This is a genomic window from Nocardioides sp. GCM10030259 (assembly GCF_042666375.1).
Lineage (GTDB): Bacteria > Actinomycetota > Actinomycetes > Propionibacteriales > Nocardioidaceae > Nocardioides.
Map to the genome: position 1 here is coordinate 1 of NZ_JBHTDF010000026.1, position 56016 is coordinate 56016.

Genomic DNA, 56016 nt, shown 5'->3' on the forward strand with positions numbered 1-56016 from the left:
CACTGACAAAAAGTTGTCAGAATCATTGTCAAAGAAATCCGCGACCAAACCCCCCCAAAAAAGAAGGAATCCAGTCAACGGGGCATAAACAAACTAATTCGTCGACTATGACACACTGTTGAGTTCTCAAACATCAGACGCACACCGCAGCCGACCCACTCGGGGCCGGTCGCCGGGGCAACCTGCAAAAACTTACCGGTTCAGTTCCACCCCGTCAACTCGGGGCCGTTCCTCACTGGTGCCGGGCGCGCAACAACGCCCTCGACTTGGCCTCTCGGCCCGAAGGGCGCCGCTCACCGCGACGAGAAGAACGTTAGCAGGGCTTCCGCGCCTACCCCAAATCGGGTCTGCGCGACCCCCGCAACGGGGCTGCCGGCCGGTACGTCGAGACGCTCCGCTCCCCCGTGATCCAGAAGCGCCATAGCCTGTCCGGGGCGCCCCGGAGCCCCACCCTGGGGCCGGTCGACGGGTCGGTCGGCGGCGCCCCGAGCGTGAGCGTCACCGGCCCACGGGCGAGGTCGGTGCCGTCGTGGTCGAGCGAGATGCCGAGGGCCTTGCACAGTCGCGCCGGCCCCCGGGCGAGGTCGCGATCCGTGGACCCGGGTCGGCGTGCACGCGCGACCTCGATGCCCTCGACCACCTCGCCTGCCCGGAGCAGGACGGCGCTGGCCTGCCCGACCGGTCCGCAGACGACGTTGCAGCAGACGTGCATGCCGTAGGTGAAGTAGCAGTAGAGGTGGCCGGACTCGCCGAACATGACGGCGTTGCGGCGGGTCCTGCCGCGGTAGGCGTGCGAGCCGGGGTCGTTCGCCCCGTCGTACGCCTCCACCTCGGTGAGCCGCACGGCGACCTCGCCGTGCCGGAGCACGGCGTTCAGCAGGCGCGGGGCCTCCTCCAGGACCGGCCCGGAGAGCTCAAGCGAGCCGGGCACGGTGTCGGTCGACGAGGGCGGAGAGCTCGGACAGCTGCTCGCGCACACGGGCCGGTGCGGTCCCGCCGCGGCCGTCGCGGGAGGCGACCGAGCCTTCGACGGTCAGCACGTCGCGGACCGCGGGCGTGAGCGCGGGCGAGATCTCCGCGAACTGGTGGTCGCTGAGCTGGTCGAGCTCGATGCCGAGCTCCTCGCAGCGGCGTACGCACTCGCCCGCGACCTCGTGCGCTACCCGGAACGGGACGCCCTCGCGCACCAGCCACTCGGCGACGTCGGTGGCGAGCGAGAAGCCCTGCGGGGCGAGCTCGGCCATCCGGGCGCCGTCGAAGGTGAGCGTCGCGACCATCCCGGTGAAGCCCGGCAGCAGGACCTCGAGAGTGTCGACGGAGTCGAAGACCGGCTCCTTGTCCTCCTGGAGGTCCCGGTTGTACGCGAGCGGGAGCGCCTTGAGGGTGGCGAGGAGACCGGAGAGGTTGCCGATCAGGCGGCCCGCCTTGCCGCGGGCGAGCTCCGCGATGTCGGGGTTCTTCTTCTGCGGCATGATGCTCGACCCGGTCGACCAGGAGTCGTGCAGCGTCACGAAGCCGAACTCCCGCGTCGACCAGAGGATGACCTCCTCGGCGATCCGGCTGACGTCGACGCCGACCTGGGCGGCCACGAAGGCGAACTCCGCGACGAAGTCGCGAGCGGCGGTGCCGTCGATGGAGTTCGCGCTGGAGCCGGTGAAGCCCAGCTCCGCGGCGACGCCCTCCGGGTCGAGACCGAGGCTGGAGCCGGCGAGTGCACCGGAGCCGTACGGCGAATCGGCGGCCACCCGCGCGTCCCAGTCGCGCAGCCGGTCGACGTCGCGGAGCAACGCCCACGCGTGTGCCATCAGGTGGTGCGCGAGCAGCACCGGCTGGGCGTGCTGGAGGTGGGTCCGGCCGGGCATCACGACGTCGAGGTGGTCGCGCGCCTGGGTGGTCAGGGCATCGACGAGGTCGAGCACCTGGCCGGCGACGACGGCGGCGTGGTCGCGCAGGAAGACCTTGAAGAGCGTGGCGATCTGGTCGTTGCGACTGCGGCCCGCGCGGAGCCGGCCTCCCACGTCGGCGCCGACCTCCTCGACGAGCAGCCGCTCGAGGGCGCCGTGGACGTCCTCGTCGGACGGGTCGGGCAGCAGGGTGCCGTCGGCGTACCGCTCCCCCATGACGTCGAGCCCGCGGAGCAGCTCGGCGTGGTCGGCGTCCGTGAGCAGCCCGGCGCGGTGCAGGGCGTTGGCGTGGGCGCGTGAGCCGGCGAGGTCGTACGGCGTGAGCCGCCAGTCGAAGTGCGTCGACCGCGAGAGCGCGTCGAGCTCGGGCGAGGGGCCGCCCGCGAAGCGCGCGCCCCAGAGCTTGCCGGTGTTGGTACCGGAGTCCTTGCCGCTCATCAGTCGCTACCGAACTCCATCGCGGCGGCATCGAGGGCCACCTCGTCGGGCTCGACGTCGACGCCGGGGTTCGCCTCGATGCGCTCCGCACCGCCGGCCGGCAGCTCGCCGAAGAGCGTGCCGTGCTCGACGAGGACCTGGCCCTGGTCGAGCGGCTGCGCGGCGTACAGCTCCAGCTTCGCGCGGGAGTCGGCGATGTCCAGGTTGCGCATCGTGAGCTGGCCGATGCGGTCGGTCGGGCCGAAGGCGGCGTTCTCGGTGCGCTCCATCGAGAGCTTGTCGGGGTGGTAGGAGAACGTCGGCCCGTCGCTGCGCAGGATCGTGTAGTCCTCGCCGCGGCGCAGCCGCAGCGTGACCTCGCCGGTGACGAGGGAGGCGATCCAGCGCTGGATCGACTCGCGCAGCATCAGCGCCTGCGGGTCGAGCCAGCGGCCCTCGTAGAGGAGCCGACCGAGCCGGCGGCCCTCGAGGTGGTAGTTGGCGATGGTGTCCTCGTTGTGGATCGCGTTGAGCAGCCGCTCGTAGGCGATCCAGAGCAGCGCCATGCCGGGCGCCTCGTAGATGCCGCGGGACTTGGCCTCGATGATGCGGTTCTCGATCTGGTCGGACATGCCGAGCCCGTGCCGGCCGCCGATGACGTTGGCCTCGTGGACCAGCGCGACCGGGTCGTCGTACGGCTTGCCGTTGATGGAGACCGGGCGGCCCTCGACGAAGCCCACGGTGACGTCCTCGGGGGCGATCTCTACCGAGGGGTCCCAGAACTTCACGCCCATGATCGGCTCGACCGTCTCGAGCGAGACGTCGAGGTGCTCGAGGGTCTTGGCCTCGTGGGTGGCGCCCCAGATGTTGGCGTCGGTGGAGTACGCCTTCTCCTGCGAGTCGCGGTAGGGCAGGTCGCGCTCGGTGAGCCACTGGCTCATCTCGGCGCGGCCGCCGAGCTCGGTGACGAAGTCGTGGTCGAGCCACGGCTTGTAGATGCGCAGGTCGGGGTTGGCGAGCAGGCCGTAGCGGTAGAACCGCTCGATGTCGTTGCCCTTGAACGTCGAGCCGTCGCCCCAGATGTCGACGCCGTCCTCGTGCATCGCACGCACCAGCATCGTGCCGGTGACAGCGCGACCCAGGGGCGTGGTGTTGAAGTAGGCGCGGCCGCCGGAGCGGATGTGGAAGGCGCCGCACGCGATCGCGGCCAGGCCCTCCTCGACCAGCTGCGGGCGGCAGTCGACGGCACGGGCGATCTCGGCGCCGTACTGGAGCGCGCGGCCGGGTACGCCGCTGATGTCGGGCTCGTCGTACTGGCCGATGTCGGCGGTGTAGGTGCACGGCACGGCGCCCTTGGCGCGCATCCAGGCGACGGCCACCGAGGTGTCCAGCCCTCCGGAGAACGCGATGCCGACGCGCTCGCCGACCGGGAGGGACGTCAGGACCTTGCTCACGTTGGTTCCTTCTGCGTTGGGTTAGTGGGAGCTCTGGGAGTGGGAGTCGGCGAGGGCGAGGAAGCGGTGGGCGAGGGCGTCGCCGCCGCGCGCGTCGCGCCCGATCACGAGGACAGTGTCGTCCCCCGCGATGGTGCCGAGGATCTCGGGGAACTCCGCCTTGTCGAAGGCGGAGGCGAGGAACTGGGCGGCGCCGGGGGGCGTCCGCAGCACGACCAGGTTGGCGCTGGACTCGGCGCTGACGAGCAGCTCGCCGCACAGCCGGGCCAGCCGGGCGGCCGCGGCCTGGGTCTCCCCCGGCGCCGCGGGTCGTCGGTCGCCGCCCTCGGCGGGTACGGCGTACACGAGCGCGCCGTCCGCGGTGCGGACCTTGACGGCGTCGAGCTCGACCAGGTCGCGCGAGAGCGTCGCCTGCGTGACCCGGAGGCCGCTCTCGGCCAGCAGGTCGGCCAGGTCGCTCTGCGAGCGCACCTCGTGCTGCGTCACGATCTCGACGATGCGCTGGTGGCGCGCGCTCTTGGTGGTCGGCCTCATCGTGGTGCTCATCCAGCCTCCAGCAGGAACGTGAGGATGGCCTTCTGTGCGTGGCGGCGGTTCTCCGCCTCGTCCCAGACGACGCTCTGCGGCCCGTCGAGGACCTCGGCGTCGATCTCCTTGCCGCGGTAGGCGGGCAGGCAGTGCAGGACGATCGCCTCCGGGCGCGCCTGCGCGAGCAGCTCGCTGGTGAGCGAGTACGGCGCGAACACCTCGACACGGGACGCGGCCTCGTCCTCCTTGCCCATCGAGATCCAGGTGTCGGTGACGACCACGTCGGCGCCGGTGACGGCCGCGACCGGGTCGGCCTCGAGCGTCGCCGAGCCGCCGGTTGCGGCGGCGATCTTCGCCGCCCGCTCGACCATCACGGGCGCCGGCATGAAGCCCTCGGGCGAGCTGATGCGGACGTGCATGCCGGCCGTCGCACCGGCGAGCAGCCACGAGTTGCCCATGTTGCTGGCGCCGTCGCCGACGAAGGCGACGGTCAGCCCGGCGAGCTCCTGCTTGTGCTCCTGGATCGTGAGCAGGTCGGCGAGGAGCTGGCAGGGGTGGAAGTCGTCGGTCAGCGCGTTCACGACCGGAACGCCGGCGTGCTCGGCCATCTCCTCGAGCCGGGCCTGCTCGTAGGTGCGCCAGACGATGATCGCGGCCTGCCGGCCCAGGACCCGGGCGACGTCCTCGACCGACTCGCGCACGCCGATGCCGGCGAGCGCGCCGTCGACGAGCATCGGGAACCCGCCGAGCTCGGCGATGCCCGCCGCGAACGACGACTGGGTGCGCAGGGTCTGCTTGTCGAAGATCGTCGCGACCGTGCGCGGGCCGGCGAGCGGCTTCGCGTCGTACGGCGCCCGCTTGAGCTGGGCGGCGAGCGCGAGCACCTGCGCCTGCTCGGCGGGGGTGAGGTCGTCGTCGGCCAGGAGATGCCGGATCTTGGGGGCACTCATTGCTCGCCTCCCTGCGTGGCGAAGGCCGTGTCGAGGATCCCGGGCCAGGCGGCCAGGAGCGCGTTCACGTCGTCGGCGGTGATCACCAGCGGCGGGACCAGGCGGATCCGCTTCGGCGTGGGGTTGTTGAGGATGAAGCCGGCCGCCTGGCCGGCCGCCACGACGTCGGCGGACACGTCGGCGGCGAGGTCGAGGCCGATGATGAGGCCGGCACCGCGGACCTCGGTGACCCGGGGGTCGGCGGCGAGGCCGTCGCGGAGCTTCTGGCCGAGCACAGTGACGTGCTCGAGCAGGTCTTCGCCCTCGATAGTCGCGATCACCGCGAGCGCGGCGGCGCACGCGACGGGGTTGCCGCCGAACGTGGTGCCGTGGTTGCCGGGCTGGAGCAGGTCGCCGGCGGCGCCGACGCCGATGCAGGCGCCGATCGGGAAGCCGCCGCCGAGCCCCTTGGCGACCGTGACGATGTCGGGGCGCACCTCCGTGTCGTGGGCGAACCACTCGCCGGTGCGTCCCATGCCGGACTGCACCTCGTCGAGCCACAGCAGGGCACCGTGCTCGTCGGCGGTGCGTCGTGCGGCGGCGAGGTAGCCGTCGGGCGCGACGTTGACGCCGGCCTCGCCCTGGATCGGCTCGAGCAGGATCGCCGCGGTCTCGTCGGTGACGGCGGCCGCGAGGGCGTCGGCGTCGCCGAAGGGCACGAACGTCACGTCGCCGGGCAGCGGCTCGAACGGCGTCCTGTACGCCTCCTTCGACGTCAGCGCCAGCGCACCCATGGTGCGGCCGTGGAACGAGCCCTCCGCGACGACCACGTGGGTGCGGCCGGTGCGGCGGGTCAGCTTGAACGCCGCCTCGTTGGCCTCGGTGCCGGAGTTGGTGAAGAACACCTTGCCGCCGCCGGCACCGACGCCGAGCAGGGCGAGCAGCTTCTCGGCGAGGTCGACCTGGGGGGCCGTCGTGAAGAAGTTCGAGACGTGGCCGAGGGTCTGCAGCTGGGTCGTCACGGCCTCGACCAGCGCCGGGTGGGCGTGGCCGAGCGCGTTGACGGCGATGCCGCCGAGGAAGTCGACGTACTCGTTGCCGTCGGCGTCCCAGACGTGGGCGCCCTCACCCCTGGCCAGCACCAGCTTGGGCGGGCCGAAGGTGTTCATGAGCGAGGCGGCGTACCGCTCCTGATAGGTATCGCTCACTGGGCGTCCCTCGCCTTCCGGGTCTTGGTGTCGACGCCCGGCAGGACCTGCGTGCCGACGCCCTCGTTGGTGAACAGCTCGAGCAGGACCGAGTGCGGCTCGCGGCCGTCGACGACCGTGGCACGAGGGACGCCGTTGCGCACGGCCTGGAGGCAGGCGTCCATCTTCGGGATCATCCCGGAGGCGAGCGTCGGGATGATCTCGGCGAGCGCCTCGGGGCTGATCTCGCCGATCACGTCCTCGGAGTCCGGCCAGTCGAGGTAGAGGCCCTCGACATCGGTCAGCACGAGCAGCTTCTCCGCCTTCAGCGCGACCGCGAGCGCGGCCGCGGCGGAGTCGGCGTTGACGTTGTAGATGTCGCCGTCGGCGTCCGGGGCCACGCTGGAGACGACCGGGATCCGGCCGGCCTCGATGAGGTCGAGGACCGACTCGGGCCGGACCTTGGCGACCTCGCCGACCTGCCCGAGGTCGACCTCCTCGCCGTCGACGACCGTGCTGGCCGGCTCGGCGGTGAAGAGGCCGGCGTCCTCGCCCGAGCAGCCGACCGCGAGCGGGCCGTGCTCGTTGATCAACCCGACCAGCTCGCGCTGGACCTGGCCGACCAGCACCATCCGGACGACGTCCATGGCCTCCGGCGTGGTGACCCGCAGACCGCCCCGGAACTCCGACTCGATGCCGAGCCTGCCGAGCATCTGGGAGATCTGGGGACCGCCTCCGTGCACGACGACGGGCTTGAACCCGGCGAACCGGAGGAACGCGATGTCCTCGGCGAAGGCGCGCTTGAGGGTGTCGTCGGTCATGGCGTTGCCGCCGTACTTCACCACCACGATCTTGCCGTGGTAGCGCTTCAGCCAGGGCAGCGCCGCGGCCAGCGTGCGGGCCTTGGCCGGGTCGGGCTTGCTGGGGTCGTGGTGGATGTGCTCGATGACGGAATCGCTCATGAGGAGTAGGCGCTGTTCTCGTGGACGTAGGCGTGGGTGAGGTCGTTGGTCCAGACGGTCGCCCGCTCGGACCCGGCCTTGAGGTCGATCGTCACGCTCACCTCGCGGGGCTTGAGGTCCACGGTCGAGGGGTCCGCGTGGGGCGTGGACCTCTTGCAGACCCAGACGCCGTTCATCGCGACGTCGAGGTCGGCGGGGTCGAACCGGGCGCTGGTCGTGCCGATGCTGGCGAGGACCCGGCCCCAGTTGGGGTCGTTGCCGAAGACGGCGGCCTTGAAGAGGTTGGACCGCGCGACGCTGCGACCGACCTCGACCGCCTCGTCCTCGGTCGCCGCGTTGAGGACGGTGATCGCGATCTCGTGGTCGGAGCCCTCGGCGTCGCCGAGCAGCTGCATCGCGAGGTCGGTGCAGGCCTGGGTGAGCGCGGCGGTGAAGTCGTCGACGCTCGGCGTGATGCCGCTGGCGCCGCTGGCCATCACGGTGACCGTGTCGTTGGTCGACATGCAGCCGTCGGAGTCGAGCCGGTCGAAGCTGACCCGCGTCGCGGCGCGCAGCGCCGTGTCGAGGTCGGCTGCCGGGACGACGGCATCGGTGGTGAGGACGACCAGCATCGTCGCCAGCTGCGGCGCGAGCATGCCGGCGCCCTTGGCCATGCCGCCGATCGACCAGCCCGCGCCCTCGACGACGACCTGCTTGCTGACCGAGTCGGTGGTCATGATCGCGTGGGCGGCGTCGTCTCCACCGTCGGCGTCGAGCGCGTCGTACGCCGAGGCCGCCCCGGCCAGGACCTGGTCGCGGTCGTTGGTGAGCCCGATCAGGCCGGTCGAGCAGACGACGACGTCGATCGCGCCGATGCCGAGCTTGCCCGCGACCGTCTCGGCGACCGCGTGGGTGGTCTGGAAGCCCTCGGGGCCGGTGTAGCAGTTAGCCCCGCCGGAGTTGAGGAAGACCGCCTTGACGGTGCCGTCCTTGACGGCCTCCTGGCTCCAGAGGACGGGGTTGGCCTTGCAGCGGTTGGCGGTGAAGACGCTGGCCGAGGCGAAGTGGGGGCCGTCGTTGACGACGAGCGCGACGTCCTTCGCGCCGGTGGACTTCAGGCCGGCGACGACGCCGGCGGCCCGGAAGCCCTGGGGGGTCGTGATGGTCACGGAGCAACTCCTACGGTCGAGAGGCCCAGGCCTTCGTCGAGGCCGAGCGCGAGGTTCATGCACTGGACGGCAGCGCCGGCGGTGCCCTTGGACAGGTTGTCCACGGCACCGACGGCGACCATTCGTCGTGCGTCCTCGTCGACCGTCACCTGGAGGTGCACGGAGTTGGAGCCGGTCACGGACTTGGTCTGCGGCCACTGCCCCTGCGGGAGCAGGTGCACGAACGGCTCGTCGGCGTACGCCTTGGCGTAGACCTCGTAGACGTCGTCGGCGCCCAGGTCCTGCGCGAGCGTCGCGCTGCAGGTGGCGAGGATGCCGCGCGGCATCGGGACGAGCAGCGGGGTGAAGCTGACCCGGACGGTGCCGTCGACGAGCGCGGAGAGGTTCTGGGTGATCTCGGGCGTGTGCCGGTGGACCCCGCCCACGCCGTACGCGCTGGCGTTGCCCATGACCTCGCTGCCGAGGAGGTGCGGCTTGGCCGACTTGCCGGCACCCGAGGTGCCGGAGGCCGCGACGACGGACACGTCGGGCTCGACGACGCCGGCGGCCACCGCCGGAGCGAGGGTCAGCGTGGAGACGGTCGGGTAGCAGCCGGGGACCGCGACGCGGGTCGCACCGCGGAGCAGGTCGCGCTGGCCGGGCAGCTCCGGGAGGCCGTAGGGCCAGGTGCCGGCGTGGCTGCCGCCGTAGAACCTCTCCCAGGCGGCCGGGTCGGCGAGCCGGAAGTCGGCGCCGCAGTCGATCACCACGACGTCGTCCCCGAGCTGCGCGGCGATCTCGCCGGACTGTCCGTGCGGGAGCGCGAGGAAGACCACATCGTGTCCGCGCAGGGTTTCGATGCTGGTCTCGTCGAGCACCCTGTCATCGAGGGGCACGAGGTGCGGCTGCAGTGCGCCGAGCGGCTGCCCCGCGTTGGAGGCCCCGGTGAGGGCGCCGATCTCGACCTCGGGATGGCCGAGGAGCAGGCGCAGCAGCTCACCTCCGGCGTACCCGCTGGCTCCGGCGACGGCGATCCTGGTCGACATGTGCATGACTATACACGCTCCTGCATGACCATTAAACGAAGGTGCGGGGTGCCAGCGCTCACCCGTAGGTTCTCCGCATCATGACGCGACTGACCTTCGACGACTACCTCCGCCACATCGAGACCGAGTCCAACCGGCTGCGCACCGCCCTCGCCACCACCGACCCCGCCGCGCGGGTGCCGTCCTGTCCGGACTGGAGCGCCGCGGACCTGCTCGGCCACCACATCGGCGTGCTGCACTTCTGGGCCACGATCGTCGAGCAGCGGCCGGCCGGCGCCGACGACGTGCAGGAGCGCGAGCTGCCCACGGCGTACGACGAGCTCGTCGCGCTCCACGAGGCGCAGACGGCGCGGTTCGTCGCCGCGCTGACCGCCGCGGACCCGACCGAGACGGCCTGGACCTGGTCTCCGGAGCAGACCGTCGGCTTCACGTTCCGCCGGCAGGCGCACGAGGCGCTGATCCACCGGCTCGACGCCGAGCAGACCGCCGGCGACGTCACGCCCCTCGACCCCGCCCTGGCCGCGGACGGGGTCGACGAGGCCCTGGACGTCATGTTCGGCGGTACGCCGGGATGGGGCGCGTTCGCCGGCGGCGGCCACTTCGTCCGCGTCGACATCACCGATCGCGGCGAGTCCGTGTGGGTCGAGACCGGACGGTTCACGGGCACCGACCCCGAGAGCGGCAAGAGCTACGACGAGGACGACATCTCGAAGGTCGAGCCCCGGGACTCCGAGCCCGACGCCGTGGTGAGCGGCCCGGCCGCCGCGCTCGACTCCTGGCTCTGGCGGAGGGCCGACGCCACGGGCATCTCGATCACGGGTGACGAGTCGGTGACGGCGCTGTTCCGGTCGTGCGTGGACCAGCCCATCGACTGAGCCGCCCGCGCTGAAACCGGTGAAACCCGATTGAAGGCGGGCTGAAACCGGGCGCGCTCACGCTGGGCGGCATGACACGAGTTCCTGACACCGACCTGGCCGTCGCGGCCACCGGGCTGGTCAAGACCTTCGGCGAGTTCCGCGCGGTCGACGGCATCGACCTCGAGGTACGGCGCGGTGAGGTCTTCGGCGTGCTCGGACCCAACGGGGCGGGCAAGACGACCATGCTCAAGATGCTCGCCACGCTGCTGCCGATGGACGGCGGCGAGGCGCGGATCTTCGGCGTCGACGTGCAACGGCAGCCCCACATGATCCGGCAGCTCGTCGGCGTGACGGGGCAGTACGCCTCGGTCGACGAGAACCTCACCGGCGCCGAGAACCTCTGGCTCTTCGGCCGCCTCCAGGGCCTCTCGTCCGCGCAGGCGCGGGCGACGGCCGCCGACCTGCTGGAGCGGTTCGGCCTCACCGAGGCCCGCGACAAGCGGATCAGCGAGTTCTCCGGCGGTATGCGCCGTCGGCTCGACCTCGCGGCGAGCCTCATCTCGCTGCCGCCGCTGATCTTCCTCGACGAGCCGACCACCGGCCTCGACCCCCGCACCCGCGGGCAGATGTGGGAGACGATCCGGGAGCTGGTCCGCGGGGGCAGCACCGTGCTGCTGACGACGCAGTACCTCGACGAGGCGGACCAGCTCGCCGACCGGATCGCGGTCATCGACCACGGCGTCAAGGTCGCCGAGGGCACCCCGGACGAGCTCAAGACCTCGGTCGGGGGCTCGACGCTCCAGCTGCGGATGTCCGAGCCGACGGACACGCCGGACGCGGCGGCCGTCGTACGACGCGTCGTCGGCGACGAGCCCGTGCTCACGCCCGAGGCGGGCGGCATGAACGTCGCCCTGCCCGACGCGAACCGGGCGGCCGACGTGCTGATCGCCCTGCGCCAGTCCGGGCTCTCGATCGCGTCCGCGACCGTGCAGAAGCCCACCCTCGACGAGGTGTTCCTCGCCATCACCGGCCACGCGGCCGAGGACGAGGCGCCCACCGACGACCGTGCCCTGGAGATGACCCGATGAGCACCCTGACGCCCGCCGCGAGCCTCGACCGCGAGCTGACGACCCACCCGACCCTGCGCGACACGATCGACCAGACCCTGTCCATGGCGTGGCGGGCGATCAAGAAGATGCAGCGGAACTTCGAGCAGATGTTCGACGTCACGATCCAGCCGCTGCTCTTCACGGCGATGTTCGCCTACATCTTCGGCGGCGCCATCTCCGGCGACGTCGACAGCTACCTGCCGCTGATCATCCCCGGCCTCATCGGCCAGACGATCCTCACCGCCTGCGTCGCCACCGGCGTGCAGCTGCGCGAGGACATGGACAAGGGCGTGTTCGACCGGTTCAAGTCGCTCCCGATCGCGCGGATCGCGCCGCTCGCCGGGCCCGCCCTGGCCGACATGCTGCGCTACTTCATCGCGTCCGTGCTGACGTTCACCGTCGGCATCGTGATGGGCTACCGTCCGGACCCGCTCGGGCTGGTCGCGGCCATCCTGGTCGCGGTCTTCGCCGGCTGGTCGATCGCGTGGATCTTCACCTGGTTCGGCACCGTCGGCCGCAGCGCGCAGGGCGTGCAGGGCATCTCGCTGATGGTGATGTTCCCGCTGACCTTCCTGTCGAACGCGTTCGTGCCGACCGAGACGATGCCCTCCTGGCTGCAGACCTTCGCGGACATCAATCCCGTCTCGCACGTGATCACCGCGATCCGCGACCTGGCCAACACGGGCTCGGTCACCGCGAACGTCGCCTGGGCGGTGATCGGCTGCCTCGCGGTGGTCGTGGTCTTCCTGCCGCTGTCGGTGCGGAGCTACAGCCGGAACCTGTGACGGTCAGCCGAGCTCCGCGACGAGGTCCCGCACCTCGTCGCGGAGCTCGGTCGCCTTCCGGGACTCGACCTCGGCGCGGACCCGCGCCTCCTCCCCCGGCAGCGCCGCCTCGGCGAGGGCGAGCGCGGGTGCCCAGGCGAGGCTGGGCAGCTGCCGGTTGTAGCCGAACCGGTCGGCGTAGACGAGCAGGCGTACGGCGAGGGCCGCCCGGGTCGAGTCCGGGTCGTCGGCGAGCTCCCACTCGGCGAGGCCGACCAGCACCGACCCGAACACCGGGTAGTCGAGGACCCCGACGGCGCCGTCGAGGATCCCCGGCACCTTGTCGGCCAGGTCTCGGCGCAGGTCGGCGACCTCGCCCGAGCGGCCCGACCGGACGTGGGCCGCCACGGCCGCGGCCTCGGCGTACAGGGTCCACGGCTCGAAGCCCGCGCTCGCGTCGAGTCCCGGGAAGGTGCGCGCCGACAGCGTCGTCACAGCGTCGCGGTACCCCCGGAGCGCGGCGTCGGTGCGGCCGGCGGCGAGGTCGAGCTCGGGTCGTCCGCACAGCAGGATGATCGCGGCACCGAAGACGCCGGTGCCCGAGTCGTCGGCCTCGATCTCGTCGAAGATGCGCTCGGCGTCCTCGATCCGGCCGTCCTCCATCGCGCCCAGCGCGAGGACCGCCTTGAGCTGGGCGACGTCCTCGTCCGCGCCGAGGGCCTGCAGCACCGGGATGGCGCCCCGGGCGTACTCCGTCGCGGCCCTCGTGTCGCCGATCTGCAGGGTGAGCCCGGCGAGCTGAGCGCGGATGAGCGCGCCACCCCAGGGGCCGTGGCGGTCGTCGGCCAGGGCCAGGGCGTCGAGGCCGCGCCGCTCCGCCAGCCGGACCTCGCCCGCGTTCTCGTGGAACTGGCTCGCCCACATCATCGCCATCTGCGCCACCTGCTGGTCGTCATCGGCGCAGAGCGCCTCCAGCGGGTCCGGCATCCCGTCGCCGAGGCTCCGCCGGACGGCCAGCAGGACCGTGGCCGAGACGCCGGCCCGGGTGGTCCGGTCGCCGGGGCCGATCTCCTCGAGCCGGTCGAAGGCGCGCGCCGTGACGGAGTCGGAGAAGATCAGGGAGTTGAAGGCGATCGCCGCCAGCGTCGTCCGGAACGGCTCCTCGAGCTCCGGCGCGACCGCGGCCCCTGCCACCAGCTCCTCGATCTCCGGAGCGAGGCCGACGACCTTGAGGTGGCTGCCCTCGATGGTCCAGAAGTCCGACAGGCAGGCGACGAGGACGACGACCGCGTCCACGTCGTGCTCGCGCAGGCAGCGACGGAGCAGGTCGACGAGGTTGCCCTCCTCGGCCCGGATCGCGGTCATCGTCTCGACCTGGTCGGGGCTGAAGAGGCGTCGCGTGCAGCCGAGCGCGAAGGCCACCCCCCACTCGCGCAGGCGGGCGATCGCCTCGATGTCGTCGCCGGAACCGACGAGCTGCATCTGGCCGAACTCACGGACGGTCTCGAGCAGCCGGTAGCGAACCGTGCCGGGCCCCTCGACGACCGTCACGAGCGACTGGTCGACGAGGTTCGCGAGCGGTCCGAGCGCGTCGCCGCCGATGACCGCCGCCGCCCCGTCCAGCGAGAACCCGTCGCGGAAGATCGACAGCCGCCGCAGCGCGACGCGCTCGGCGTCGTGGAGCAGGTTCCAGCTCCAGTCGATGACCGCCAGCAGGGTCTGGTGGCGCTCCGGGGCGTCCCGTGAGCCGCCGCGCAGCAGCGTGAAGCGGTCCTCGATGCGCCGCCCGATCTCGCCGACCGACATGACCCGCACCTTCGCCGCCGCGAGCTCGACCGCGAGCGGCAGGCCGTCGAGGCGGGCGACCAGCGAGCGGACCTCCGCGCCGTCGAGGCGTACGCCGGGTCGGGCGGCCGTGGCCCGCTCGCCGAAGAGCTCCACGGCGTCGTCGAGGCCGAGCTGCGGCAGCTGGTAGACCCGCTCGGCGGCGAGCCCGAGGGGCGCGCGGCTGGTCGTCAGGACCCTGAGCGACGGTGTGCGCTGGACCAGGACGGACACCAGGTCGGCGACCGCGTCGACCAGGTGCTCGCAGTTGTCGAGGATCAGCAGGGCCGGGGCGGTCCCGACCTGGTCGACGATGCGGCTGACGAGGTCGGTACGCCGTGCCGCGGCGGACGTCAGCCGACCGGCGACCGACTCGCGGACCCCGAGCACGTCGCCGACCTCGACGGCGACGCCCTCCGGCGAGGTGACGCCGGCGAGCTCGACGAAGTGGACTACGGGCTGCTCGGCCAGCCGCCCCATCAGGTGCGCGAGCCGGGTCTTGCCGAGGCCGCCCGGGCCGACGATCGAGGTCACCCGCGAGGACCGGATCATCTCCTCGAGCGCGGCGACGTCGTCCGCCCGGCCGATCAGCCGGGACGCCTCGTAGAGCAGCCCCGCGCGAACGGGGTGGTCGCGGGCGAGCAGCTCGGCGTGCAGCGCCTGCAGCGCCGGGCTCGGATCGATGCCGAGTCGGTCGGCGAGGTCCACGCGGTAGGCCTCGTAGCGCTCGAGCGCGGCCGGCGCGCCGTGCACGCCCGCCACGGAGCGGAGCAGCGCCTCGACCACCTCGTCGTCGCGCGGGGCGCGCTCCAGGAGCGGCAGCGCGGCGGCGTACTCGCCGGACAGCGCGAGCCGGAGGCCCTCGGGACGCAACGCCCAGGCGTCGACGTCGCCGGACGTCAGGGCGATCCGGTAGCCGCGCGCCGTGCGCTCGATCGTCTCCGCGTCCGTGGCCGACCGGGCGCGGGAGACGACCACCTGCAGCGCCTTGGTGGGGTTCGCCGGCACGTCGTCGCCCCAGATCTCCTCGACCAGGGCGGACTCGGACAGTCCCCGCGGGCCGGCGTCGACCAGCGAGCGCAGGAGTGCGTGCGTCCGCTCCCCCGGGACCGGCGCACCGTCCCAGGTGACCTCGTCGAGCACGCGGAGCCGGATCACGTCCGCGATCATGCCAGCGCGACGGTCACCGGGTGCGCAGCTACCGCACGACGTCGAAGACGTTCTTCTGGATCCCGTTGGCGTAGACCTCGTGCTCGACCAGCCGGAGCCGCTGCTTGTCCCGGTCGCTGTCGCTGAAGAGGCTCTTGCCGGCGCCGAGCAGCACCGGGAAGACGAGCAGGTGGTAGCGGTCGATGAGGTCGGCGTCCGAAAGCGAGCGGTTCAGGTGGGCGCTGCCCGCCATCAGGATCGGGCCGCCGCCGGACTCCTTGAGGGCACGGACGTCGTCCATCGAGCGGAGGATCGTCGTCGGCCCCCAGTTGTCCACCAGGTCGGCGTCGGCGAGGGTCGTCGAGACGACGTACTTCGGGACGTCCTTGACCACGGCGAACTCGGCGATGTCCGGCCAGATGGGCGCGAACGCCTCGTAGCTGACCCGGCCGAACATCATCGCCGACGCCTCCTCCATCTCGCGGCCCTTGATCTCGTAGGCCTCGGGGAGGAAGTCGATGTCCTTGAACGTCCACCCGCCGCTGCGGTGGGTCTCCGACGGGACGCCCCCGCCGGGTGAGTCGATGACGCCGTCGAGCGAAACGAAAGCGGTGGAGATGAGGGTGCGCATCTGGGCTCCTTCGTCGGGAAGTGGAGACTACTCACCCATCCCACGAACGGGCCGACCGGAATTCGACAGCCCGGCTAGTGTCCTGAGTCGGAAGTCCATGCGCACTGCGCGTGCTCAGGGCGCGTGCATCGCAAGGCGCCGGAGCGACGCCATACCTGTTCGTCTCGCGAGCGACGGCAACGCGGCGAGGTGTGTGCCATGTGTGCGCGAAGCGCACACGGACTTTTGATTCAGGACACTAGACCCGCTGCACCGCCCCGGTCCGCTCGGCGGCCAGCGCGACGGCGGCGTCGCGTGCGGCCGCGGTGTCCTCCTCCGTCAGCGTGCGATCGGCGGCACGGAACCGCAGCGCGAAGGCCAGCGACTTCTTCCCCTCGCCCACCTGCTCGCCGGTGTAGACGTCGAAGAGCCGCACCGACTCCAGCAGGTCGCCGGCGCCCTCGCGCAGCGCGGCCTCGACCGCGGCCGTCGTGACCGCGGTGCCGACGACCAGCGCGACGTCCTCCTTCGCGACGGGGTACGTCGAGAAGTCAGGGCCAGGCGCGACGTCGCGCGCGTGGCGCATCAGGGCGTCGAGGTCGATCTCGACCGCGGCGCTGCGCTGTGGGAGGCCGAACGCCTGGCAGACCTTCGGGTGCAGCTCGCCGGCGTGGCCGATCTCGAGGTCGCCGATGCGGATCAGGGCGCAGCGGCCCGGGTGCCACGGCATCCGCTGGGCGGCGGCCACCTCGAGGTCGACGCCGAGCTCAGTGCCCAGCCGACGCACCAGCGCGACCGCGTCGGCCCAGCCCGCGTCGCGGCCCTCGCCCCACCAGCCGGAGCGCTCACGCTCGCCGGCCAGCACGACGGCGAGGTGCAGCGGCTGCCGCGGGATCGCCTCGAACAGCTTCGCGAGCTCGTCGTCGGTCGGCCGCCAGTCGACGCCGTAGATCGGCGCCGGGCCGCGGTCGGCGGGGAAGGCCACCGTGCCGGTCTCGAAGAGCGCCACTCCCGGGGCGCCGCGGCCGACGTTGCGGGCGACAGCCTTCAGCAGCCCGGGCAGCAGCGTCGTCGTGTACGCCGGCTCCTCGCTCGAGAGCGGGTTGGCCAGGCGCACGGTCTGCCGCAGCACGTCGTCGGCGGGCAGCCCCAGCGCGTCGAACGTCGCGTCGCCGACGAACGGGAAGCTGATCACCTCGACGCAGCCGGCACCCGCGAGGGTGCGGCCGACCCGCCGACGCAGGCGCTGCTCGCGGGTGAGCCCGCGTCCGGCCGCCTCGCGCGGGACCACCGACGGCACGCGGTCGTAGCCGACCACGCGCGCGACCTCCTCGACGAGGTCGAAGGGGTCGGTGAGGTCGGGCCGCCACGGCGGCGTGGTCGCCGTGAGCGTGCTGTCGTGCTTGTGGAGCGAGCAGCCGACCGCCTCGAGATGGGCCACGGTCGTGGCCGCGTCGATCTCCATGCCCGTGACCCGCGCGGGCAGGTCGTAGGAGATGGTGATCCGCGGCTGCTCGGGCGGCGAGCCGACCACGGTGACACCCTGGTCGACCGTGCCGCCGCCGTACGTCGTGAGCAGCTCGACCACGCGGTCGGCCGCGGCCTGGGTGACGACGGGGTCGACCCCGCGCTCGTTGCGCTTGCCGGCCTCGGAGGTGATCTTGTGACGCTTGCCGGTGCGGAACATCGACGTGGCGTCCCAGTGGGCCGCCTCGACGAGGATGTTGGTGGTGGTCTCGGACATCTCGGTGGTCTCGCCGCCCATGACGCCGCCGAGGCCGATGATCCCGGAGTCGTCGGTCACGACGAGGTCCTCGGCCGACAGGGTGCGCTGGGCACCGTCGAGCGTGGTCATCCGCTCGCCCTCGCGCGCCCGGCGGACGCCGATCGCGCCCTGGAGCTTGTCGGCGTCGTAGCCGTGGATCGGCCGGCCGATCTCGAGCATCACGTAGTTGGTGACGTCGACGGCGAGCGAGATCGGGCGCATCCCCGCCTGCGTCAGCCGTCGGACCATCCAGTCGGGCGAGGCCGCGGCCGGGTCGAAGCCCGTGACCGTGCGGGCCACGAAGACCGGGCAGCCCACCGGGTCGTCGATCCGCACCGGGTGGCCGGTGCCGTTGGGCTCCGGGAAGGAGCGGTCGGCCGGGTCGCGGTACGGCGCGTCGTACGCCAGCGCCGCCTCGCGGGCGATGCCACGAAGCGAGAGCGCGTAGGCGCGGTCGGGGTTGATCTCGAACTCGATGACCTCGTCGTCGAGCCCGAGCACCGGGAACGCGCTGTCGCCGGGCTCGCCGGCGCTCTCTGGCAGCACGATGATGCCGTCGTGGTCCTCCCCCAGCCCGAGCTCGCGGGCGGAGCAGATCATGCCGGCCGAGACGTGGCCGTAGGTCTTGCGCGCGGAGATCTCGAAGCTCCCCGGCAGCACGCCGCCCGGGAGGATCACCACGACCAGGTCGCCGGGCGCGAAGTTGTGCGCGCCGCAGACGATGCCCTGGGGCTCGCCGGTGCCGTTGGCGGCGCCGACGTCGACCGTGCACCAGTTGATGGTCTTGCCGTTCTTCTGCGGCTCGGGCTCCATCGTGAGCACCTTGCCGACGACGAGCGGGCCGGTGATCTGGTCGCCGGGCCGCTCGATCGCCTCGAGCTTCAGCCCGAGCGCGGTCAGCCGCGCGGCGAGGTCCTCGGTCGTGACGCCGGCCGGCAGGTCGACGTACTCGCGGATCCAGCTGACAGGGGCCTTCACAGCTCACTCCCGAATGCCGTGGTGAAGCGGACGTCGCCCTCGAAGAGCTCCCGCAGGTCCTCGATGCCGTGCCGGAACATCAGCGTCCGGTCGATGCCCATGCCGAACGCGAAGCCGGTGTAGCGCTCCGCGTCGACGCCGCAGGCGGCGAGCACGCGCGGGTTCACCACGCCGCAGCCGCCCCACTCGATCCAGCCCTCGCCGCGGCAGGTGCGGCACGACGCGCCGTCGAGCTCCCCCGCACCGCGGCACACGAAGCAGACCAGGTCGACCTCGGCGCTCGGCTCGGTGAAGGGGAAGTACGACGGGCGGAACCGCGTGCTGATGCCCTCGCCGAACATCTGCGCGGCGAAGTGGTCGAGCGTGCCCTTGAGGTGGGCCATCGTGATGCCCTCGTCGACCGCCAGGCCCTCGACCTGGTGGAAGACGGGGCTGTGCGTCGCGTCGTACTCGTCGGTGCGGAAGACGCGGCCGGGGCAGATGACGTAGATCGGGGGGTTGCGCGACAGCATCGTGCGCGCCTGCACCGGCGAGGTGTGGGTGCGCAGCACGAGGTGGTCGTCGCCGGGGTCGGTCCAGAACGTGTCCTGCATGGTGCGGGCAGGGTGGTCGGGCCCGAGGTTGAGGGCGTCGAAGTTGAGCCACTCGGCCTCGATGACCGGTCCCTCGGCGACCTCCCAGCCCATCGCGACGAAGATGTCGGCGATCAGCTCGGCGCCGGTCGTGAGCGGGTGGCGGGCGCCCGTCGGGACGCGGTCGGTCGGGAGCGTGACGTCGACGGTCTCCTCGACGAGCATCCGCTCCTCGTGCTCGACCTCGAGCACGGCCTGCCGCTCGCCGAGCGCCTTGTTGACGGCGCCGCGGGCCTGGCCGATGCGCTGGCCGGCCTCCTTGCGCCCCTGCGGCGGCAGGGCGCCGATCTCGCGGTTGGCGAGCGCCAGCGGGGAGCGGTCACCCGTGTGGTCGATCCGGACCTGCTTCAGCTCGGCGAGGTCGGCGGCGGCTGCGATCGCGGCGAGTGCTGCGTCGCGCGCGGCCTCGACCTCCTCGGCCTTCAACGGGGTGACCTCCACGGGGTCGTAGTCGGTGTTGGGTCCGGACACGGCTGCTCTCTCGTCGTCAGTGTCAAGTGCCGAGTCTAGGGAGGCGCGGCGGCCCGTCGCGAACCGGTAACCGTCCGGCGGACGTCAGTCCACGCGCAGCGCGCCCGAAGCGGGCAGGAGGATGTCGATGCGCGCGCCGCCCGCGTCGGCGTCGTCGATCGTCACCGTGCCCCCGTGGGCCCGGACGAGGCCGTTGACGAGGTAGAGCCCGAGGCCGGAGCCACCACGCTGGCCGCTGGTCCAGAACTTCGTGAACACGCGCCGGCGCAGCTCGCGCGAGATGCCGTCGCCCTCGTCGGTGACGGTGAGCCGGATGCCGGGCGCGTCGGGCGCGTGCTCGGCGGCCGCCAGCACCACGCGGACGGTCCCCTCACCGTGGCGGACGCCGTTCTCCACCAGGTTGGTCACGACCTGGGTGAACTTGTCGGGATCCACGTCGATCTCGGCGAGGTCCTCGGCGACGTCGATCTCGATCGGGCGGCTGGTGCTGGCGGCGACCGACTCGACGACCCGGCGGCTGAGCACGCCGGCGTCGGACGGCCGCGGGTACAGCTGGAGCCGGCCGGTGTCGATGCGCGCGACGTCGAGCAGCTCCGCGATCAGCCGGCTCAGGCGGTCGGAGTCGGCCGCGACGGTGGTCAGCATCAGCTTCTTCTGCTCGTCGGTGAGCTTGTCCCAGCGGTTCAGCAGCGCCTGGACGAACCCCTTGACGCCGGTCAGCGGCGACCGCAGCTCGTGGGCGACGGTGGCGACGAGGTCCGACCGCTCGCGGTCGAGCCGGGCCCGGCCGCGACCGGAGCGGAGGCTCACGGCCACGCCGCTGATCGCCTCCGCCAGCGCCGGCCGGTGGATCCGGGCCGCGACGAGCACCTCGGTGCCGTCGGGGAGCAGCCACGACTGCTCCGGCACGGCCGTGCGGGTCGACAGGCCGACGTAGGGGCAGTTGTACGACACCCAGCTCCGGCCCTCCTGGTCCTGGAGCGCGAGGACCTCGCTCAGCGGCTCGCCGACGGAGACCGCCGGGTCGACTCCGAGCCAGGTCGCGGCCACTCGATTCAGCGCGGTGACGGCGCCGGCGCCGTCAGCGAGCACCACACCGTCCGGGAGCAGGTCGAGGGCGTCGTCCACGAGGTCACCCTAGAGGGGGGCGTCTTGAACCGCAGCGCGCAGGCGCTTCCCCCACGGGTCGCCGACCCGCGCGGACGCGACCGTCAGCTCCGCCGGTGCACCCGCGCCGAGGCGTAGAGGCACAGGGCGGCGGCGGTCGAGAGGTTGAGGCTCTCGGCGCGTCCGTGGATCGGGATGCGGACCCGGTGGTCCGCGAGGCTCGCGACCTCGGCGGGCAGGCCCCACGCCTCGTTGCCGAACAGCCACGCGGTCGGCGCGGCGAGGATCTCGTCGGCGTCGTCGAGGTCGACCTCACCGGCGCCGTCGGCGGCCAGCACCTGGAGGCCGGCCGCCCGGGCGGCGCGTACGGCGGCAGCCGGGTCGAGCTCGAGCGCTATCGGCAGGTGGAACAGGCTGCCGACGCTGGCCCGGACGGTCTTCGGGTTGTACGGGTCGACGGAGTGGGCGGCCAGCACCACCGCGTCCGCGCCCGCGGCGTCCGCGCAGCGGATCACGGTCCCGGCGTTGCCGGGGTCACGGACGTCGGCGCAGATCGCGGCCAGACGGGACCCGTCGAGGACGTGGTCGACCGGGCGGTCGAGGAAGCGGCAGACGCCGACGACGCCGGCGGGCGTCACGCTGTCGCTGAGGCTCGCGAGGGCCCGGTCGTCGACCAGGGTCCACCGCGGCGCGGCGGCCGCCAGCTCGGCGTACTGCTCGGTGGCCTGGGCGGTGGCGAAGACCTCGACCAGACAGCTCGCCCCAGAATCCAGCATCGTGCCGAGCGCACCTTCGACGGCCTTCGGGCCGTCGGCAAGGAAGAGCCGCCGCTCGGAGCGTTCCGAGCGGCGGCTGAGCTTCCGGCTCTCCTTGACGCGGGCGTTGCCCGCAGTCAGGGGTGCGTCGTGCGTCAGGCCGAGACCTTGGGCGCGTTGACGTCCTCGGGCAGGGCGGCCTTGGCGGTCTCGACGAGCGCGTTGAACGCCGCGATGTCGTTGACGGCCAGGTCGGCGAGGATCTTGCGGTCGACCTCGACGCCGGCCAGGTTCAGGCCCTGGATGAAGCGGTTGTAGGTCATCCCCTGCGCACGCGCGGCGGCGTTGATGCGCTGGATCCACAGGCGGCGGAAGTTGCCCTTGTTCTTGCGGCGGTCGTTGTAGCTGTAGACCAGCGAGTGGGTGACCTGCTCCTTCGCCTTGCGGTAGAGGCGCGAGCGCTGGCCGCGGTAACCGCTGGCGCGCTCGAGGGTCGTCCGGCGCTTCTTCTGGGCGTTCACTGCCCGCTTGACGCGTGCCACTGTCTTACTCCTTGTTGCTTGTTAAGTCTGGGTGCGGGAGTCGGTCAGAGACCGAGCATCTTCTTCGCGCGGGGGACGTCGGCCTTGGCGACCTCGACGGTCCCGGTCATGCGGCGGGTCACCTTGGAGGGCTTCTTCTCCAGGTTGTGGCGCTTGCCGGCCTTCTCGCGAAGGATCTTCCCGGACCCGGTCACGCGGAAGCGCTTGCCGGCACCGGAGTGGCTCTTGTTCTTCGGCATTGCTGTGTCTCTCTCTCGTTGCTGCAGATCGCGCCGGCCGAGCGGTCTCGGACTGGCTCGACCGGCGGTCTCGCGGTCTGCGGGAGGTTCAGGCGTCGATCTCGGGATCGAGGTTCTCGGAGCGGCCACGCTCCTTCTTCTGCGCCACCGGTCCGGCGGCGTGGGCGGCGTCGCGCTCGGCGCGCTCCTCCGCCTGGAGGGCCGCGCGCTCGGCGGCACGGGACTCCTTCTCGGCCTTCATCTCGACCTTGGCGTCGGCCTTCTTCTTGTGCGGGCCGAGCACCATGATCATGTTGCGGCCGTCCTGCTTCGGCGCGGACTCGACGAAGCCCAGGTCGGTGACGTCCTCCGCCAGCTTCTGCAGCAGGCGGAAGCCCAGCTCCGGACGGTGCTGCTCACGACCACGGAACATGATCGTGATCTTGACCTTGTCGCCAGCCCGCAGGAACCGCACGACGTGACCCTTCTTGGTCTCGTAGTCGTGCTGGTCGATCTTCGGGCGGAGCTTCATCTCCTTGATGACGACGTTCGTCTGGTTCCGACGTGCCTCACGGGCCTTCTGGGCGTTCTCGTACTTGAACTTCCCGTAGTCCATGAGCTTGCAGACGGGCGGCTTGCCCTGCGGCGCGATCTCGACGAGGTCGAGGTCTGCCTCCTGGGCAAGCTTCAGGGCCTGATCGGTCGGCACGATGCCGACCGTCTCCCCGTTGGGTCCAACGAGCCGGACCTCGGGTACCCGGATCCGCTCGTTGATACGCAGCTCGGTGCTGATGTGTCCTCCTGGTGGCCAGATGACCGGAAGCCCGCCGCCGCGGGCCCCTGGAGGAGGTCCGAAATCAACGATGGCTTCCGCTTGGTGCAAGCGGAAGCCAGTCGGAAGGCCTCCCACGCCCGTGGGAGAGCCACCGCGACACGGGACCTCGGCGGCGTACGCCGGCGCCCAGCGCCTCGGGACCGGACCCGACGACCTGTGGAGCAGGGCGGTCGATGCGGGTGGGAGGCGATCGTGCTGACCTCCGCTTGTGGGATCTGCTCCGGCTCGGCCGCGGCCTGGTGGACGCTGTCGGGTCAGAACTGATCGGTCAACGAAGAATGTTAGCCGAAGATTCCCCGTCGGGCCGAATCCAGGCGACGCCGCCGGCGACCCTGGCGAGCGTCCAGCCCTCGGCGAGCCCGCGCAGGTCGTCGCCCTCGACGACGAATCGCACCGGCCCGGCGAGGTCGACCACCAGGGCCGCGGCGCCGTCCTGGAGCGCGGACCGGGCGGCGAGGTCCGCCGCCACCGGCACGGGACGTGCCTCGGGGTTCCACGCGGCGAGCGGGTCGGTCCCTGTGAACGCGAGCAGCGCGAGCCGCCCGTCCGCGCCCTGCACGAGCACCGTCGCCATGTCGCTGGTCTTGTCGTGGGCGAGCCCGGCCTCGTCGTGCTCGACCTCGCCGAGCAGCGCGACGACCGGCACCAGCAGCCGCGACCGCTGCAGCGCGGCGAGCGCGTCGGGGTACGCCGCGGGGTCGCGCGACCAGGCGGCGAGCGCCTGCGCGAGCCCGGCCGAGGCCGACCCGTCGTCGCCCGCGAAGCCCGGGTCCGGGATCACGCGTGAGTGGGTGGGGTCGGGCTCGAGCACGGCGCCATTCTCCTCGCGCCCGGCCCCGGAGCCGAATCCGACGGGGACGTGACTCGTCGCACGATTCAAAGTCGAGTGTTTCAGTTGATTTAGGTGGTCAACTGGTCTAGACATGGTCGGCATGTCCACGACAGCCCTGGCGGACAGTCCCGCCACCGCTCCCCCACGACCACGGATCCGCCGGCCCGGGAGGAGCCGGCTCGCCTTCCTGCGCCGCTGGGTCTCGCCGGTCGTCCTCGTGCTCCTCTGGCAGCTGCTGAGCACCGCCGGCGTGATCGACGAGCGCACGCTCGCCGCGCCCACCGAGGTCGTCTCGACGGCGATGGAGCTCGTGCGCGACGGCACGCTCGGCTCCGAGACGCTCGTGTCGCTCCAGCGCGTCGGCCTGGGCGCCCTCATCGGCGGCGTCATCGGCCTGTCGTTCGCCATCCTGGCCGGGCTCAGCCGCTTCGGCGAGGACGCGATCGACCCGCCGATGCAGATGCTGCGCACGCTCCCGCACTTCGGCCTGATCTCGCTCTTCATCACCTGGTTCGGCCTCGGCGAGACGCCCAAGATCGCCCTGATCGCGATGGGCGTGGCCTTCCCGCTCTACCTGAACACGCTCGGCGGCATCCAGGGGATCGACCGGAAGATGCTCGAGGCCGCCCGGTCGATGCACCTGACCCGGCGGGAGCAGATCCGGCACGTCGTCTTCCCGGGTGCCCTGCCCCAGACACTCGTCGGCCTGCGCCAGAGCCTGGGCATCGCGTGGCTGTCGCTGATCGTCGCCGAGACCATCGCGGCCGACGCCGGCCTCGGCTACATGATCAACGACGCCCGCGAGTTCCTCCGCACCGACGTCATCGTCGTCGGCCTCGCCATCTACAGCTTCCTCGGCCTCGCGACCGACGCCATCGTCCGCTACCTCGAGAGGAGGGCTCTCGCATGGCGAGCCTGACCACCGAACGCACCGCTTCGACCGCCGGCCCGGTCGCCCGGGTCCGGGGGCACGACCGCTCCTTCGGCGATACCCACGTGCTCCGCTCCATCGACCTCGACGTCGCACCGGGCGAGTTCGTCGCACTCCTCGGCCGCAGCGGCTGCGGCAAGTCCACGCTGCTGCGCAGCCTGGCCCACCTCGACCCGGCCCCGGCCGGGGAGGTCGAGGTCTCCGGGCGCACGTCCGTGTCGTTCCAGGAGCCGCGGCTGCTGCCGTGGCGCCGAGTGCGCGAGAACGTCGAGCTGGCGCTGCTCAACGGCCCGGAGCGCCGCCGGCGGGCGGACCTCGCGGAGCAGACGCTGCGCGAGGTCGGCCTCGCCGAGAAGCTCGATGCCTGGCCGCTGCGGCTCTCGGGTGGCCAGGCCCAGCGGGTCTCGCTCGCCCGGGCGCTGGTCAGCAACCCGGCCCTGCTGCTGCTCGACGAGCCGTTCAGCGCCCTCGACGCGCTGACCCGGATCGACATGCACCAGCTCGTGATCGAGCTGTGGCGCCGGCACTCGATGGCCGTGCTCATCGTGACCCACGACGTCGACGAGGCCATCGCGCTCGCCGACCGGGTGCTGGTGATGGACGACGGTCGGATCGCGCGCGAGTGGTCGATCGGCCCGCGCCGCGACGACCGCGCGCCGTCCCAGCCCGAGATCGCCCGGATCCGCACCGAGCTGCTCGACGCGCTCGGCGTACGCCCGACCCCACCGAACCCGAACCGCACCGACGTACGGAAGCAGGGAGCAGCATGACGCGCCACCACACCCACCGGACGAAGCTGACCGCCCTCGGCGCGGCCCTGGCCGCCGTCCTCGCCCTCGCCGGCTGCGGCGGGTCCGCCACCGGCAACGAGGGCGCCGTCGACGACGACGGCAACGTCGACCTCTCGAAGGTCACGCTGACCGTCGGCGACCAGAAGGGCGGGTCCAAGGCCCTGCTCACGGCCGCCGGCCTGCTCGACGACGTCGAGTACGACGTCGAGTGGAAGGAGTTCACCTCCGGTCCCCCGCTGCTCGAGGCACTCAGCTCCAACGCCATCCACATCGGCGGTGTCGGCAACACGCCCCCGCTCTTCGCGGCGGCGGGCAAGGGCGAGTTCCAGGCGATCCAGGCAGCGACGTACGGCGGCACCGGCGACGCCATCGTCGTGCCGCCCAGCTCGCCCATCAAGAGCGTCGCCGACCTCGAGGGCAAGACGATCGGCGTCGCCGAGGGCAGCTCGGCCAACTACAACCTGCTCGCCCAGCTCGAGAAGGCAGGGCTGAAGTTCTCCGACGTCACCGTCAAGGACCTCCAGCCGGGCGACGCGCTGGCGGCGTTCGACGCGGGCCACCTCGACGCATGGGCGATCTGGGAGCCGTACACCTCGCAGGCCGAGATCGAGGCCGGCGCGAAGGTGATCGCGGACGGCACGGACGTCGTCAACGGGCTGGTGTTCCAGGCCGCGTCGAACGCCGCCCTCGAGGACGAGGCCACGGCCACCGCCCTGCAGGACTACGTCGGCCGGATCGCGCAGGCACAGGTCTGGTCGCAGACCCACCAGGAGGAGTGGGCGAAGGTCTGGGCCGAGGAGACCGGCCTGCCGGAGGAGGTCACCCTCGCCGCGGTGAAGAAGCGGAAGATCGAGCTGGTGCCGATCGACCAGTCGGTCATCGACTCCGAGCAGGAGATGGCGGACACCTTCGTCGCCAACGACCTGCTGCCGGAGGAGTACGACGTCTCGCCGTACTTCAGCGACGAGTACAACCACCACACGACCGGGGAGAAGTGATGGGACTCAAGCTGCACTGGTTCCTGCCCACCTCGGGTGACAGCCGGTCACTGGTCGGCGCCGGCCAGGGGGTGCCCGGCGGGATCACCGGACTCGGCGCGAGCGCGAGCGGCGACTCGGAGTTCCGCGCCCCGTCGATCGACTACCTGGCGCAGGTCGCCCGGACGGCAGAGCAGGCCGGGTTCGAGGGGGTGCTGACGCCGACCGGGACGTTCTGCGAGGACGCGTGGATCACCACTGCCGCGCTGCTGCGGGAGACGACGCGCCTGAAGTTCCTCGTGGCCTTCCGCCCGGGGGTGATCAACCCCGTGCTCGCGGCCCAGATGGCCGCGGCGTACCAGCGCCTCTCCGGGGGTCGGCTGATGCTGAACGTCGTGACCGGGGGCGAGCCGCGCGAGCAGGCACGGTTCGGAGACACGGCGCCGAAGGACGAGCGCTACGCGCGCACCGACGAGTTCCTGGCGGTCGTGCGCGGCACGTGGGGAGACGCGCCGTTCGACTTCCACGGCCGGTTCTACGACGCCGAGGGCGCGCTGGTCAGCGGGGGGATCGACCCGGTGCCGCCGATCTACTTCGGCGGGTCGTCGGGGCCGGCTGGCCCGGTCGCGGCGCGGCACGCGGACGTCTACCTGACGTGGGGCGAGCCGCTCGACCAGGTCGAGGAGAAGCTCGACTGGATCCGCGGGCTCGCGGCCGAGCAGGGACGCACACTGCGCTTCGGGCTGCGCCTCCACACGCTGTCGCGCGACACCGCCGAGGAGGCCTGGCAGCACGCGCAGTGGCTGCTCGACGGGCTCGACCCGGCGACGGTCGCGAAGGCCCAGGAGGCGCTGCGGCAGAGCGAGTCCACCGGTCAGCGCCGGATGCTCGGGCTGCGGTCGGGCACGGCGTACACGTCGGCCCGCGAGCTGGAGGTCGCGCCGAACCTGTGGGCCGGCGTCGGCCTCGTCCGCGGCGGCGCCGGGACCGCGCTCGTCGGCAGTCACGAGGAGGTGGCCGACCGGATCGAGGACTACCACCGCCTCGGGATCGACGAGGTGATCCTCTCCGGGTACCCGCACGTCGAGGAGGCCTACCGGTTCGCGGAGGGTGTGATGCCGGTGCTGCGGCAGCGCGGGCTGATCGGCGGCGCACCCGCGCACGCGAAGGTGGCGGCACTCGCCTGACCCGTCACCCCCGGTGTGGGACATTGGAGGTGTGGACGACGCTGCATGGGCCGCACTCACCCTGAGCCTGACGGTGCTGGGCGGCATCTGGACCTGGGCCGCCTTCCGGCGCCGCGGGCTGACCTCCGGCCTGCGGGCGCTCGGGTTCACGCTCCTGCCGCTGGCGGCGTACCTCACCGAGACGCTGCAGATGTTCACCCGCATCGGCGACGCGATCACCGACTGGGCCGCCCGGCTGGTGTTCAGCCCGACGGTGTGGCTCGGCGTGATCATCGGCGGCGTCGGCATCGTGCTGATCGTCGTCTCCGGCATGCTGCGCTCCCGCCAGCTCGGGACGAAGGAGAAGGCGCCGAAGCAGGTCGGCTCGGCCGGTGAGAAGCCCGCCGCCCGGTCGTCCCGGGGCGCTCCGGCGATCGACGGCGACCCCGAGATGGCCGAGATCGAGGCGCTGCTGCGCAAGCGGGGCATCAGCTGATGGCGCCGACCGACGTGGACCGCAACAGGTTGTGGTCCAGGCTCAACGACGCGGTCGCGAAGCAGGGTGTCCCGCTGCCGACGCCGGTGTTCGTGGTCGACCTCGACGCGTTCGACGCGAACGCGGACGACCTCGTACGCCGCGCGGGCGGGCTGCCGATCCGGGTCGCATCGAAGTCGCTGCGCATCCCGGCGCTCATCGAGCGCGCGCTCGCCCACGACGGCTTCCGGGGCGTGCTGGCGTACACGCTGCGCGAGGCGCTCTGGCTGCACCGCCACGGCATCAGCGACGACATCGTGGTCGCCTACCCGACCGTCGACCGCGGCGCGCTCGCCGACCTGGTCACCTCGCCGGAGGCGGCGGCCTGCATCACGATCATGGTCGACAGCACCGCGCACCTCGACGTGGTCGACAGCGTGCGGCTCCCCACGGGGGTCGACGTCCGGGTCGCCCTCGACGTCGACGCCGGGCTGCGGTTCGCCGGCCAGCACATCGGCCCCAAGCGCTCGCCGCTGCAGGACACCGGCGCGATCGTCGGGCTCGCCCGCGAGGTCGCCCGCCGCGACGGCTTCCGCCTCGTGGGCGTGATGACCTACGAGGGCCAGGTCGCCGGGATGCAGGACACCGTGCCGACCGCCCGCACGAGGTCGGCCGTGCTGCGCCGGCTCAAGACGCTCTCGATGTCCCAGCTCGCGGTGCGCCGGGCCGAGCTCGATGAGGCGCTGCGGCAGGTGGCCGACCTGGAGTTCTGGAACGCGGGCGGCTCGGGATCGGTCGAGGCCACCGCCGCCGACCCGGTCGTCACCGAGATCGCCGCCGGCTCGGGGCTGCTGGTGCCGACGCTGTTCGACCACTACGCGTCGTTCGACCCCCGCCCCGCGTCGTACCTCGGCCTGCCGGTGGTCCGGCGACCCGCGCCCGGGATGGTGACGGTGCACGGCGGCGGGATCGTCGCGTCCGGCGCGGCGGGCGCCGACCGGCTGCCGACGCCGTGGGCGCCGGCCGGGCTGGCGTTGACCGGTCTCGAGGGGGCCGGCGAGGTGCAGACGCCGCTCAGCGGGAAGCCCGCGGACCTGCTCGAGGTCGGCGACCTGGTGTGGTTCCGCCCGGCGAAGTCGGGCGAGCCGTTCGAGCATGCCGTCCACGTGCACCTGCTCTCCGGCAGCGAGTTCGTCGACACGGTGCCGACCTACCGCGGCTGTGGCCAGGCCTTCTGACGCGGTCCTCGGGCTCCTCGAGGCCCGCCCGGCAACGTTGGGGGCCGGCCGGCTGCTGTGCGTCGACGGCCCCGCAGGGTCAGGGAAGACCACGCTCGCGACCGAGGTCGCCCGCGTCTCCCCCGGGGCCCGGGTCGTGCACATGGACGACCTCTTCGAGGGGTGGACGGGGCTGCCGACCGTCGACGCCCAGCTCGACGGGCTGCTCCACCCGCTCGCCGCTGGCCGGCCGGGGAGCTATCGCCGCTACGACTGGATCGCGGGAGCCTTCGCCGAGACCGTGACGGTCTCCCCCGTCCCGCTGCTGGTGCTCGAGGGTGTCGGGTCCGGCTCGCTCGGCACCGCCTCGCTGGCGACCGTGCTCGTGTGGGTCGAGGCGGCGTACGACGTGCGCATGCGGCGCGGGATCGAGCGCGACGGCGAGGCGTTCGCGCCGTACTGGGAGCAGTGGGCGGGCGCCGAGGCGGAGCACTTCGCCCGGCACCGCACCCGGGAGCGGGCCGACCTCTTCGTGACGACCTAGGGAACCGGTGTCGCTGTGGCATCGTCGGACCGGTCATGAGGCTCTCGGATCTGCGTCTCCCGATCGCGGTCGCTGCGTGCGCGTTGGCCCTGGCGGGCTGTGGTGACTCATCGTCACCGCGAGCCACGGAGCCGACTCTCGAACCGGACACCTCCGCGCCGGCCCCACCGGTGGACGTGCTGTGTCCGTCGAGGCTGGCGCACCCGGACGACCCGGCGGCGTCGGAGCCCGAGAAGCCGGCGACGGAGGCGCCGTCGCTGCCGGCCCCGGAGCGGGTCTGGGCGTGCCGCTACGACCAGGTCGACGTCGGCCAGGCGCCGGACGGCGGCCCCGGCCACGCCTGGGTGCGTCACGGGGCGCCGCGCGAGGTCGCCGAGTCGGACGTCGGCGGTCTCGCCGACGCCGTCGCCGGCTTGACGCCGTCCGACCCTTCGCAGATGTGCACCACCGACTTCGGCCCGCGGTGGCTGGTCGTCTACCCGCACGACGCCGGAGTGGTCGGCGTCGTGGTCGACGACTTCGGCTGCCGGCAGGTGCGGCTGACCGACGATCCGGCCGGGACGGCGCCCGGCGAGGCGTCGGGCAGCGGGATCGTGTCCGGCGTCCTCGACGGGGGCGTCGACGTGCTCGCCGCGGCGGGGGTCGGTCGGGCTCGCTGAGGTCGGGTGCGGGGGCGTCTCAGGCGCCGGAGCTCTGCTGCTCCACGGCGAGCCGCAGCTCGCGGACGGCTCTCCGGGCGCGGTTGCCGTCGGAGCCCTGGATGCCCATCGCGACCGCCGTGCTGCCGTCGGCCAGGTCGAGCGTGACCCAGGGGGCGCCCGGCGGGAGGTGTACGCCGACGACCTGCGCCCAGGCGTACTCGCGCCGGCGATAGCCGTTGACCACGACCAGGCGCTCGCGCTCGGCGACGACGCGCGAGCGCACCAGCGCGAACCACAGCGCGAACGCCAGGACCCCGAACCCGACCAGGGTGAGGCGCTGGAAGACCGTGAACCGCGCGCGGGTCTCGTCGTCGAAGCCGAACCACGCGAGCGCGCAGACCAGCAGCAGGCTGGCGCCGAGGGCGACTCCCGCCACGCGCACGCCGAACGGGCGCCAGGTGTGCGGGAGCGCCACGGGCTCAGAGACGGCAGGCATGGATGTCGGTGAGCAGGATGCCGCGGGCGCCGATCTCGTAGAGCTCGTCCATCAGCTTCTGGGCGCCGTCGCGCGGGACCATCGCCCGCACGGCCGACCACCCGTCCCGATGGAGCGGCGCGACGGTCGGGCTCTCGATGCCGGGCGTCAGCCGGACGGCATCCTCGACCCGGTCGGTCGGGATGTCGTAGTCCATCATCACGTAGCTCCGCGCGACCAGGACGCCGTCGATGCGGCGCTTGAAGATCTCGAAGCCGTCGGGCACCGCACCCGAGCGGGTGACCACGACCGCCTCGGAGTCGAGGATGACGTCGCCGAAGACCTCGAGCCCGGCCTGCCGGAGCGTGCCCCCGGTCTCGACCACGTCGGCGATCACGTCGGCGACCCCGAGCTGGATGCTCGTCTCGACGGCGCCGTCGAGGCGGACCACGGTCGCGTCGATCGACCGCTCCTCGAGGAACGACCGCACCACACCGACGTACGACGTCGCGATGCGCGTGCCGGCGAGCTGGGTGAGGTCGGTGTAGACGCCCTTCGGCCCGGCGAAGCGGAACCGGCTGCGGCCGAACCCGAGGCCGAGGGCCTCCTCGGCCTTCGCGCCGGAGTCGGCGAGCAGGTCACGGCCGGTGATGCCGACGTCGAGGGTGCCCTCCCCGACATACAGCGCGATGTCGCGGGGGCGCAGGTAGAAGAACTCGACGCCGTTCTCGGCGTCGGTGAGCGTCAGCTGCTTGGCGTCGTCGCGCTGGCGGTATCCGGACTCGCGCAGGATCTCGCCGGCCGACTGGGCCAGCGACCCCTTGTTGGGGACCGCGACCCTCAGCAGCTTCTGGGGGACAGACATGGTGTGGACCTCACAGGTGTGCGTAGACGTCGTCGAGCTCGATGCCGGTCGCCAGCATCAGGACCTGGGCGTGGTAGAGGAGCTGGCTGATCTCCTCCGCGGTGCGGTCGCGGCCCTCGTGCTCGGCCGCCATCCAGGACTCCGCGGCCTCCTCGACCAGCTTCTTCCCGATGGCATGGACGCCGGCGTCGAGCTGCTGCACGGTGCCGGATCCCTCGGGTCGGGACCGCGCCTTCTCGCTCAGCTCGGCCCAGAGCTCGTCGAACGTCTTCACGCGCTCAACCCTACGGCGTGCCCTTCGCGACCTGGCGCACGGTCCGGGCGGTGAGCAGCGCGGCAGAGGCCGCCTCGTAGCCCTTGTCCTCCCGCGAGTGCGGCAGCCCCGCGCGGTCCAGCGCCTGGGCGTCGTTGTCGCAGGTGAGTACGCCGAAGCCGATCGCGACCGTGTGGTCGAGCGCGACCCGGACGAGGCCGTCCGTCGCGGCGTTGCAGACGTAGTCGAAGTGCGGCGTGCCACCGCGGATCACCACGCCGAGCGCGACGATGGCGTCGTACCCCTGCTGCGCCAGCGCCGACGCGACCACGGGCAGCTCGAACGTGCCCGGGACGCGGACCGTGGTGGCCGTCGCGCCGTACTCGGCCGCGGCCCGCTCGGCCCCGGCGATCAGTCCGTCCATCACCTGGGTGTGCCAGCTCGCGGCGACGATCACGACCCTGAGCCCGCTCGCGTCGAAGACCTCGGTCTCGGGTGCTCCGTCTCCGGCCATGTCAGGCTCCGTCCTTGATGTCGGTGTCGAGGTTGGGCAGGTCGTGGCCCATCCGGTCGCGCTTGGTCAGCAGGTAGGCGATGTTGTGGTCGTTGGGGTGCGGCGTCAGCGGCACCCGGGCGGCGACATGGACGCCGAAGTCCTCGAGGTTCTCGACCTTGTCGGGGTTGTTGGTGAGCAGCCGGACGCTGGTGACGCCGAGGTCGCGGAGCACCTGGGTGGCCGTGCCGTAGTGGCGCGCGTCCGCCGGCAGGCCAAGGTCGAGGTTGGCGTCGACGGTGTCGCGGCCGCCGTCCTGGAGCTGGTAGGCCTGCAGCTTCGCGACCAGGCCGATCCCCCGGCCCTCGTGGCCGCGCAGGTAGACGACGACGCCGCGCCCCTCCGTGACGATCCGCTCGAGGGCCTCGTCCAGCTGCGGACCGCAGTCGCAGCGGGCGCTGCCGAACACGTCTCCGGTCAGGCACTCGGAGTGGACGCGCGTGAGCACGGGCTGGTCTCCCGAGATGTCGCCGTACACCAGCGCGATGTGCTCGGAGTCGTCGACGGTGATCCGGTAGCCGTACGCCGTGAACTCGCCGTGCCGGGTCGGCAGCCGGGTCTCTGCGACCCGCTCGACGAGGTTCTCGTGGCGGCGGCGGTAGCGGACCAGGTCGTCGATCGAGATCATCGCGAGCCCGTGCTCGTCGGCGAACTCGCGCAGCTCGGGGGCGCGCTTCATGGTGCCGTCGTCGTTGACGACCTCCACGAGGACGCCGGCCGGCGTCAGGCCGGCGAGCGTGGCGAGGTCGACCGCGGCCTCGGTGTGGCCGCGGCGCACGAGCACGCCGCCCTCGCGGTAGCGCAGCGGGAAGACGTGCCCGGGCCGGGTGATCTCCCACGGCTCCGTGGCCGAGTCGGCGAGCACCCGCACGGTGTGGGCCCGGTCGGCGGCCGAGATGCCGGTGGTGACGCCGTCGCGGGCGTCGACGGAGATCGTGTACGCCGTCCGCATCTTGTCGCGGTTGTGCGGGGTCATCAGCGGGATCTCGAGCCGGTCGAGCATGTCGGCCGGCATCGGCACGCAGATCACGCCGCTGCTGTGCCGGATCGTGAACGCCATCAGGTCCGGCGTGGCCTTGCTGGCCGCGAAGATGATGTCGCCCTCGTTCTCGCGGGTCTCGTCGTCGACGACGATGACCGCCTTGCCGGCGGCGATGTCGGCGACCGCCCGCTCGACGCTGTCGAGCCGGACGCCCTCGTGCTCGTGGGTCGTCATGCCAGGACCTTCTCTCGTTCGATGGGGTCGTCCGCGTCCCTGGTGGCGCGCCACCAGGTGACGAAGCCGGCGACGCACAGGGCGCCGTAGAAGACGTAGAGGATCGCGGAGGGGTAGTACTGGGAGTGCCAGAGCAGGGGTACGCCGACGAGGTCGACCGCGATCCAGGCCAGCCAGAAGTCGTTCCAGCCGCGGGCCATGGCGTACGTCGCGACGATGGAGCCGACGAAGATCCAGGCGTCACACCAGTAATACCAGCGCGGGGCCGGCCACCCGGCGCCGATCACGGAGAACAGCCATTGGCAGACCAGGACGCCGGCGGCCGCGGCGACCAGGTAGCCGACGCGCTCGCGGGCGGTCGCCCAGCGCGGGTCGATCGCCGGGGCGTCTCCCCCGCTCCCCGCACTCCGGCGGAGCCGCTGCTGCTCGCGCCACCGCATCCAGCCGTACACGCTGGTGGCGATGAAGAAGACCTGACGTCCGGCCTGCCCGAAGAGCGGCTGCTGGGCGTAGGCGTCGAAGGTCGCGGCGATGAAGACCGTGAACAGCAGCACGTTGCCGACGATGCCGACCGGCCAGGCCCACACCCGACGGCGCAGGCCGCCGATCGCCGAGCCGAACCCGAAGGCGTTGCCGAGGATCTCGCGCCAGGTGATCGGGTGGCCCGAGATCGTCAGGTGGGCGTCGTACAGCGACGAGAGGAAGCTCATGCGCGTACTCGCTTCGCTCCGTGCGCGCATGAGGCACAGCACGCACTGCCTTGGATGATTCGCTCGCTTCGCTCGCTCATGCGTCGTCCTTCGTGAAGGGCAGCAGGCGCTCGACGTACTTGGCGATCACGTCGACCTCGAGGTTGACGCGGTCTCCGCGCTGGCGGGTGCCGAGCGTGGTGCGGGCGAGGGTCTCGGGGATCAGGCTGACCGTGAACCGGTCGTGACCGGCCTCGACGACCGTGAGGCTGACGCCGTCGACGGTGATCGAGCCCTTGTCGACGAGGTAGCGGCTCAGCGCGGTCGGCATCGCGATCTCGACGACCTCCCAGTGCTCGCTGGGGGTCCGGCCCACGACCTCGCCCACGCCGTCGACGTGGCCCTGGACGATGTGGCCGCCGAGGCGCTTGTCGGCGGTGACGGCGCGCTCGAGGTTGACCCGGTCGCCGGGGCGTACGCCGTACAGGCTGGTCTTGTCGAGCGTCTCCTGCATGACGTCGGCGGTCCAGGTGTCGCCCTCGACGTTCGTGACCGTCAGGCAACAGCCGTTGACGGAGATCGAGTCGCCGAGCCCGACGTCCTCGAGCACCGTGGTCGCGCGGATGCCGAGACGGATCGCGTCGCCCTGGTCCTCGACGGCGGCGACGGTGCCGAGCTCCTCGACGATTCCGGTGAACATGTCAGTCCTCTCCTGGAGCGAGCGTGAACCGGACGTTGCCCTCCGGGTCGTCCGCGAGCACCGTGATGTCGGTGACGCGGGGACGGAACGCGTCCGAGATGGTGGTGATTCCGAGGTCGGCGACGGCACTGCGGCCGGCGCCGAGGAGCATGGGCGCGACGTACACGACGATCTCGTCGACCAGGCCGGCCTCGAGGAACGCGGCGGCCAGCGTCGGACCGCCCTCGAGGAAGACGTGCTGGCGGTCGCGCGCGTGCAGCTCAGCCAGGGCGGTCCTCGGGTCGCGGGTGCGCAGGTGGACTGTCTCCGCGTCGCCGTTGAAGATCCGGCGGTCCGGGTCGAGGTCGCGCTCCCCCATCACGACGCGGAGCGGCTGGCGCGCGAGCGGGTGGTCGTGCTCGTCGCGGACGGTGAGCAGGGGGTCGTCGACGGCGACGGTGTTGGTGCCGACCAGCATCACGTCGCAGAGTGCGCGCAGCCGGTGGGTGTCGCGACGCGCGGCCGCCGAGCTCACCCAGCGGCTGGTGCCGTCGACCGCGGCGCTGCGGCCATCGAGGGTGGTGGCGAACTTCCAGGTGACGAACGGGCGTCCCTGCGCGTGCGCGAAGGTCCAGAAGCGGTTCAGAGCTCCCGACTCAACCGTCAGAAGTCCCGACTCGACGTCGACGCCGGCCGCGCGCAGGGTCTCGGCGCCACCGGCCGCGGCCGGGTTGGGGTCGGGCTGGGCGAACACGACACGTCGTACGCCGGCAGCCACGAGCGCCTGCGCGCACGGACCCGTGCGTCCGTGGTGGTTGCAGGGCTCGAGGGTGACGACGGCGGTCGCGCCGCGGGCCCGCTCGCCGGCCCGGGCGAGTGCGTCGGCCTCCGCGTGCGGCGTGCCGGCGCCGCGGTGGTGGCCCTCGGCCACGGTCGCGCCCTGGTCGTCGAGGATGACGCAGCCGACGCGGGGGTTGGGGCCGAGCGGCACCCCCGGGGTCGCCGCGAGCTCGAGCGCGCGCCGCATGGCGGCCTGCTCGGCTGCGGTGATCATCTGGTCCGCCCCTCGTGTCCGGTCGCGGACTCCGGGGCTGACGGGTCGTCACGTACGACGTACGTGACGACACCTGCGTGCGCTTCCCATCCGGACTTTGACCGTCGGTCCAGGAGTTCCACCTGGTCAACCGATCGCTGGCTGCGACCGGGTCGCGGACTGTTACCGCCGGCTCGGAATTTCACCGACCCCAGAGCACGCGAGCTGTTGGCTCGTCGGGACGAGTGTGCCACAGGCACCGTCGTACGACGCCGTGCGTCGTGTCACACAGCGGGACCGGCCCGGCCTCAGCCGGCGGCGGCCTCGGCCTTCCCGCGCAGCTCGGCGACCATCCGGTCGGGGTCGTCGGCGGAGTAGACGGCCGAGCCGGCGACGAACACGTCGGCACCTGCCTCGGCGCAGCGCTCGATGGTCTCGAGGCTGACGCCGCCGTCGACCTGGAGCCAGGTCTCGACACCGTGCTTGTCCATCAGCTCGCGGGCGCGGCGGATCTTCGGCAGGCACAGGTCGAGGAACTTCTGGCCGCCGAAGCCGGGCTCCACGGTCATGATCAGCACCATGTCGAGCTCGGGGAGCAGGTCCTCGTACGGCTCGATCGGCGTGGCCGGCTTGAGCGCCATCGACGCGCGGGCGCCGGAGGCGCGGATCTCGCGGGCCAGCCGCACCGGCGCCTTGGCGGCTTCCACGTGGAAGGTGACGGAGCCGCAGCCGGCCTCGACGTACGCCATCGCCTCGCGGTCGGGGTCCTCGATCATCAGGTGCGCGTCGAGCGGGACGCCGGCGGAGCGAGCCAGCGCCTCGACCATGGTTGGTCCGAAGGTCAGGTTGGGCACGAAGTGGTTGTCCATGACGTCGACGTGCACCCAGTCGGCGCTGCCGATCCGGGCCACCTCCTCGCCCAGCCGCGCGAAGTCGGCGTTGAGGATGCTCGGCGTGATCTGGATGTGGCCCACGCGGCCGATCCTAGGGGACCTGCTTCGTGAGGGCCGCGGTGATGGTGGCCCGGGCCGCGGCCGCCGCTTCCCAGGAAGCGTAGGTCCCCTCGCCGAACAGCTCGCGGCCCGCGTCGGCCAGGGCGGCGTACGCCGCGAAGGCCAGCGCCCCGCCGGTGGAGATCCGGGCCGCACCGAGCTCCGCGAGCCGTGCGACGGGCGGTGATCCGGGGCCGGCGAGCACGTTGACCGGCCGGTCGACGGAGCCGATGACGGCGCCGATCTGCTCCTCGGACCGAACGCCGGGGGCGAAGAGCACCGGCGCGCCGGCCTCCTGGAACCTCTGCAGCCGGGTGATCGCGTCGTCGAGGTCGCGGCCGTGCAGGAGGTTCTCGGCGCGCGCGGTGATCACGAAGTCCTCGCCCGCTGCCTCGACTGCGGCGGCCACCCGCTCGACGGCGAGGCCGAGATCGTAGATGTCGGTGCCGCTCCAGTCCTCCACCGAGCACCCGGCCAGTCCGGCGGCCTTCGCGAGCGTGACCGTCTCGGCGACGCCGGTGGGGTCGTCGGCGAAGCAGTTCTCGAGGTCCGCCGAGACCGGTACGTCGACGGCGGCGGCGATCGCGGTCGCGTGGTCGATGGCCTCGTCCCGGGTCACCGATCCGTCGGCGCGCCCGAGGGTGGCCGCGAATCCGCTGCTGGTCGTGGCCAGGGCGCGGGCGCCGAGCGAGACGAGGATCCGGGCGGAGCCGAGGTCCCACGGATTCGGCAGCACCAGGGGGTCCGCGGGGCGGTGCAGGTCGAGGAATGCGCTCATGCGCCCATCCTGCTCACCCCGACGGCGTGCGTGCGCGCGGGTTTCGGACGGGACCCTCAGACTTCGTCCGGCTCCGCCGGGGTCTCGGCGCCCTCGCGCTCGTCGCGTTCCGCCCACTCGAGCAGCGGCGCGATGTCGTAGACGTGGTCGTCGATGTCGGCGTGCAGGTCGCCGAGCTCCGCGAAGCGGTCCGGCACGGTGAAGATCGTGAAGTCGCGGGGCTCGGCGTCGTCGATCTCGTCCCAGCGGATCGGGGTCGAGACGCGGGCGTCGGGCAGTCCGCGCACGGAGTACGCCGCGGCGATCGTGTGGTCGCGGGTGTTCTGGTTGTAGTCGACGAAGACCGACGCCGGGTCGCGGTCCTTGCGCCACCAGGTCAGGTCGACGTCGCCGCCGGCGCGCCGCTCGACCTCGCGGGCGAACGCGTGCGCGGCACGGCGTACGTCCTTGAAGCCGTGGTCCGGGCGGATGCGCACGTAGATGTGGATGCCCTTGCTGCCGCTGGTCTTCGGGAAGCCGACGACGCCGAGCTCGTCGAGCACCTCGTGGACGACGTGGGCGACGCGTCGCACGGCCGCGTAGTCGCACAGCGGTCCGGGGTCGAGGTCGATGCGCCACTCGTCGGGCTTCTCGGTGTCCTCGCGACGGCTGTTCCACGGGTGGAACTCGACGGTCGACATCTGCACCGCCCAGATCACCGACCCGAGCTCGGTCACGCACAGCTCGTCGGCGGTCCGGCCCCACCGCGGGAAGTACAGCCGCACCGTCTCGACCCACGGCGGCGCCCCGGCGGGAAGCCGCTTCTGGTGCACCTTGTCGCCCGCGAGGCCCTTCGGGAAGCGGTGCAGCATGCACGGCCGCTCGAAGAGCGCGTTGACGATGCCGGGGCCGACGGCGAGGTAGTACTCGACGAGGTCGAGCTTGGTGGCCCCGCTCTCCGGGAAGTAGACCCGGTCGGGGTTGCTGACCCGCACCACCCGGTCGTCGACCTCGATCTCGACGGACGGTGACTTCGAGGGCATGCGGCCAATCTAGGGGGTGGCGGGCCCTACGGTTCGGACATGCGCTTCGACGGAAGAAACCTTCGTGCCGGGTGCAACACGGTGCCGGGGTCGAGGAGTCTGATCGGGTGTGACGAGGAACGACGCCGAGGAGTTCGCCGAGTTCGTGCGGACCACCGGGCCCCGGCTGCACCGAGCGGCGCTGCTGCTCACCGGTGACCACCACCTGACGGAGGACCTGACCCAGGCGACGTACGCCCGGGTCTACGCCTCCTGGCGGCGGGTGTCGCGGGCGGACGACCCGCTGGCCTATGCCCGGAAGACGCTGCTCAACGCGTACCTCTCGCACCGCCGGCTGCGTCGCAACAGCGAGCTGCCGGCCGATCCCACCCTCCTGCCGGAGCGCTCCGGGCCGGAGGGCGACCCCACGACGCGGCTGGACCTGCTGGACGCGCTCGCCACCCTGCCGCCGCACGACCGGGCGGTGCTGGTGCTGCGCTACTGGGAGGACCGCAGCGTCGCCGACACGGCCCACGACCTCGGCCTGACCGAGACGGCCGTCCGCACCCGATGCCATCGCGCGCTCCAGCGGCTGCGGCCGCTGCTCGCCGACCTCACCGAGAGGACCACCTCATGACCGACGACACCTCCTTCGACTCCCCCGACGGCTTCGACACCGCGCTGCGCGATCGGATGGCCGACGAGCACCCCGACCTCGACCGCCTGATCAGCGCCTCCACCCGCGCCGGCACCCGGATGCGGCGGCGGCGTACGGCGCTCGCCTCCCTCGGCGGCGTCGCCGCCGGCATCACCGTCGTCGGCATCGTCGGCGCCTCGCTCGGCGGCGCCGGACGTACGCCCGGCGCCGAGCCCGGCCTCGCGTCGGACCCGACCCCGACCCCGAGCCCGACCCCGAGCGCGGTCGTGCCGCCGCCGGGCACCCCGGTGTTCGTCGACGACGCCACGTGGGAGTGCTCGGAGCCCGGCGACGAGAAGTTCACGTGCGCCAAGGACGGCGGGACGGTCGTGGTGACCGTGCGAGCTGCGTCGTCGCGCGTCGACTACCTCGACCCCGCCAAGGCCGACGTGCTGGCCGGCGTGCACACCTGGGTCAGCAAGGCCCACGGCCGGCTCTTCGCGACCGTCGCTCCGTCGCCCGGGACCACCCAGGCGCAGGTCGACGAGGTCGGCCGGGCCCTGACCTGGGTCAGCTGACCTTCCGCAGCAGCGCCACGAACATCGCGTCGGTGCCGTGCCGGTGCGGCCAGAGCTGGACGGTCCCGGGCAGCGGCCCGGCCCCATCGGCCACCTGCGGCAGGAGCGCGCCGGCGTCCTCCAGCGAGACGTCCTGCCGATCGGCCAGCACCGCCTCGACGATGCCGCGCGTCTCGGCGAGCACCGGCGAGCAGGTCGCGTAGAGCACGATCCCGCCCGGCCGGGTCAGGTCCAGTGCGCTGTGGACCAGCCGCTGTTGGAGGGTGGCCAGCTCGTCAAGGTCGGCGGGGCGGCGCCGCCACCGCGCCTCCGGCCGGCGCCGCAGCGCACCGAGCCCGGTGCAGGGCGCGTCGACGAGCACCCGGTCGAAGGCAGCGGGACGGTACGGCGCTGCCGTGCCGTCCGCTGCGACCACGCCGGCGACCGCGTCGGCACCCCGCAGCGCCGTACGCACCAGGCCGGCCCGGTGCGGCTGGCGCTCGGAGGCGACCAGGCTCGCCCCGCGCTCGGCCGCCAGTGCGGCGAGCAGCGCGGCCTTGCCGCCCGGGCCGGCGCACAGGTCGAGCCAGCGGGCGTCTGCCCCCTCGAGCGGTGCGGCAGCGGCGGCGACGGCCACGAGCTGTGATCCCTCGTCCTGCACTCCGGCACGGCCCTCGGCGACCGCCGACACCTCGCCGGGATCACCGCCTGTCATCGTGACGGCGTACGGCGAGAGTGCGGTCGGCTCCCCCGGCAGCTCGTCGCGAGTCGCCCGTCCGGGGCGCGCCACGAGCGTCACCCGCGGCGGCTCGTTGTCGGCCGCCAGCAGCGCGGGCAGCTCGTCGTCGCGGCCGAGGGCGGCCCGCAGCTCGTCGACGACCCAGGCCGGGTGGCTCCAGGCGGTCGCGAGGTCGGGCGCCACCGCGGCGACCCAGGCCCCGCGGTCCTGCTGGGAGACCTTGCGCAGCACGGCGTTCGCGAAGCCGGCGGCCCCCGCGCTCACGCGGTCGCGGACCAGGTCGACGGTGGTGCTGATCGCGGCGTGGCTCGGCACCCGCATCGCCAGCAGCTGGTGGCAGCCGAGCCGCAGCGCGTCGAGCACCTTCGCCTCGACCTTGCGCAGCGGCCGGTCGATGCACGCGGCCAGCACGGCGTCGTACAGGCCACGCCAGCGGATCGTGCCCGACGCGAGCTCGGTGGCGAAGGCCGCGTCGCGCCCGGAGAGGCCGTGGCGCCGGAGCAGCGACGGCAGCACGAGGTTGGTGTAGGCGTCGTCGACCCGCACGGCCTTGAGCACCTCGAAGGCGACCAGCCGCGCGGGATCCACCCGGCTGCGGCGCGTCATGGCCCGAAGCTCGCGCCGCTCTCGAGGCGCAGTCCGCGAGCCCAGTCGGCGGCGGGCATCTGCTTCTTGCCGAACGCCTTCACCTCGCCCAGCTGCACGGCGTGGGTGCCGGTACCGACGAGCACGACGTTCTTCCCCACCTCGAGGCGGCCGGGCTCCACCGGCAGGTCGGTGAGCTTGACCGGTCCGAGCTTGACCCGCTCGCCGGCGTACGTCGTCCACGCCCCGGGTGCGGGCGTGCACGCGCGGATCTGCCGGTCGATCGCGACCGCCGGCCGGGTCCAGTCGACGCGCGCGTCGTCGACCAGCACCTTCGGCGCGAGGGAGATGCCTTCGGCCTGCTGCGGGCGGGCCTCGAGCGAGCCGTCCTCGATGCCGTCGAGCGTGAGGACCAGCAACCCGGCGCCGCCCTCGGCGAGCCGGCCGAGCAGGTCGCCCGCGGTGTCGGTCGGGCGGATCCGCTCGGTCATCACCCCGAACGTCGGACCCGCGTCGAGCGCCTTGACGATCCGGAACGTCGTCGCTCCGGTCACCTCGTCGCCGGCCCAGATCGCGTGCTGGACGGGCGCGGCGCCGCGCCACGACGGCAGCACCGAGAAGTGCAGGTTGACCCACCCGTGCGGCGGGATGTCGAGGGCGGACTGCGGCAGCAGCGCGCCGTACGCGACCACCGCGCAGCAGTCGGCCTTCAGGTCGCGCAGGGCGTCCTGGAAGTCCGGGTCGCGCGGGTGCTCCGGCTTCAGGACGGGTACGCCGAGCTCCTCGGCGCGCTGCGCGACCGGACTGGGGGTCAGCCTGCGCCCGCGTCCGGCGGGGGCATCGGGCCGGGTGACGACGCCGACCAGGTCGTGCTTAGACCCGGCGATGGCGTCCAGGGCGGGGACGGCGACCTCGGGGGTGCCGGCGAAGACGACCCGCATCAGATGCCGAGTCCGCGGGTGGCGTGGGGCGACACCTTGACGGTGGGCTGCTCGAGGCCGAACCACTCCGACTCGCGGATCGCCTTCATCGCGGCCTTGCGGGCCTCGGCGTCGAGCCGGTCGACGAAGAGGACGCCGTCGAGGTGGTCGGTCTCGTGCTGGATCGCGCGGGCGAGCAGCTCCGAGCCCTCGATCACGACCGGCTCGCCGTGCATGTCGAAGCCGTGGGCGACCACCGACAGCGCGCGGGTGCAGTCGAAGCTCAGGTCGGGGATCGAGAGGCAGCCCTCGGGGCCGTGCTGGGTGTCCGACGACAGCGTCAGCGTGGGGTTGACCAGGTGGCCGAGCTCGCCGTCGACGTACCAGGTGAACACGCGCAGCCCGACGCCGATCTGCGGCGCCGCGAGCCCGGCCCCGGGTGCGTCCATCATCGTGTCGGTGAGGTCCGCGACGAGGCGACGCAGCTCCTTGTCGAAGTCCACGACCTCGATCGCGGGCTTGCGCAGGACCGGGTCGCCGAAGAGGCGGATGGGCTGGATGGGCACCGGACCATCCTAGGGAGCCGTCACAGCGTGGGCGGATCCACCTGCACGCGTACGGCGTCGAGCTTGCGCGCCGAGCGCACCCGCTGAAGCTCACCGAGCGCCCGCGACAGCGCCACACCCTCCGCTCGTGGCACGCGGACGACGACGCGGGACTCCCCCTCGGCACCCCGCGCGTCCAGGGCGACCGGCCCGAGCACCTCGGCGGACGCCGGGGCCGCCAGCAGCGTCAGCGCGTCGTCGACCGCTCCCGGCTCGCCGGTGATCGTGGCCAGCCGGCTCGCGGGCGGCAGGTGGGCGGCGACCCGCTCGTCGGTCTCGCGGGCGGCGTGCCCGGCGGGGTCCCAGCGCACCAGGGCCTGCAGCGTCGGGTGGGCCGGCTCCCCCACCGCGACCACCCGGCCGCCGGGCCGGACGAGCGCGGCCGCGTTGGCCCAGCGGCGCAGGGCCTCCTCGCCGGCGCGCAGGTCGATGCGCGAGAGCAGCAGCCACGTGTCGAGGAGCACGACGGCGGCGTACCCGCCCTCGGCGACCGGTTCGGCGCCCGGCGTGGCCACGACGACCTGCTTGACGGCGGAGACGTCGGCCAGCACCGAGTCGCCGGAGCTGGTGCGCACCCGAACCCCCGGCAGCGCACGGCCGAGCTCCTCGGCGGTGCGGGCGTCGCCGAGCACCGGCGCCCGGAGCCCGCGGTGACCACACTCCGCGCACGCCCACGCCTCGTCGGCCACGCCGCACCACCGGCAGGCCGGCGGCACGGCCGGTCCGCGGAGCGCGAGCGGTCCGCGGCAGGTCGTGCAGCGCGCGGGGGTGCGGCACCGCTCGCAGGCCAGCGCGTTGACGTAGCCGAGCCGCGGCGTCTGCACCAGCACCGGCCCCGTCTCGATCGCCTCGCGGATGGCCAGGTGCACCTCGCGGGGGATGCGCGCGCCGCGGGCGTGCACGTCACGGTGGGTCTCCTCGCCGGCGATCGAGACGGTGAGCCGGCGGCGTACCTCCGCCCGGTCGGGACCGATCTCCTGCGCCCACCCCGTGCGGAGCAGGTAGGCGCTCTCCACGGTCCGGACGAAGCCGCCGATCAGCGCACCCGCGCCCTCGCGCTCGGCGCGCAGCAGGAGGGTCTCGCGGGTGTGGGGGTACGGCGCGCGGGGCTCGGCGTGCAGGTCGTCGCCGTCGTCCCAGATCACGACGAGCCCGAGGTCGCGCACGGGTGCGAACGCGGCGGCCCGGGTGCCGACGACGACCTGGCGAGCGCCGCGGCTGACCGAAAGGAAGTCGCGGTAGCGCTGGGCCGGGCCCGACTCGGCCGTGAGCGTCACGTGGTGGCCCTCCCCCAGCACGCTCGTCAGCGCACGGTCGACGCGGGCGACGTCCTTGCCGTCGGGGACGCAGATCACGACGCCGCGGTCGGAGGCGCGCGCCGCGGCAGCGGCGTGCGCGACCAGCAGCGGCCAGTCGGTGGCGGGCGCCGCCGCCCACACCGCCCGGGGGCTGCCGCCGCCAGCGAGGTGGCGCAGGAAGGCCGGTCCCGGCTCGTGTCCCGCCCACGCCACCTCTCCGCCGTCGGGATCGTGCCGCCACGGGCCGGCCGGGGCGGACGGCTCCTTCTCGGTCGTCGCGTGCCGGTTGGGGATCGCGAGGCGGAGCACGTCGGAGCGGGTGCCGGCGTACCTCTCCGCGAGCTCGCCGGCGAGTGCCGCGATGTGCGGGTGCAGCACGGGTTCGGCGCTGACCACGCGACGCAACGGGGAGAGGCGGCCGGTGTGGTCGCTCTCGCTGCCGCGGGCGATCACGAAGCCGTCGACGTCCTGCCCGGCGAAGCGCACCTTCACCCGCGCGCCGGGCACGGCGGCGTCGGCCATCGCCGCGGGGACGGCGTAGTCGAACGGTCGGTCCAGGTGGGCCAGCGGCACGTCGACGAGGACGCGGGCGACCGGGTCGACCGCCGCCGGCTCCGCCTCCGCGGTCTTGCGCGCCCGGGTGGCCCGGGCCTTCGCCTGCGACGCCTTGACCTCCGCGCGCGCCAGCCCGGGCAACAGCTCGGGGTGGTCGTCGTCGGCCATGGGCGAAGTTCTACCAGCGGCCGGCGACGGCCACGCGGTCAGCGCCTGGGCTTGACCTTGGCGGTGGCCTTCGACGTGGCCGATGCCGTGACGTATCCAGCCTTCCGGCCCGTCACCCGCACCGAGATCCGCTTGCCCCGGTCCTTGGCGACCAGCACGTACCGCGACTTCTTCGCCTTCGTGATCGCCTTGCCGTTGCGCAGCCACTGGTACCCGAGCGTGACCCCGGCCGGCTGCCACGCGCCCGGCCGGGCCGTGAGCCGCTTGCCCACCCGGGCGGTGCCCTTGATCACGGGCTTCGCGGCGGTGATCGCGCTCGGCTGCGGCGCCGGAGGCGGCGGCAGCGGGGCGGGTGCCGGTGGCGGCGCCGTGCCGCCCGGCAGAGCGGGGGCCGGGTCGCAGGTGTAGATGACGATGTCGTCGAGGAACCAGCCGACGCCGGCCACCCCGTTGTCGGCAGCCAGCCGGAAGCTCGGGGTGACGGTCGTCCCGGCGAAGGCGCTCAGGTCCAGCCGGCTGGCGATCACGGATTGTGTGTGCCCGGAGAAGGCGAGCTGGCCGCCCGCCGGATTCCCGAACCGATCGTCGAGCACGTCGGTCGGTCCGTTGACCCACGGCATCGACGCGGCGTTGGCTCCGTTGACGCGTACGGTGCCGCCGTCGTAGAAGGTGTAGTCGCCGTTGAACTCGGAGTCGAACAGCCGCCACTGGTAGAAGTGCAGGTAGCTCGCCTGGCCGGCGGGCAGGGCGACGCCCGTCCGGAGCGTGAGCCTGCTGTCCGTGATGTCGTCGGGGTCGGTGGAGTACCAAGTGCTGTCACCGGTGTGTGCCTTGCTCCCCCAGCCCGCGAGCTGGCCGTACGCCCAGGTCGGACCGGGCTGGAACAACGAGGAGGCGTCACCGCGCCCGTCGACGAGCACTCGCTGCGTCGTCCCGGCCGGGCAGGTGGCGGGAGCGTCGACCGGCGTCCCGAAGGGAGCCGACCTCATCTCGGTGGCCGCGACGCCGGCCGCAACACTTGCGCAGTCGCTGGCGACGAACTCACCCGCGGCGACCAGGTCGGCGCAGGACTGCTCGAGGACGTCGGCCAGGTCGGCGTAGTCCGCGCCGGTGCTCAGGGAGACGAGCACGTCGAAGTACAGGGCGGCCGACTTGGCCAGGGTCGGGTCCGCGCCGTCGATGCCGTCGACCGTGACGCCGTTGAAGGTGCCGCCCTGCGAGATCAGGTACGCCGTGTGGTTGCCGACGCCGCTGTTGATGTGGACGCCGCCGTTGTCGAGGACGCCGTCGACGCTGTACAGCTCGCTGGTCATCCGGTCGGGCTGGTCGAAGTCCGGCGGGTCGGCGAGGTTGCGGATGGCCCCGCCCGGGATCTCCTCGCCCAGGTCCCAGACGTCGGGGGGCTCGCCGGGGGTGTCGCTCCGCTGGTCCACGATCTCGCCCATGATGTCGGCGATCGACTCGTTGATGGCGCCGGACTGGCCCCAGTAGAAGAGCTCGGAGAACTGGTCGATGACGCCGTGGGTCATCTCGTGGCCGACCACGTCGTCCGCGCCCGCGTAGCCGGCCCCGTAGTACATCTGGCTGCCGTTCCAGAACGCGTTCGGGTAGGGGCACGGGTTGGCCGTGCCGGTGTAGCACCAGCGCACCGTCGACGCGAGCCGCGGGATGCCGCCGACATCGATCCCGAGCAGGTCGGTCATGTCGATGCCACCGACCTGGCTGTAGAAGCCCGAGACGATCCCACTCAGGTCGAAGGCCGAGTTGACGTCCGCCACCGCGCTCGTCCCGCTGGTCTCCGTGCGGGCGAATCCCGAGGTGCACGCGACGTCGGTGGAGCGCCGGACGTTGTTGTTGTTGCACACCACGCGATCGATCTGCTGGTTCTCGTCGATGTCGAGGGCGATCGTGCCGTCCTGGTCGTCGACGAGGACGAGGTGCCGCACGGCGCCGCGGTCGGACACCTCGATGCGCCACACGCCGCCCGCGGGGCGGTAGTCCGGCTGGCCGAGCGCAGCGGGATCGAACAGCCAGCGACCCCGGCTCGTCGCCCGGAGGCCGGTCGCCCCGGTGTCACGCCGCACGACCTGGACGGCGGCGTCGACCGCAGCCTGCTCGGTCACCTCCGCGTCGTCGACCTCCGTCTGGGTGGTCGTCGTCGACTGCAGCGACGACAGGCTGTTGTCGGTGCGCAGCCCGACGACGACCTGGCCGCCGATGACCGGCACGCCGTCGACCTGCTGCTGGTACCGGGCGACCTCGCCCGCCAGGGTCGACTGCACCGAGGTGCGCTCGACCGTGGTGCCCGGTTGCGCCGTGCCGACGGCCGCGCCGTACCGCCTCACGGCGGCGTCGGCCGCCGCACCGGCGCCCATCGACGGGTCGACGCCCGGGTGGTCGACCTCGCCGCGTGCGGGCACGCCGACGAACTCCGCCGTGCCGTCCGGTGCCTCACGGACCGTGAGCGGCCGGTCGGCGTCCTGGTCGAGCCGCGCGAGCGCCTGGCTCTCGGGATCGGGCGCAGCGTTCGCAGGGCCGCCGACGGCGACCAGGGATCCGATGGCGAGGACCAGCGCGACCAGCCACGCGGGTCCGGCCTTCGCAGGCACCAGGACACTCCCGAGAGTGGACGGTTGGACCCCTCGACTGTACGTGGTCGAAATGAGGCTGACCCGCCAGGAGGTTCCTGACGGGTCAGCGCGGAGCTCGTGACGACGCGGCTCAGAGGCCGACGGCTCGCTTCAGCGCCTCGGCGCGGTCGGTCTTCTCCCAGGTGAACTCGGGGAGCTCGCGGCCGAAGTGGCCGTACGCCGCGGTCTTGGCGTAGATCGGGCGGAGCAGGTCGAGGTCGCGGATGATCGCGGCGGGGCGGAGATCGAACACCTCGAGGACCGCCTGCTGGATCTTCTCGTCGGCCACGGTGCCGGTGCCGAAGGTCTCCACGAAGACGCCGACGGGCTGCGCCTTGCCGATGGCGTACGCGACCTGGACCTCGCAGCGCTTCGCGAGGCCGGCGGCGACGACGTTCTTGGCGACCCAGCGCATGGCGTACGCCGCGGAGCGGTCGACCTTCGACGGGTCCTTGCCCGAGAAGGCGCCGCCACCGTGACGGGCCATGCCGCCGTAGGTGTCGACGATGATCTTGCGGCCGGTCAGGCCGGCGTCGCCCATCGGGCCGCCGACGACGAAGCGACCGGTCGGGTTGACCAGCAGGCGGTAGCCCTCGGAGGGGAGGTCGAAGCCGGCGAGCACGGGGTCGATGACGTGCTTCTTGACGTCGGCCTCGAGCGTGTCGAGCTGGGTGTCGTCGTCGTGCTGCGAGGACAGCACGACGGTGTCGACGCGCAGCGGCCGGTTGTCCTCGTCGTACTCGATGGTGACCTGGGTCTTCCCGTCGGGACGGAGGTAGGGCAGCGTGCCGTCCTTGCGGACGAACGTGAGGCGCTCCGCGAGGCGCTGCGCCATCACGATCGGCAGCGGCATGAGCACGTCGGTGTCGTCGCAGGCGTAGCCGAACATCAGGCCCTGGTCGCCCGCGCCCTGCTTGTCCATGGCATCGGTCGAGCCGGTGCGGCTCTCGTGGCCGGTGTCGACGCCCTGGGCGATGTCGCCGGACTGGCCGCCGATCGCGACCATGACGCCGCAGGAGGCGCCGTCGAAGCCCTTGAGCGAGGAGTCGTAGCCGATCTCGAGGATCCGGTCCCGGACCTTCTGCTTGATGTCGACGTAGCCGGTCGTCGTGACCTCGCCGGCGACGACGACCAGGCCGGTCGTCAGCAGCGTCTCGACGGCCACCCGGCTGTGCGGGTCCTGCTCGAGCATCGCGTCGAGGACCGAGTCGCTGATCTGGTCGGCGATCTTGTCCGGGTGCCCCTCGGTCACCGACTCTGACGTGAAGAGACGTCCGGTCACTGTTGCTCCTTGCTTCGGGTTTTGTCGGGGCACACCATATCCGGCGTCCCGCATGTCGGGATGAGGGTCTCGCGGTTCTTCATCGGAGCCGGGAGACGACCTGGTCCCAGATGACGTGCGCGAGCGCCGCCTTGGGGCCATGGGGTACGTCGACGACGCCGTCGGCAGCGAGGATCATCGCCTCGTTGTGGGGGCTGCCGAAGACGGCTCCCCCGCTGACGTCGTTGACGACGAGCAGGTCGCAGCCCTTGCGGGCCAGCTTCGCGCGGGCGAGCTCGAGGACCGAACCGGTGTCGTCGCCGGTCTCGGCGGCGAATCCGACGATCACCTGGCCCGCGCGCGCCCGCTCGGTGCTGATCTCGAGGAGGATGTCGGGGTTCTGGGTCAGCTCGATCGGCGGCGCCGAGCCGTCGGCGGCCTTCTTGATCTTGGCGTCGCTGACGGCGGTCGGCCGGAAGTCGGCCGGCGCGGCGGCCATGACGACCGCGTCGGCGGACGCGGTGGCGGCGACGACCTCCTGGCGCAGCTGCTCGGTGGTCTCCACGCGCACCACCTTGACGCCCGCCGGGTCGGGCAGGGTCACGTTGGCGGCGACGAGCGTGACCTCGGCGCCACGGGCCGCGGCAGCGCGCGCGAGCGCGTAGCCCTGGAGCCCCGAGGAGCGGTTGCCGAGGAAGCGGACCGGGTCGAGGTACTCCCGCGTGCCGCCCGCGGAGACGACCACGTGGCGGCCGGCCAGGTCGAGGCTCGACGTGCCCCGATCGAGGAGGTCGCGGCAGACGTCGAAGATCTCCTCGGGGTCGGGCAGCCGGCCCTTGCCGGTGTCCTTGCCGGTGAGCCGGCCCTCCGCGGGCTCGATGACGAGGGCGCCGCGGTCACGCAGGGTGGCGACGTTGGCGCCGGTGGCGGGGTGCTCCCACATCTCGGTGTGCATCGCCGGTGCGAACACCACGGGGCAGCGGGCCGTCAGCAGGGTGCTCGTGAGCAGGTCGTCGGCCTGGCCGTGCGCCGCCTTGGCGAGCAGGTCGGCCGTTGCCGGGGCCACGACGACGAGGTCGGCCTCCTGGCCGATCCGGACGTGCGGCACCTCGTGCACCCCGGTCCACACGTCGGTGGCGACCGGCTTGCCCGAGAGCGCGGCCCAGGTCGGGGCGCCGACGAACTCGAGGGCCGCCGCGGTCGGGACGACCGTCACGTCGTGCCCGGACTCCGTGAACAGCCGGAGCAGCTCGCAGGCCTTGTACGCCGCGATGCCGCCCGAGACCCCGAGGACGACCCTGGTCAGGGAAGTGCCCCCGACGCTCAGGCGTCGCCGGCGTCGGCGGCGGCAGCCTGCGCGGCGGCCTCCTCGGCGGCGAGCTCGGCGGGGTCGATGTCCTCGCAGACCAGCAGGTCGTCGTTGATCTCGCGGAGCGCGATCGAGAGCGGCTTCTCCTGGACGTGCGTGTCGACGAGCGGGCCGACGTACTCCAGCAGGCCCTCACCGAGCTGCGAGTAGTAGGCGTTGATCTGCCGGGCGCGCTTGGCGCTGAACAGGACCAGCTTGTACTTGCTGTCGGTCTTGGTGAGCAGGTCGTCGATCGAGGGGTTGGTGACGCCCTCGGCGGCGATGTTGGGGGCAGACACGCGTGAGCCTCACTGGTCGGTTGGGGTTTGCGTCATCAAGGCTACCAACTCCTCCGCGGCAGCGTGAACTTCGTGGTTGACGATGCTCACGTCGAACTCCGCCTCGGCGGCCAGCTCGTGACGCGCGGTCTCGAGCCGGCGCTCGCGCTCCTCCTCGGTCTCGGTGCCGCGGCCGACGAGCCGGCGCACGAGCTCCTCCCAGGAGGGCGGCTTGAGGAACACGAAGAGCGCCTCGGGCATCGAGTCGCGGACCTGGCGGGCTCCCTGGAGGTCGATCTCCAGCATGGCCGGCCGTCCGGCGGCGAGCGCCTCCTCGACCGGCTGGCGCGGGGTGCCGTAGCGGGCGGCCTTGTGGACCACCGCCCACTCGAGGAGCTCGCCGCGCTCGACCATCTCGTCGAAGCGGGCGTCGTCGACGAACCAGTAGTGGACGCCGTCCTGCTCCCCCGGCCGCGGCGCGCGCGTCGTCGCCGAGACGGACAGCCAGACCTCGGGGTGCCGCCGGCGCACGTCGGCCGCCACGGTGCCCTTGCCCACGGCCGTGGGGCCGGCGAGGACCACCAGGCGCGAGCGTCGCGCGTCAGTCACGCGCGGCGAACTCCTTCTCGAGCGCCGCGACCTGCTTGGTGCCCAGGCCGCGGACCCGGCGGCTCTCGGCGATCCCGAGCTTCTCCATCAGCTGGCGGGCGCGGACCTTGCCGAGGCCCGGCATGGACTGCAGCAGGTCGATGACCTTCATCTTGCCGATGACCTCGTTGCGCTGGCCCTCCTCGATCACCTCGGAGATCGAGGCGCCCGAGTTCTTCAGACGGTTCTTGACCTCGGCACGCTCCCTCCGGGAGGCGGCGGCCTTGTCGAGAGCCGCCTGGCGTTGTTCGGGAGTGAGCGGAGGCAGAGCCACGAGTGTGGGTCCTTCTGGTCGAGATCGATGGAGGGCCGAGAGCAGCAATCTAGTCAGAACCGTCTCGGACCAGCAATCTGGGTCAGAGCGTCAGCGGCGTCTTGCAGACGTCTCGCGCCTGCTGGTCGAGAGCCTGCAGCGCCTGCGCCGTCTCGGCGCTCCCGAGCCGCGAGGCGGCCGCCGCGATCTCCTGCTGCTCGGCCTCGCCGAGCCCGGCGGGCGGCGATTCGGGGTCGTACGTCGCGGGGTCGACGCCCGCGTCGTCGAGCGCCTGCTCGAGCCCCTCGACGCTGCTGACGACCTGCTGCCACTCGTCGGAGATGTCCGACGGCGCCTCGTCCTGGAGCTCACGGAAGATGTCGAGCGCCTGGATCAGCGCATCCGGGCTGCCCCCGCCGACGATCTCGCTGAGCTCCTCCTGCCGCTCGGCGACCGCGTCGCAGTAGGCGTCGCCGTCGTCACCACAGCCGCCCAGCAGCACCACGGCCAGGAGCAGGACGAGGAGTCGCCTCACGAACGCAGCTCGTCGTTGGTGCGTCGTACGGCGTCGCGCATCGCGGCGACGTCGGGACCGACCGCCAGGACCTCGCGCGAGGAGCTCGGCAGGACGGCCGGATCGGCGCCGAAGATCCGGCGCAGGTCGGCGGTGGTGCCGCCCTGCGCGCCGTACCCGGGCGCGAGGATCGGCCCGTTGAACGCGAAGTCCTCCTCGACGTCGCCGATGGTCGCGCCGATGACCGCACCGAACGACCCGAGCGGCGTAGCGTCGGCGTTCAGCCGGCGCAGGTGGGCGAGCACGCCCCCGGCGACCGTGCCGCCGTCGTCGGCGCGGGCGTGCTGGACCTCGGGCCCCTCCTTGTTGGAGGTCAGCGCGAGCACGAACACACCCGCGTCGTGCTTGCGGGCGGTGTCGATCATCGGGTCGAGGGAGCCGAACCCGAGGTACGGGCTGGCCGTGATCGCGTCGGAGGCGAGCGGCGAGGTCGGGTCGAGGTAGGCGTCGGCGTACGCCTGGCTGGTCGAGCCGATGTCGCCGCGCTTCACGTCGAGCAGCACCAGCGCGCCGGCGGACCGCGACTCGGCGATCACCCGCTCCAGGACGGCGACGCCGCGGCTGCCGAAGCGCTCGTAGAACGCCGACTGCGGCTTCACGACCGAGACGTGCGGCGCGACCGCCTCGACGACCGTCAGCGCGAACCGCTCCAGGCCGGCCACGTCGTCGTCGAGACCCCAGCCGTGCAGCAGCGCGGCGTGCGGGTCGATGCCGACGCAGAACGGGCCGCGGGCCTCGATCGCCGCGTGCAGGCGGGCTCCGAACGTCATCAGTTCTCCTCGCTGGTCCGTGCGGCGGTGGGAGATCCACCGAACTCCGAGCGCAGGAGGTGGAGCAGCCACCGCCTGCCCGGGTCGGCGCCCGGGGGCGGTGGGAGATCCACCGTCCGCGGCCTCGGGAAGGTGGAGGAGCCACCGCCGCCCGGCGTCACCCGGCGACTCCCCTGATGATCCGGCGGGGCCACAGCGGCCCCTCGTAGATGAATGCGGTGTAACCCTGGAGCAGGGTCGCGCCGGCGTCGAGGCGGGCGCGGGCGTCGTCGACGGTGGTGATGCCGCCGACGCCGATCAGCGTGAGGTCCGGGCCGACCCGGCCGCGCAGCAGGCGCAGCACCTCGAGGGAGCGCTCGGTGAGCGGGCGGCCGGAGAGGCCGCCGGCGCCGATCTCCTCGACGCGCGCGGCCGGCGTGCTCAGGCCGGCGCGCGAGATCGTGGTGTTGGTGGCGATGATGCCGTCGAGCCCGATCGCGAGCGCGAGGTCGGCGACGCCGAGCACGTCGTCGTCGGCCAGGTCGGGCGCGATCTTCACCAGCAGCGGGACGCCGTGCGCGACGTGCTGGACCGCCGTCAGGATCGGCTCGAGCTTCTCGACGGCCTGGAGGTTGCGCAGGCCGGGGGTGTTCGGCGAGCTGACGTTGACGACCAGGTAGTCCGCGAACGGCGCGAGCAGCCGGGCCGACTTCACGTAGTCGCGCACGGCCTCGTCCTCGGGGACGACCTTGCTCTTGCCGATGTTGATCCCGAGGACCGGCCCGCTGTGGTCGATCTCGCTACGGCCGCGGTCGCGCATGGCCAGCCGGACCGCCACGGCCTCGGCGCCGTCGTTGTTGAACCCCATCCGGTTCACGACCGCGCGGTCGTCGGGGAGCCGGAAGAGCCGGGGCGTCGGGTTGCCGGGCTGCGCCTCGCCGGTGACCGTGCCGACCTCGACGTGACCGAACCCGAGGGCACCGAGCGCGTCGATGCCGACCGCGTTCTTGTCGAAGCCGGCGGCCAGGCCGAGCACGTTGGGGAAGGTCAGCCCCATCGCGCGCACCGGCGTCCCCGGCGTACGCCTCAGGCCGGCAGCGGGCCGCGCTGCCCGGATCGCCCGGAACGCCGTGTGGTGCGCCCGCTCCGGATCGGTCCGGCTCAGGACGCGGTCGAAGAGGGCGCGGTAGACCTCAACCACCGTGGGCTGCCCAGTCCTGCAGCGACATGACGCCGATGTCGCCACGCTCGAGCGCCTCGATGCCCTGCACGGCCGCGCCGAGGCCCTGCACCGTGGTGATGCACGGGATGTTGGCCATCACCGCGGCGGTGCGGATCTCGTAGCCGTCGAGGCGGGCGGACCCACCGGAGCCGGAGCCGTGCGGGGTGTTGATCACCAGGTCGATCTCGCCGTCGAGGATCAGCTGCACGGTGGTCTTCTCGCCGTTCGGACCCTCGCCCTCCCAGTGCTTGCGCACGATGTCGGCCTGCACGCCGTTGCGGCGCAGCACCTCGGCGGTGCCCTGCGTGGCGAGGATCTGGAACCCGTGGTCGGCGAGGACCTTGATCGGGAAGATCATCGTGCGCTTGTCGCGGTTGGCCATCGAGACGAAGACCCGGCCGCCGGTCGGCAGTGGGCCGAACGCGCCGGCCTGCGCCTTCGCGAACGCGCTGCCGAAGTCGGCGTCGAGGCCCATCACCTCGCCGGTCGACTTCATCTCCGGCCCGAGCACCGTGTCGACCTGGCGCCCGTCGGGGGTGCGGAACCGGTTGAACGGCATCACGGCCTCCTTGACCGCGATCGGCTGGTCGGGCGGCAGCGTGCCGCCGTCGCCCGACGCCGGCAGGATGCCGGCGGTGCGCAGCGAGGCGATCGACTCCCCCATCATCACCCGGGCCGCCGCCTTCGCAAGGGGTGTCGCGGTCGCCTTGGAGACGAACGGGACGGTCCGGCTGGCGCGCGGGTTGGCCTCGAGCACGTAGAGGACGTCGGAGCCGAGCGCGTACTGGATGTTGAGCAGCCCGCGCACACCGACGCCACGGGCGATCGCCTCGGTGGCCTCGCGGATCCGGCCGATCTCGCTGTCCCCCAGCGTGATCGGCGGCAGCGCGCACGACGAGTCGCCGGAGTGGATGCCGGCCTCCTCGATGTGCTCCATGACGCCGCCGAGGAAGAGCTCCTCGCCGTCGTAGAGCGCGTCGACGTCGATCTCGACGGCGTCGTCGATGAACCGGTCGACCAGCACTGGATGCTCCGGGCTGATCTCGGTCGCCCGCTCGATGTAGCCCTCCAGCGCTGCGTCGTCGTACACGATCTCCATGCCGCGGCCGCCGAGCACGTACGACGGGCGCACCAGCACCGGGTAGCCGATCTCGGCCGCGACCCCCTGGGCCTCGCGGAAGCTCGTCGCGAGCCCGTGCTTGGGCGCCGGCAGCCCGGCCTGGGCGAGCACGTGCCCGAACGCGCCCCGCTCCTCGGCGAGGTGGATCGCCTCGGGCGAGGTGCCGACGATCGTGACGCCGTTGTCCTTGAGCGCCTGCGCGAGCCCCAGCGGCGTCTGGCCGCCGAGCTGGCAGATCACGCCCGCGACCGGGCCGGCCTGCTCCTCGGCGTGCACGACCTCGAGCACGTCCTCCAGCGTCAGCGGCTCGAAGTAGAGGCGGTCGGAGGTGTCGTAGTCGGTCGAGACGGTCTCGGGGTTGCAGTTGACCATCACCGTGTCGTAGCCCGCCTCGGAGAGCGCGAGCGAGGCGTGGACGCAGGAGTAGTCGAACTCGATGCCCTGCCCGATCCGATTGGGCCCGGAGCCCAGGATGATCACGGCTGGCCGCTCGCGCGGGGCGACCTCGGTCTCCTCGTCGTACGACGAGTAGTGGTACGGCGTGGCCGCGGCGAACTCGGCCGCACAGGTGTCGACCGTCTTGTAGACCGG

General features: G+C 72.5%; 57 protein-coding genes and 1 riboswitch (1 of these 58 only partly in view). Of the genes, 13 read left to right on the forward strand and 44 right to left on the reverse strand.

Translation table 11 applies throughout. The features are described 5' to 3' along the window. Positions 1-331: 331 nt before the first annotated feature. From ACFQQI_RS23565 to argC, 9 genes are read right to left on the reverse strand one after another with little or no spacing between them, the layout of a single operon-like run. The gene (locus ACFQQI_RS23565; protein WP_378569061.1) at positions 332-931 is read right to left on the reverse strand and encodes a DNA-3-methyladenine glycosylase; all 600 of its coding nucleotides are present in this window, start codon (positions 929-931) and stop codon (positions 332-334) included. Continuing rightward, entirely contained in the window at positions 915-2342 is a 1428-nt protein-coding gene (gene argH / locus ACFQQI_RS23570) for an argininosuccinate lyase (RefSeq protein WP_378569062.1), read from the reverse strand. The genes ACFQQI_RS23565 and argH overlap by 17 nt, the downstream gene beginning before the upstream one ends. Continuing rightward, on the reverse strand, positions 2342-3775 hold the full coding sequence (argG, locus tag ACFQQI_RS23575; RefSeq protein ID WP_378569063.1) for an argininosuccinate synthase: 1434 nt from the start codon (positions 3773-3775) through the stop codon (positions 2342-2344). Before argG ends, argH begins: the two co-directional genes overlap by 1 nt. 21 nt (positions 3776-3796) lie before the next feature. Continuing rightward, positions 3797-4321, reverse strand: a complete 525-nt coding sequence (locus ACFQQI_RS23580) for an arginine repressor (protein WP_378569064.1) — start codon at positions 4319-4321, stop codon at positions 3797-3799. Further along, complete coding sequence (argF, locus tag ACFQQI_RS23585; RefSeq protein WP_378569065.1) at positions 4318-5253, reverse strand: ornithine carbamoyltransferase; 936 nt, start codon at positions 5251-5253, stop codon at positions 4318-4320. Before argF ends, ACFQQI_RS23580 begins: the two co-directional genes overlap by 4 nt. Beyond that, a complete protein-coding gene (locus ACFQQI_RS23590; RefSeq protein ID WP_378569524.1) occupies positions 5250-6401 on the reverse strand; it encodes an acetylornithine transaminase in 1152 nt (383 codons plus the stop codon). Before ACFQQI_RS23590 ends, argF begins: the two co-directional genes overlap by 4 nt. 35 nt (positions 6402-6436) lie before the next feature. Further along, the gene (gene argB, locus ACFQQI_RS23595) at positions 6437-7381 is read right to left on the reverse strand and encodes an acetylglutamate kinase (RefSeq protein ID WP_378569066.1); all 945 of its coding nucleotides are present in this window, start codon (positions 7379-7381) and stop codon (positions 6437-6439) included. Further along, complete coding sequence (argJ, locus tag ACFQQI_RS23600) at positions 7378-8529, reverse strand: bifunctional glutamate N-acetyltransferase/amino-acid acetyltransferase ArgJ (protein ID WP_378569067.1); 1152 nt, start codon at positions 8527-8529, stop codon at positions 7378-7380. Before argJ ends, argB begins: the two co-directional genes overlap by 4 nt. Next, entirely contained in the window at positions 8526-9554 is a 1029-nt protein-coding gene (argC, locus tag ACFQQI_RS23605; RefSeq protein WP_378569068.1) for an N-acetyl-gamma-glutamyl-phosphate reductase, read from the reverse strand. The genes argJ and argC overlap by 4 nt, the downstream gene beginning before the upstream one ends. Positions 9555-9634: 80 nt before the next feature. Here argC and ACFQQI_RS23610 point away from each other — a divergent pair, with 80 nt between their 5' ends. From ACFQQI_RS23610 to ACFQQI_RS23620, 3 genes are all read left to right on the forward strand, one after another. After that, positions 9635-10429 (forward strand): maleylpyruvate isomerase family mycothiol-dependent enzyme, encoded by a 795-nt coding sequence (locus tag ACFQQI_RS23610; RefSeq protein WP_378569069.1) that lies wholly within the window; start codon positions 9635-9637, stop codon positions 10427-10429. 71 nt (positions 10430-10500) lie between these two features. Continuing rightward, entirely contained in the window at positions 10501-11499 is a 999-nt protein-coding gene (locus ACFQQI_RS23615) for an ATP-binding cassette domain-containing protein (RefSeq protein WP_378569070.1), read from the forward strand. Further along, entirely contained in the window at positions 11496-12305 is an 810-nt protein-coding gene (locus ACFQQI_RS23620) for an ABC transporter permease (RefSeq protein WP_378569071.1), read from the forward strand. Before ACFQQI_RS23615 ends, ACFQQI_RS23620 begins: the two co-directional genes overlap by 4 nt. A gap of 3 nt (positions 12306-12308) precedes the next feature. Here ACFQQI_RS23620 and ACFQQI_RS23625 read toward each other — a convergent pair whose 3' ends face one another. The 10 genes from ACFQQI_RS23625 to ACFQQI_RS23670 all read right to left on the reverse strand — a co-directional run bounded on the left by ACFQQI_RS23625 (position 12309) and on the right by ACFQQI_RS23670 (position 23981). After that, positions 12309-15278, reverse strand: coding sequence for an ATP-binding protein (locus ACFQQI_RS23625; protein ID WP_378569072.1), 2970 nt, complete (start codon positions 15276-15278; stop codon positions 12309-12311). Between the two features lie 28 nt (positions 15279-15306). Beyond that, the gene (locus ACFQQI_RS23630) at positions 15307-15888 is read right to left on the reverse strand and encodes a dihydrofolate reductase family protein (RefSeq protein ID WP_378569073.1); all 582 of its coding nucleotides are present in this window, start codon (positions 15886-15888) and stop codon (positions 15307-15309) included. A 238-nt stretch (positions 15889-16126) separates the two neighbouring features. Next, the gene (pheT, locus tag ACFQQI_RS23635; RefSeq protein ID WP_378569074.1) at positions 16127-18610 is read right to left on the reverse strand and encodes a phenylalanine--tRNA ligase subunit beta; all 2484 of its coding nucleotides are present in this window, start codon (positions 18608-18610) and stop codon (positions 16127-16129) included. Continuing rightward, positions 18607-19713: a phenylalanine--tRNA ligase subunit alpha gene (pheS, locus tag ACFQQI_RS23640; RefSeq protein WP_378569075.1), complete on the reverse strand. Its 1107-nt coding sequence runs from the start codon at positions 19711-19713 to the stop codon at positions 18607-18609. Before pheS ends, pheT begins: the two co-directional genes overlap by 4 nt. 84 nt (positions 19714-19797) lie before the next feature. Further along, positions 19798-20841 (reverse strand): ATP-binding protein, encoded by a 1044-nt coding sequence (locus ACFQQI_RS23645; RefSeq protein ID WP_378569076.1) that lies wholly within the window; start codon positions 20839-20841, stop codon positions 19798-19800. An 83-nt stretch (positions 20842-20924) separates the two neighbouring features. After that, positions 20925-21734: a TrmH family RNA methyltransferase gene (locus ACFQQI_RS23650; protein WP_378569526.1), complete on the reverse strand. Its 810-nt coding sequence runs from the start codon at positions 21732-21734 to the stop codon at positions 20925-20927. After that, entirely contained in the window at positions 21731-22117 is a 387-nt protein-coding gene (gene rplT, locus ACFQQI_RS23655; protein WP_300645985.1) for a 50S ribosomal protein L20, read from the reverse strand. Before rplT ends, ACFQQI_RS23650 begins: the two co-directional genes overlap by 4 nt. A gap of 44 nt (positions 22118-22161) precedes the next feature. Further along, the gene (gene rpmI, locus ACFQQI_RS23660) at positions 22162-22356 is read right to left on the reverse strand and encodes a 50S ribosomal protein L35 (protein WP_157339999.1); all 195 of its coding nucleotides are present in this window, start codon (positions 22354-22356) and stop codon (positions 22162-22164) included. An 88-nt stretch (positions 22357-22444) separates the two neighbouring features. Then, a complete protein-coding gene (gene infC, locus ACFQQI_RS23665) occupies positions 22445-23149 on the reverse strand; it encodes a translation initiation factor IF-3 (protein ID WP_378569528.1) in 705 nt (234 codons plus the stop codon). Between the two features lie 289 nt (positions 23150-23438). After that, entirely contained in the window at positions 23439-23981 is a 543-nt protein-coding gene (locus tag ACFQQI_RS23670; RefSeq protein ID WP_378569077.1) for an SseB family protein, read from the reverse strand. 121 nt (positions 23982-24102) lie between these two features. Between ACFQQI_RS23670 and ACFQQI_RS23675 the strand changes: the two genes are divergently transcribed. The 8 genes from ACFQQI_RS23675 (at position 24103) to ACFQQI_RS23710 (ending at position 30762) form a co-directional block, all read left to right on the forward strand. Continuing rightward, on the forward strand, positions 24103-24921 hold the full coding sequence (locus ACFQQI_RS23675) for an ABC transporter permease (RefSeq protein WP_378569078.1): 819 nt from the start codon (positions 24103-24105) through the stop codon (positions 24919-24921). After that, positions 24909-25703, forward strand: coding sequence for an ABC transporter ATP-binding protein (locus tag ACFQQI_RS23680; protein WP_378569079.1), 795 nt, complete (start codon positions 24909-24911; stop codon positions 25701-25703). Before ACFQQI_RS23675 ends, ACFQQI_RS23680 begins: the two co-directional genes overlap by 13 nt. Further along, positions 25700-26722, forward strand: a complete 1023-nt coding sequence (locus ACFQQI_RS23685) for an ABC transporter substrate-binding protein (RefSeq protein WP_378569080.1) — start codon at positions 25700-25702, stop codon at positions 26720-26722. The genes ACFQQI_RS23680 and ACFQQI_RS23685 overlap by 4 nt, the downstream gene beginning before the upstream one ends. Continuing rightward, entirely contained in the window at positions 26722-27888 is a 1167-nt protein-coding gene (locus ACFQQI_RS23690) for an LLM class flavin-dependent oxidoreductase (protein WP_378569081.1), read from the forward strand. The genes ACFQQI_RS23685 and ACFQQI_RS23690 overlap by 1 nt, the downstream gene beginning before the upstream one ends. Positions 27889-27919: 31 nt before the next feature. Beyond that, a complete protein-coding gene (locus ACFQQI_RS23695) occupies positions 27920-28363 on the forward strand; it encodes a hypothetical protein (protein WP_378569082.1) in 444 nt (147 codons plus the stop codon). Next, positions 28363-29580: an amino acid deaminase/aldolase gene (locus ACFQQI_RS23700; RefSeq protein ID WP_378569083.1), complete on the forward strand. Its 1218-nt coding sequence runs from the start codon at positions 28363-28365 to the stop codon at positions 29578-29580. The genes ACFQQI_RS23695 and ACFQQI_RS23700 overlap by 1 nt, the downstream gene beginning before the upstream one ends. Then, entirely contained in the window at positions 29564-30103 is a 540-nt protein-coding gene (locus tag ACFQQI_RS23705; protein ID WP_378569084.1) for a uridine kinase, read from the forward strand. Before ACFQQI_RS23700 ends, ACFQQI_RS23705 begins: the two co-directional genes overlap by 17 nt. 176 nt (positions 30104-30279) lie before the next feature. After that, positions 30280-30762: a hypothetical protein gene (locus tag ACFQQI_RS23710; protein WP_378569085.1), complete on the forward strand. Its 483-nt coding sequence runs from the start codon at positions 30280-30282 to the stop codon at positions 30760-30762. A 19-nt stretch (positions 30763-30781) separates the two neighbouring features. Here the strand turns inward: ACFQQI_RS23710 and ACFQQI_RS23715 are convergent, their stop codons facing one another. From ACFQQI_RS23715 to ligD, 11 genes are all read right to left on the reverse strand, one after another. Next, positions 30782-31240, reverse strand: coding sequence for a PH domain-containing protein (locus ACFQQI_RS23715; RefSeq protein ID WP_378569086.1), 459 nt, complete (start codon positions 31238-31240; stop codon positions 30782-30784). Next, complete coding sequence (hisG, locus tag ACFQQI_RS23720) at positions 31224-32084, reverse strand: ATP phosphoribosyltransferase (protein WP_378569087.1); 861 nt, start codon at positions 32082-32084, stop codon at positions 31224-31226. The genes ACFQQI_RS23715 and hisG overlap by 17 nt, the downstream gene beginning before the upstream one ends. A 10-nt stretch (positions 32085-32094) precedes the next feature. After that, on the reverse strand, positions 32095-32358 hold the full coding sequence (locus ACFQQI_RS23725) for a phosphoribosyl-ATP diphosphatase (RefSeq protein ID WP_378569088.1): 264 nt from the start codon (positions 32356-32358) through the stop codon (positions 32095-32097). Positions 32359-32368: 10 nt separating this feature from the next. Then, entirely contained in the window at positions 32369-32851 is a 483-nt protein-coding gene (gene ribH / locus ACFQQI_RS23730; protein ID WP_378569089.1) for a 6,7-dimethyl-8-ribityllumazine synthase, read from the reverse strand. A 1-nt stretch (position 32852) separates the two neighbouring features. Continuing rightward, the gene (locus tag ACFQQI_RS23735; protein ID WP_378569090.1) at positions 32853-34106 is read right to left on the reverse strand and encodes a bifunctional 3,4-dihydroxy-2-butanone-4-phosphate synthase/GTP cyclohydrolase II; all 1254 of its coding nucleotides are present in this window, start codon (positions 34104-34106) and stop codon (positions 32853-32855) included. After that, positions 34103-34816 carry a nicotinamide riboside transporter PnuC gene (locus ACFQQI_RS23740; RefSeq protein WP_378569091.1) on the reverse strand — a complete coding sequence of 238 codons (714 nt, stop codon included), beginning with the start codon at positions 34814-34816 and terminating at the stop codon, positions 34103-34105. The genes ACFQQI_RS23735 and ACFQQI_RS23740 overlap by 4 nt, the downstream gene beginning before the upstream one ends. 76 nt (positions 34817-34892) lie before the next feature. Beyond that, entirely contained in the window at positions 34893-35495 is a 603-nt protein-coding gene (locus ACFQQI_RS23745) for a riboflavin synthase (RefSeq protein ID WP_378569092.1), read from the reverse strand. Position 35496: 1 nt separating this feature from the next. Beyond that, positions 35497-36528, reverse strand: a complete 1032-nt coding sequence (gene ribD, locus ACFQQI_RS23750) for a bifunctional diaminohydroxyphosphoribosylaminopyrimidine deaminase/5-amino-6-(5-phosphoribosylamino)uracil reductase RibD (RefSeq protein WP_378569093.1) — start codon at positions 36526-36528, stop codon at positions 35497-35499. 73 nt (positions 36529-36601) lie between these two features. Then, a riboswitch (FMN riboswitch) is annotated at positions 36602-36731 on the reverse strand. A gap of 84 nt (positions 36732-36815) precedes the next feature. Then, positions 36816-37481 carry a ribulose-phosphate 3-epimerase gene (rpe, locus tag ACFQQI_RS23755; protein ID WP_378569094.1) on the reverse strand — a complete coding sequence of 222 codons (666 nt, stop codon included), beginning with the start codon at positions 37479-37481 and terminating at the stop codon, positions 36816-36818. Positions 37482-37491: 10 nt separating this feature from the next. Next, positions 37492-38277 carry an isocitrate lyase/phosphoenolpyruvate mutase family protein gene (locus tag ACFQQI_RS23760; protein WP_378569095.1) on the reverse strand — a complete coding sequence of 262 codons (786 nt, stop codon included), beginning with the start codon at positions 38275-38277 and terminating at the stop codon, positions 37492-37494. A 56-nt stretch (positions 38278-38333) separates the two neighbouring features. After that, positions 38334-39299 (reverse strand): non-homologous end-joining DNA ligase, encoded by a 966-nt coding sequence (ligD, locus tag ACFQQI_RS23765; RefSeq protein WP_378569096.1) that lies wholly within the window; start codon positions 39297-39299, stop codon positions 38334-38336. A 109-nt stretch (positions 39300-39408) separates the two neighbouring features. Between ligD and ACFQQI_RS23770 the strand changes: the two genes are divergently transcribed. Together ACFQQI_RS23770 and ACFQQI_RS23775 are read left to right on the forward strand one after the other, a co-directional pair. Further along, complete coding sequence (locus tag ACFQQI_RS23770; RefSeq protein ID WP_378569097.1) at positions 39409-39915, forward strand: SigE family RNA polymerase sigma factor; 507 nt, start codon at positions 39409-39411, stop codon at positions 39913-39915. Beyond that, positions 39912-40493 carry a hypothetical protein gene (locus tag ACFQQI_RS23775; protein WP_378569098.1) on the forward strand — a complete coding sequence of 194 codons (582 nt, stop codon included), beginning with the start codon at positions 39912-39914 and terminating at the stop codon, positions 40491-40493. Before ACFQQI_RS23770 ends, ACFQQI_RS23775 begins: the two co-directional genes overlap by 4 nt. Here the strand turns inward: ACFQQI_RS23775 and ACFQQI_RS23780 are convergent. From ACFQQI_RS23780 to carB, 14 genes are all read right to left on the reverse strand, one after another. Next, a complete protein-coding gene (locus ACFQQI_RS23780) occupies positions 40486-41817 on the reverse strand; it encodes an RsmB/NOP family class I SAM-dependent RNA methyltransferase (RefSeq protein ID WP_378569099.1) in 1332 nt (443 codons plus the stop codon). The two genes, ACFQQI_RS23775 and ACFQQI_RS23780, sit on opposite strands and share 8 nt — an antisense overlap. Then, positions 41814-42737, reverse strand: coding sequence for a methionyl-tRNA formyltransferase (gene fmt, locus ACFQQI_RS23785; protein WP_378569100.1), 924 nt, complete (start codon positions 42735-42737; stop codon positions 41814-41816). Before fmt ends, ACFQQI_RS23780 begins: the two co-directional genes overlap by 4 nt. After that, complete coding sequence (gene def / locus ACFQQI_RS23790; RefSeq protein ID WP_378569101.1) at positions 42737-43282, reverse strand: peptide deformylase; 546 nt, start codon at positions 43280-43282, stop codon at positions 42737-42739. The genes fmt and def overlap by 1 nt, the downstream gene beginning before the upstream one ends. Before the next feature lie 20 nt (positions 43283-43302). Beyond that, positions 43303-45342, reverse strand: coding sequence for a primosomal protein N' (locus ACFQQI_RS23795; protein ID WP_378569102.1), 2040 nt, complete (start codon positions 45340-45342; stop codon positions 43303-43305). A gap of 38 nt (positions 45343-45380) precedes the next feature. Continuing rightward, on the reverse strand, positions 45381-47951 hold the full coding sequence (locus ACFQQI_RS23800) for a M4 family metallopeptidase (RefSeq protein ID WP_378569103.1): 2571 nt from the start codon (positions 47949-47951) through the stop codon (positions 45381-45383). A 112-nt stretch (positions 47952-48063) separates the two neighbouring features. Further along, the gene (gene metK, locus ACFQQI_RS23805) at positions 48064-49254 is read right to left on the reverse strand and encodes a methionine adenosyltransferase (RefSeq protein ID WP_378569104.1); all 1191 of its coding nucleotides are present in this window, start codon (positions 49252-49254) and stop codon (positions 48064-48066) included. A 79-nt stretch (positions 49255-49333) separates the two neighbouring features. Further along, complete coding sequence (gene coaBC, locus ACFQQI_RS23810) at positions 49334-50539, reverse strand: bifunctional phosphopantothenoylcysteine decarboxylase/phosphopantothenate--cysteine ligase CoaBC (protein WP_378569530.1); 1206 nt, start codon at positions 50537-50539, stop codon at positions 49334-49336. A gap of 17 nt (positions 50540-50556) precedes the next feature. After that, the gene (gene rpoZ, locus ACFQQI_RS23815) at positions 50557-50880 is read right to left on the reverse strand and encodes a DNA-directed RNA polymerase subunit omega (RefSeq protein WP_378569105.1); all 324 of its coding nucleotides are present in this window, start codon (positions 50878-50880) and stop codon (positions 50557-50559) included. A 9-nt stretch (positions 50881-50889) separates the two neighbouring features. Then, the gene (gene gmk / locus ACFQQI_RS23820; RefSeq protein WP_378569106.1) at positions 50890-51468 is read right to left on the reverse strand and encodes a guanylate kinase; all 579 of its coding nucleotides are present in this window, start codon (positions 51466-51468) and stop codon (positions 50890-50892) included. Then, positions 51461-51781: an integration host factor, actinobacterial type gene (gene mihF / locus ACFQQI_RS23825; protein ID WP_378569107.1), complete on the reverse strand. Its 321-nt coding sequence runs from the start codon at positions 51779-51781 to the stop codon at positions 51461-51463. Before mihF ends, gmk begins: the two co-directional genes overlap by 8 nt. An 82-nt stretch (positions 51782-51863) precedes the next feature. Next, a complete protein-coding gene (locus ACFQQI_RS23830) occupies positions 51864-52295 on the reverse strand; it encodes a hypothetical protein (protein ID WP_378569108.1) in 432 nt (143 codons plus the stop codon). After that, positions 52292-53104, reverse strand: coding sequence for an orotidine-5'-phosphate decarboxylase (gene pyrF, locus ACFQQI_RS23835; RefSeq protein WP_378569109.1), 813 nt, complete (start codon positions 53102-53104; stop codon positions 52292-52294). Before pyrF ends, ACFQQI_RS23830 begins: the two co-directional genes overlap by 4 nt. A gap of 157 nt (positions 53105-53261) precedes the next feature. Then, a complete protein-coding gene (locus ACFQQI_RS23840) occupies positions 53262-54284 on the reverse strand; it encodes a quinone-dependent dihydroorotate dehydrogenase (RefSeq protein WP_378569110.1) in 1023 nt (340 codons plus the stop codon). After that, positions 54277-56016 carry the 3' portion of a carbamoyl-phosphate synthase large subunit gene (gene carB, locus ACFQQI_RS23845; RefSeq protein ID WP_378569111.1) on the reverse strand. It continues 1572 nt past the right edge of the window, so 1740 of the gene's 3312 nt are visible here — the last part of the coding sequence; its start codon lies off the right edge, out of view; it ends in the stop codon at positions 54277-54279. Before carB ends, ACFQQI_RS23840 begins: the two co-directional genes overlap by 8 nt.

Bases quoted from the DNA above. Each gene is read 5' to 3' on its own strand.
- argF (WP_378569065.1), bottom strand. From the start codon at position 5,253: ATGAGTGCCCCCAAGATCCGGCATCTCCTGGCCGACGACGACCTCACC.
- ACFQQI_RS23615 (WP_378569070.1), top strand. From the start codon at position 10,501: ATGACACGAGTTCCTGACACCGACCTGGCCGTCGCGGCCACCGGGCTG.
- ACFQQI_RS23735 (WP_378569090.1), bottom strand. From the start codon at position 34,106: ATGACGACCCACGAGCACGAGGGCGTCCGGCTCGACAGCGTCGAGCGG.
- rpmI (WP_157339999.1), bottom strand. From the start codon at position 22,356: ATGCCGAAGAACAAGAGCCACTCCGGTGCCGGCAAGCGCTTCCGCGTG.
- ACFQQI_RS23620 (WP_378569071.1), top strand. From the start codon at position 11,496: ATGAGCACCCTGACGCCCGCCGCGAGCCTCGACCGCGAGCTGACGACC.
- ACFQQI_RS23580 (WP_378569064.1), bottom strand. From the start codon at position 4,321: ATGAGCACCACGATGAGGCCGACCACCAAGAGCGCGCGCCACCAGCGC.
- ACFQQI_RS23745 (WP_378569092.1), bottom strand. From the start codon at position 35,495: ATGTTCACCGGAATCGTCGAGGAGCTCGGCACCGTCGCCGCCGTCGAG.
- ACFQQI_RS23700 (WP_378569083.1), top strand. From the start codon at position 28,363: ATGGCGCCGACCGACGTGGACCGCAACAGGTTGTGGTCCAGGCTCAAC.
- pyrF (WP_378569109.1), bottom strand. From the start codon at position 53,104: ATGACGTTCGGAGCCCGCCTGCACGCGGCGATCGAGGCCCGCGGCCCG.
- argH (WP_378569062.1), bottom strand. From the start codon at position 2,342: ATGAGCGGCAAGGACTCCGGTACCAACACCGGCAAGCTCTGGGGCGCG.
- ACFQQI_RS23630 (WP_378569073.1), bottom strand. From the start codon at position 15,888: ATGCGCACCCTCATCTCCACCGCTTTCGTTTCGCTCGACGGCGTCATC.
- ACFQQI_RS23715 (WP_378569086.1), bottom strand. From the start codon at position 31,240: ATGCCTGCCGTCTCTGAGCCCGTGGCGCTCCCGCACACCTGGCGCCCG.
- argB (WP_378569066.1), bottom strand. From the start codon at position 7,381: ATGAGCGATTCCGTCATCGAGCACATCCACCACGACCCCAGCAAGCCC.
- fmt (WP_378569100.1), bottom strand. From the start codon at position 42,737: ATGCGGGTCGTCTTCGCCGGCACCCCCGAGGTCGCCGTCCCCGCCCTG.
- ligD (WP_378569096.1), bottom strand. From the start codon at position 39,299: ATGCCCTCGAAGTCACCGTCCGTCGAGATCGAGGTCGACGACCGGGTG.
- ACFQQI_RS23795 (WP_378569102.1), bottom strand. From the start codon at position 45,342: ATGGCCGACGACGACCACCCCGAGCTGTTGCCCGGGCTGGCGCGCGCG.
- ACFQQI_RS23590 (WP_378569524.1), bottom strand. From the start codon at position 6,401: ATGAACACCTTCGGCCCGCCCAAGCTGGTGCTGGCCAGGGGTGAGGGC.
- hisG (WP_378569087.1), bottom strand. From the start codon at position 32,084: ATGTCTGTCCCCCAGAAGCTGCTGAGGGTCGCGGTCCCCAACAAGGGG.
- ACFQQI_RS23775 (WP_378569098.1), top strand. From the start codon at position 39,912: ATGACCGACGACACCTCCTTCGACTCCCCCGACGGCTTCGACACCGCG.
- ACFQQI_RS23610 (WP_378569069.1), top strand. From the start codon at position 9,635: ATGACGCGACTGACCTTCGACGACTACCTCCGCCACATCGAGACCGAG.
- ACFQQI_RS23690 (WP_378569081.1), top strand. From the start codon at position 26,722: ATGGGACTCAAGCTGCACTGGTTCCTGCCCACCTCGGGTGACAGCCGG.
- argC (WP_378569068.1), bottom strand. From the start codon at position 9,554: ATGTCGACCAGGATCGCCGTCGCCGGAGCCAGCGGGTACGCCGGAGGT.
- ACFQQI_RS23760 (WP_378569095.1), bottom strand. From the start codon at position 38,277: ATGAGCGCATTCCTCGACCTGCACCGCCCCGCGGACCCCCTGGTGCTG.
- ACFQQI_RS23680 (WP_378569079.1), top strand. From the start codon at position 24,909: ATGGCGAGCCTGACCACCGAACGCACCGCTTCGACCGCCGGCCCGGTC.
- ribD (WP_378569093.1), bottom strand. From the start codon at position 36,528: ATGATCACCGCAGCCGAGCAGGCCGCCATGCGGCGCGCGCTCGAGCTC.
- ACFQQI_RS23625 (WP_378569072.1), bottom strand. From the start codon at position 15,278: ATGATCGCGGACGTGATCCGGCTCCGCGTGCTCGACGAGGTCACCTGG.
- ribH (WP_378569089.1), bottom strand. From the start codon at position 32,851: ATGGCCGGAGACGGAGCACCCGAGACCGAGGTCTTCGACGCGAGCGGG.
- ACFQQI_RS23685 (WP_378569080.1), top strand. From the start codon at position 25,700: ATGACGCGCCACCACACCCACCGGACGAAGCTGACCGCCCTCGGCGCG.
- ACFQQI_RS23675 (WP_378569078.1), top strand. From the start codon at position 24,103: ATGTCCACGACAGCCCTGGCGGACAGTCCCGCCACCGCTCCCCCACGA.
- ACFQQI_RS23740 (WP_378569091.1), bottom strand. From the start codon at position 34,816: ATGAGCTTCCTCTCGTCGCTGTACGACGCCCACCTGACGATCTCGGGC.
- ACFQQI_RS23780 (WP_378569099.1), bottom strand. From the start codon at position 41,817: ATGACGCGCCGCAGCCGGGTGGATCCCGCGCGGCTGGTCGCCTTCGAG.